This is a genomic window from Arthrobacter sp. LAR12-1-1.1 (genome assembly GCF_040676555.1).
GTDB lineage: Bacteria > Actinomycetota > Actinomycetes > Actinomycetales > Micrococcaceae > Arthrobacter.
The window spans coordinates 56180-113850 of record NZ_JBEGIG010000001.1 but is presented as its reverse complement, the minus strand read 5'-3'; the positions used below and the strand labels follow the sequence as shown (position 1 = coordinate 113850).

Annotated in this window: 46 protein-coding genes and 9 pseudogenes (1 of these 55 cut by a window edge); 26 read left to right on the top strand and 29 right to left on the bottom strand. The window is 63.7% G+C overall.

The genetic code is table 11. The annotated features are described in order from the left end of the window. Positions 1–35: 35 nt before the first annotated feature. From MRBLAR12_RS00550 to MRBLAR12_RS00520, 6 genes and pseudogenes are all read left to right on the top strand, one after another. Positions 36–256, top strand: a pseudogene (locus MRBLAR12_RS00550) (integrase core domain-containing protein); the annotation flags it as partial. Positions 257–677: 421 nt separating this feature from the next. Then, complete coding sequence (locus MRBLAR12_RS00545) at positions 678–2264, top strand: hypothetical protein (RefSeq protein WP_364742583.1); 1587 nt, start codon at positions 678–680, stop codon at positions 2262–2264. Positions 2265–2267: 3 nt separating this feature from the next. Further along, positions 2268–3521: a hypothetical protein gene (locus tag MRBLAR12_RS00540; protein WP_364742580.1), complete on the top strand. Its 1254-nt coding sequence runs from the start codon at positions 2268–2270 to the stop codon at positions 3519–3521. Positions 3522–4100: 579 nt separating this feature from the next. Beyond that, positions 4101–5200 (top strand): annotated as a pseudogene (locus MRBLAR12_RS00530) (transposase); the annotation flags it as partial. Between the two features lie 473 nt (positions 5201–5673). After that, positions 5674–6362: pseudogene (locus MRBLAR12_RS00525) on the top strand (SDR family NAD(P)-dependent oxidoreductase). Positions 6363–6845: 483 nt separating this feature from the next. Beyond that, positions 6846–7286 carry a CBS domain-containing protein gene (locus MRBLAR12_RS00520; RefSeq protein ID WP_229992321.1) on the top strand — a complete coding sequence of 147 codons (441 nt, stop codon included), beginning with the start codon at positions 6846–6848 and terminating at the stop codon, positions 7284–7286. Positions 7287–7592: 306 nt separating this feature from the next. Here the strand turns inward: MRBLAR12_RS00520 and MRBLAR12_RS00515 are convergent, their stop codons facing one another. Both MRBLAR12_RS00515 and MRBLAR12_RS00510 read right to left on the bottom strand, forming a co-directional pair. Continuing rightward, positions 7593–8156, bottom strand: coding sequence for a YceI family protein (locus MRBLAR12_RS00515; protein WP_229992320.1), 564 nt, complete (start codon positions 8154–8156; stop codon positions 7593–7595). A 155-nt stretch (positions 8157–8311) separates the two neighbouring features. Then, positions 8312–8569, bottom strand: coding sequence for a hypothetical protein (locus MRBLAR12_RS00510; protein WP_364742576.1), 258 nt, complete (start codon positions 8567–8569; stop codon positions 8312–8314). A 378-nt stretch (positions 8570–8947) separates the two neighbouring features. Between MRBLAR12_RS00510 and MRBLAR12_RS00505 the strand changes: the two are divergent. Further along, positions 8948–9340 (top strand): annotated as a pseudogene (locus MRBLAR12_RS00505) (aminocyclopropane-1-carboxylate deaminase/D-cysteine desulfhydrase family protein); the annotation flags it as partial. Between the two features lie 87 nt (positions 9341–9427). Here the strand turns inward: MRBLAR12_RS00505 and MRBLAR12_RS00500 are convergent. From MRBLAR12_RS00500 to MRBLAR12_RS00490, 3 genes and pseudogenes are all read right to left on the bottom strand, one after another. Continuing rightward, positions 9428–11917 carry an ATP-dependent Clp protease ATP-binding subunit gene (locus MRBLAR12_RS00500; protein WP_364742573.1) on the bottom strand — a complete coding sequence of 830 codons (2490 nt, stop codon included), beginning with the start codon at positions 11915–11917 and terminating at the stop codon, positions 9428–9430. 734 nt (positions 11918–12651) lie between these two features. Then, positions 12652–13395, bottom strand: a complete 744-nt coding sequence (locus tag MRBLAR12_RS00495; RefSeq protein ID WP_364743708.1) for an SDR family oxidoreductase — start codon at positions 13393–13395, stop codon at positions 12652–12654. A gap of 143 nt (positions 13396–13538) precedes the next feature. Continuing rightward, positions 13539–13760 (bottom strand): annotated as a pseudogene (locus MRBLAR12_RS00490) (amidohydrolase family protein); the annotation flags it as partial. A 181-nt stretch (positions 13761–13941) separates the two neighbouring features. On the opposite strand from MRBLAR12_RS00490, the pseudogene MRBLAR12_RS00485 reads away from it, so the two are divergent. The 3 genes and pseudogenes from MRBLAR12_RS00485 to MRBLAR12_RS00475 all read left to right on the top strand — a co-directional run. Then, a pseudogene (locus MRBLAR12_RS00485) lies at positions 13942–14232 on the top strand (hypothetical protein); the annotation flags it as partial. Between the two features lie 202 nt (positions 14233–14434). Beyond that, the gene (locus tag MRBLAR12_RS00480; protein ID WP_229992316.1) at positions 14435–15085 is read left to right on the top strand and encodes an AbgT family transporter; all 651 of its coding nucleotides are present in this window, start codon (positions 14435–14437) and stop codon (positions 15083–15085) included. 574 nt (positions 15086–15659) lie between these two features. After that, positions 15660–16046 (top strand): VOC family protein, encoded by a 387-nt coding sequence (locus MRBLAR12_RS00475; protein ID WP_229992315.1) that lies wholly within the window; start codon positions 15660–15662, stop codon positions 16044–16046. Positions 16047–16925: 879 nt separating this feature from the next. Here MRBLAR12_RS00475 and MRBLAR12_RS00470 read toward each other — a convergent pair. The 8 genes from MRBLAR12_RS00470 to MRBLAR12_RS00435 form a co-directional block, all read right to left on the bottom strand. After that, complete coding sequence (locus MRBLAR12_RS00470; protein WP_364742568.1) at positions 16926–18284, bottom strand: MFS transporter; 1359 nt, start codon at positions 18282–18284, stop codon at positions 16926–16928. Positions 18285–18300: 16 nt separating this feature from the next. Further along, complete coding sequence (locus tag MRBLAR12_RS00465; RefSeq protein WP_414645453.1) at positions 18301–19338, bottom strand: zinc-binding dehydrogenase; 1038 nt, start codon at positions 19336–19338, stop codon at positions 18301–18303. A gap of 168 nt (positions 19339–19506) precedes the next feature. Next, positions 19507–20886 (bottom strand): MFS transporter, encoded by a 1380-nt coding sequence (locus tag MRBLAR12_RS00460; RefSeq protein WP_364742565.1) that lies wholly within the window; start codon positions 20884–20886, stop codon positions 19507–19509. A 173-nt stretch (positions 20887–21059) separates the two neighbouring features. After that, positions 21060–21938, bottom strand: a complete 879-nt coding sequence (locus MRBLAR12_RS00455) for an alpha/beta fold hydrolase (protein WP_364742562.1) — start codon at positions 21936–21938, stop codon at positions 21060–21062. Between the two features lie 3 nt (positions 21939–21941). Then, complete coding sequence (locus MRBLAR12_RS00450; protein WP_229992310.1) at positions 21942–22316, bottom strand: hypothetical protein; 375 nt, start codon at positions 22314–22316, stop codon at positions 21942–21944. After that, positions 22309–23214 carry an NAD(P)-dependent oxidoreductase gene (locus MRBLAR12_RS00445; protein WP_364742559.1) on the bottom strand — a complete coding sequence of 302 codons (906 nt, stop codon included), beginning with the start codon at positions 23212–23214 and terminating at the stop codon, positions 22309–22311. Before MRBLAR12_RS00445 ends, MRBLAR12_RS00450 begins: the two co-directional genes overlap by 8 nt. Continuing rightward, the gene (pcaC, locus tag MRBLAR12_RS00440; protein WP_229992308.1) at positions 23211–23609 is read right to left on the bottom strand and encodes a 4-carboxymuconolactone decarboxylase; all 399 of its coding nucleotides are present in this window, start codon (positions 23607–23609) and stop codon (positions 23211–23213) included. Before pcaC ends, MRBLAR12_RS00445 begins: the two co-directional genes overlap by 4 nt. Next, positions 23606–25030 (bottom strand): NAD-dependent succinate-semialdehyde dehydrogenase, encoded by a 1425-nt coding sequence (locus MRBLAR12_RS00435; protein WP_364742555.1) that lies wholly within the window; start codon positions 25028–25030, stop codon positions 23606–23608. Before MRBLAR12_RS00435 ends, pcaC begins: the two co-directional genes overlap by 4 nt. A 236-nt stretch (positions 25031–25266) precedes the next feature. Here MRBLAR12_RS00435 and MRBLAR12_RS00430 point away from each other — a divergent pair, with 236 nt between their 5' ends. Then, the gene (locus tag MRBLAR12_RS00430; RefSeq protein ID WP_364742553.1) at positions 25267–26160 is read left to right on the top strand and encodes a LysR family transcriptional regulator; all 894 of its coding nucleotides are present in this window, start codon (positions 25267–25269) and stop codon (positions 26158–26160) included. Positions 26161–26265: 105 nt separating this feature from the next. Here the strand turns inward: MRBLAR12_RS00430 and MRBLAR12_RS00425 are convergent. Beyond that, a pseudogene (locus tag MRBLAR12_RS00425) lies at positions 26266–26355 on the bottom strand (PDDEXK nuclease domain-containing protein); the annotation flags it as partial. A gap of 596 nt (positions 26356–26951) precedes the next feature. Between MRBLAR12_RS00425 and MRBLAR12_RS00420 the strand changes: the two are divergent. The 6 genes from MRBLAR12_RS00420 to MRBLAR12_RS00395 all read left to right on the top strand — a co-directional run bounded on the left by MRBLAR12_RS00420 (position 26952) and on the right by MRBLAR12_RS00395 (position 35138). Continuing rightward, positions 26952–27689 (top strand): DUF5058 family protein, encoded by a 738-nt coding sequence (locus MRBLAR12_RS00420; RefSeq protein ID WP_364742550.1) that lies wholly within the window; start codon positions 26952–26954, stop codon positions 27687–27689. A 23-nt stretch (positions 27690–27712) separates the two neighbouring features. Continuing rightward, positions 27713–28474 (top strand): hypothetical protein, encoded by a 762-nt coding sequence (locus tag MRBLAR12_RS00415; protein ID WP_364742547.1) that lies wholly within the window; start codon positions 27713–27715, stop codon positions 28472–28474. Between the two features lie 14 nt (positions 28475–28488). Next, entirely contained in the window at positions 28489–29736 is a 1248-nt protein-coding gene (locus MRBLAR12_RS00410) for an amidohydrolase (protein ID WP_364742544.1), read from the top strand. A 100-nt stretch (positions 29737–29836) separates the two neighbouring features. Then, positions 29837–30823, top strand: coding sequence for an Lrp/AsnC family transcriptional regulator (locus MRBLAR12_RS00405; protein WP_229992302.1), 987 nt, complete (start codon positions 29837–29839; stop codon positions 30821–30823). Between the two features lie 929 nt (positions 30824–31752). Next, a complete protein-coding gene (locus tag MRBLAR12_RS00400) occupies positions 31753–33084 on the top strand; it encodes a wax ester/triacylglycerol synthase domain-containing protein (protein ID WP_364742541.1) in 1332 nt (443 codons plus the stop codon). Between the two features lie 878 nt (positions 33085–33962). Beyond that, positions 33963–35138 carry a glutamate--cysteine ligase gene (locus MRBLAR12_RS00395; RefSeq protein WP_364742538.1) on the top strand — a complete coding sequence of 392 codons (1176 nt, stop codon included), beginning with the start codon at positions 33963–33965 and terminating at the stop codon, positions 35136–35138. A gap of 151 nt (positions 35139–35289) precedes the next feature. On the opposite strand, the gene MRBLAR12_RS00390 is transcribed toward MRBLAR12_RS00395, so the two are convergent. The 8 genes and pseudogenes from MRBLAR12_RS00390 to MRBLAR12_RS00355 form a co-directional block, all read right to left on the bottom strand. Next, the gene (locus MRBLAR12_RS00390; protein WP_364742535.1) at positions 35290–36171 is read right to left on the bottom strand and encodes a response regulator transcription factor; all 882 of its coding nucleotides are present in this window, start codon (positions 36169–36171) and stop codon (positions 35290–35292) included. Between the two features lie 286 nt (positions 36172–36457). Beyond that, positions 36458–36721, bottom strand: coding sequence for a hypothetical protein (locus tag MRBLAR12_RS00385; protein WP_364742533.1), 264 nt, complete (start codon positions 36719–36721; stop codon positions 36458–36460). 375 nt (positions 36722–37096) lie between these two features. Continuing rightward, a complete protein-coding gene (locus MRBLAR12_RS00380; protein WP_364742530.1) occupies positions 37097–37483 on the bottom strand; it encodes an SHOCT domain-containing protein in 387 nt (128 codons plus the stop codon). A gap of 96 nt (positions 37484–37579) precedes the next feature. Next, a complete protein-coding gene (locus MRBLAR12_RS00375) occupies positions 37580–38026 on the bottom strand; it encodes a hypothetical protein (protein ID WP_229992295.1) in 447 nt (148 codons plus the stop codon). Between the two features lie 360 nt (positions 38027–38386). Further along, positions 38387–38557: a hypothetical protein gene (locus MRBLAR12_RS00370; RefSeq protein ID WP_364742527.1), complete on the bottom strand. Its 171-nt coding sequence runs from the start codon at positions 38555–38557 to the stop codon at positions 38387–38389. After that, entirely contained in the window at positions 38547–38822 is a 276-nt protein-coding gene (locus MRBLAR12_RS00365; RefSeq protein ID WP_229992293.1) for a hypothetical protein, read from the bottom strand. The genes MRBLAR12_RS00370 and MRBLAR12_RS00365 overlap by 11 nt, the downstream gene beginning before the upstream one ends. Before the next feature lie 167 nt (positions 38823–38989). Then, positions 38990–39151 (bottom strand): annotated as a pseudogene (locus MRBLAR12_RS00360) (IS110 family transposase); the annotation flags it as partial. Between the two features lie 660 nt (positions 39152–39811). Continuing rightward, a complete protein-coding gene (locus MRBLAR12_RS00355) occupies positions 39812–40510 on the bottom strand; it encodes a maleylpyruvate isomerase family mycothiol-dependent enzyme (RefSeq protein WP_229992292.1) in 699 nt (232 codons plus the stop codon). Between the two features lie 309 nt (positions 40511–40819). Between MRBLAR12_RS00355 and MRBLAR12_RS00350 the strand changes: the two genes are divergently transcribed. From MRBLAR12_RS00350 to catC, 4 genes are all read left to right on the top strand, one after another. Continuing rightward, complete coding sequence (locus tag MRBLAR12_RS00350) at positions 40820–42205, top strand: MFS transporter (RefSeq protein WP_364742524.1); 1386 nt, start codon at positions 40820–40822, stop codon at positions 42203–42205. Positions 42206–42335: 130 nt separating this feature from the next. Then, the gene (locus tag MRBLAR12_RS00345; RefSeq protein WP_229992290.1) at positions 42336–43238 is read left to right on the top strand and encodes a LysR substrate-binding domain-containing protein; all 903 of its coding nucleotides are present in this window, start codon (positions 42336–42338) and stop codon (positions 43236–43238) included. A gap of 33 nt (positions 43239–43271) precedes the next feature. After that, positions 43272–44375 (top strand): mandelate racemase/muconate lactonizing enzyme family protein, encoded by a 1104-nt coding sequence (locus MRBLAR12_RS00340; protein WP_364742521.1) that lies wholly within the window; start codon positions 43272–43274, stop codon positions 44373–44375. A gap of 25 nt (positions 44376–44400) precedes the next feature. After that, positions 44401–44679, top strand: coding sequence for a muconolactone Delta-isomerase (gene catC, locus MRBLAR12_RS00335; RefSeq protein WP_229992288.1), 279 nt, complete (start codon positions 44401–44403; stop codon positions 44677–44679). Positions 44680–44718: 39 nt separating this feature from the next. Here catC and MRBLAR12_RS00330 read toward each other — a convergent pair whose 3' ends face one another. The 5 genes from MRBLAR12_RS00330 to benA are packed head-to-tail and all read right to left on the bottom strand — an operon-like array spanning position 44719 to position 52053. Then, positions 44719–47550, bottom strand: a complete 2832-nt coding sequence (locus MRBLAR12_RS00330; RefSeq protein ID WP_364742518.1) for an AAA family ATPase — start codon at positions 47548–47550, stop codon at positions 44719–44721. A gap of 59 nt (positions 47551–47609) precedes the next feature. Further along, positions 47610–48437, bottom strand: a complete 828-nt coding sequence (locus MRBLAR12_RS00325) for a 1,6-dihydroxycyclohexa-2,4-diene-1-carboxylate dehydrogenase (protein WP_364742515.1) — start codon at positions 48435–48437, stop codon at positions 47610–47612. After that, on the bottom strand, positions 48437–50074 hold the full coding sequence (gene benC / locus MRBLAR12_RS00320; protein ID WP_364742513.1) for a benzoate 1,2-dioxygenase electron transfer component BenC: 1638 nt from the start codon (positions 50072–50074) through the stop codon (positions 48437–48439). The genes MRBLAR12_RS00325 and benC overlap by 1 nt, the downstream gene beginning before the upstream one ends. A 23-nt stretch (positions 50075–50097) precedes the next feature. Continuing rightward, the gene (benB, locus tag MRBLAR12_RS00315) at positions 50098–50634 is read right to left on the bottom strand and encodes a benzoate 1,2-dioxygenase small subunit (protein WP_364742510.1); all 537 of its coding nucleotides are present in this window, start codon (positions 50632–50634) and stop codon (positions 50098–50100) included. A gap of 36 nt (positions 50635–50670) precedes the next feature. After that, on the bottom strand, positions 50671–52053 hold the full coding sequence (gene benA / locus MRBLAR12_RS00310) for a benzoate 1,2-dioxygenase large subunit (protein ID WP_364742508.1): 1383 nt from the start codon (positions 52051–52053) through the stop codon (positions 50671–50673). A gap of 326 nt (positions 52054–52379) precedes the next feature. Between benA and catA the strand changes: the two genes are divergently transcribed. Both catA and MRBLAR12_RS00300 read left to right on the top strand, forming a co-directional pair. After that, positions 52380–53264 (top strand): catechol 1,2-dioxygenase, encoded by an 885-nt coding sequence (gene catA / locus MRBLAR12_RS00305; protein ID WP_364742505.1) that lies wholly within the window; start codon positions 52380–52382, stop codon positions 53262–53264. 108 nt (positions 53265–53372) lie between these two features. Then, a complete protein-coding gene (locus tag MRBLAR12_RS00300; protein ID WP_364742502.1) occupies positions 53373–54659 on the top strand; it encodes a benzoate/H(+) symporter BenE family transporter in 1287 nt (428 codons plus the stop codon). A gap of 165 nt (positions 54660–54824) precedes the next feature. Here the strand turns inward: MRBLAR12_RS00300 and MRBLAR12_RS00295 are convergent, their stop codons facing one another. Continuing rightward, on the bottom strand, positions 54825–54974 hold the full coding sequence (locus MRBLAR12_RS00295; protein WP_229992281.1) for a hypothetical protein: 150 nt from the start codon (positions 54972–54974) through the stop codon (positions 54825–54827). A gap of 23 nt (positions 54975–54997) precedes the next feature. Between MRBLAR12_RS00295 and MRBLAR12_RS00290 the strand changes: the two genes are divergently transcribed. The 3 genes and pseudogenes from MRBLAR12_RS00290 to MRBLAR12_RS00275 all read left to right on the top strand — a co-directional run. After that, positions 54998–55138 carry a hypothetical protein gene (locus MRBLAR12_RS00290; protein ID WP_364743777.1) on the top strand — a complete coding sequence of 47 codons (141 nt, stop codon included), beginning with the start codon at positions 54998–55000 and terminating at the stop codon, positions 55136–55138. A gap of 403 nt (positions 55139–55541) precedes the next feature. After that, positions 55542–56912, top strand: a complete 1371-nt coding sequence (locus MRBLAR12_RS00280; protein ID WP_364742499.1) for a glycoside hydrolase family 32 protein — start codon at positions 55542–55544, stop codon at positions 56910–56912. Positions 56913–57141: 229 nt separating this feature from the next. Next, positions 57142–57207: pseudogene (locus tag MRBLAR12_RS00275) on the top strand (DUF1097 domain-containing protein); the annotation flags it as partial. A 16-nt stretch (positions 57208–57223) separates the two neighbouring features. Here the strand turns inward: MRBLAR12_RS00275 and mmuM are convergent. Beyond that, a protein-coding gene (gene mmuM / locus MRBLAR12_RS00270; RefSeq protein ID WP_229992279.1) for a homocysteine S-methyltransferase crosses the window boundary here: on the bottom strand, positions 57224–57671 show its end. It continues 530 nt past the right edge of the window; the window shows 448 of its 978 coding nt (coding positions 531–978); its start codon lies beyond the right edge, outside the window; it ends in the stop codon at positions 57224–57226.

The window sequence follows — 57671 nt, the reverse complement described above, 5'->3', positions numbered from 1 at the left end:
TCGGGGCCCAGCTCACCCCGTTGTGGGCCTTCTAGCCGAAATTCACCGCCGCCGCGCTGATCGACTGGTGCGACACCGCTGGAGTCGACACCGCCTTCATCGACCCGAGATCACCCGACAGAACGCCTTCATCGAATCCTTCAACGCCCAGTCCAGAAGGGAACAACTTTCTGGTGAAATCATCCACACCATGGCCGGAGCCAACTATTTGGCCGAGGAATGGAAATCTATCTACAGTCATGAATGGCCCCACGAGTAGCTGGACGGCATGAGGCCGAAACGCTTCTAGGAAACATGGACCGAAACAGGCCAAATTAGCTATCGCGTAGACGCTGGACTGCTAATTGGGGTCCGACCAATCACGCTGACCGGGCTGAGAACGAAACAATGAGACCTAGACGTGTGTTCGGCTCAATGTCACACTGCCTCAATGGCACTACTGAAGTTTAGCCTTGCGCAAGTCTGGCTTGTTGGGATCATGCGTCCAACGGGTCGCGGCGAGGGTGTGGAGTGTGCAGCGCTCCGACATCTCGCATCTCATCGAGGGTCACAGGTAGGAGACCAACACGCAGCGGTTCGCTTCGCTCGGACTACCCAAGTTGCTTCCGCTGCCGCAACGACAGGTCGCACTTTTTAGAATCACGCCCGGTAGGCCGGATGGGGAGGAAGCGAAGTAAATGAGCGCTGATCGGGCATTTTGGCTCCGGATCGCCCGAGTGATTGGCATCAGCGCCCTCGCTGCGTCCATTCTCCTCTCCGGCTTCGGGCCCGTGGCCACATCGGCGGCAGCGGAGTCGATGGCCGTTGCGGCGGCGTACACGCCTGACGAACTTGCGATGCTTCCTGGCGAGACGCGTGCGACAGGGCTCCGCATCCAGAACCCCACGAGCGCCCCTGTGGTGGTCAACCCGAAGATCAGGCAGGAAAGCGGCGCAGTTAGTCCACTCGTCATAACCCTTGACGAGACACCCGTGTCGATTCCGGCGGGCGGCTCGCTGACTGTGCCAGCAATCGTCACTCTCCCCGCCCGGCTGTTGTCGTCCGTCACAGTGGTCACGACGATCGGTTACACCGGAGTGGACTCGGCGGGGTCAATCCTGGCTACGCTGAAGGTCTTGCCCGGGACGATTCCGGCGCTGGCGTCGAATGCGCTCACGATCTCCCAATCTGGCGACACGGCGATGGTCGATACCCAAGCCGCAGACCTCTATTTCGGCGTCCAGAACACTAGCGCTCTGACGCAGCGCATCACAGGGGCAACGCTCACTTTCCCGACCTTTCTCAAAGTCGAATTGACTAAGGCCTCGCGCCCTGCTGACGCCCCCACAGGTTCCCTTACGCTGGATCTGCCGGACACCCTCGCCCCCGGAGACGGCGCCACCGTGCACCTACACGTAAGCGCGCCGAACGGCGTTCAGCCTGGAAGTGCCCTAGTCGTTCTATCAATAAACTACGAGGACTCGGTCGGCCAGAACGCCGGATTCGCCACGGACAGTCACAAGATTTCCCTGAGCGTGTTTGGGGAGGACGCGTTGACCGGCGCCTTCGGCGCGGCGATCGCGCCCGCGCTCTTCGTCGTTCCTGGTCTGCTGTTCGTGCTCGTCGTCTGGTTCCTGTGGTGGCGTGTGTATCCCCGCGAGTTGCCTATCGAGATCACGCCGCCGCAGACGATAACCGGCACGGTGGCCTTGGCGATCCTCGGTGTTCTTTTCGCGATGCCGTTTCCTTTTCTTTATACGGAGATTTTCGGCCGGAACTACAGCGCTGTCTACGGATTCGTCGATATCGTCCGGATCTGTGTACTAGGCATCGCAACCGGGGCAGCAGTCTGGGCGGTCGCGATAGCAGTCCGATGGGTAATCCGCCGAAATCGTTTTCAGCCGAATGACAGTGCCCGAACAGTCCTCCGCAAAATCACGCGCTTCAAGGGCAAGGCTAAGACCAAGGACAAGCTGGATCAGGTAGCTAACGCGAACTACACGAACCAGAACACAGGCAGGGTGTTTGTGCTCCGCTTCGGCCCGACTACAGCCTTAGTATGCCCCCGGATCGTGTCAAAGCCTTCAAAAGAAGGCGAGAATGCAGCAAGGTTCGATGCTCTCCTCACGGAAGGAAAGAATCGAGAGCTCTACGAACTCGTGACGGGCCCGGACTTCAGCTCCCCCGAATACCAGCCAACCAAGGATGTCGCGACTGTTACTAAGGTCAAACTGACTGACCTGACGGACTTCGGTCACGGCAGGATTGTCAGCACGGAGTCGTAATGGGTGATCGAGTCGAAGGTAAAAATGAAGGGCCGGGTGCGAGCACCCGGCCACGGCCCGCCATCGGGCGGCCCAATTTACTTAAAAGTAAATTCTATCTACTCAAAGATAGTTATTCAGTCAATTCGTTTATATCAAGTGGCCGCAAGGATAGCAATAGGGGCAGATGTCATGGCTAGTATCACTCGTTTTCATATCAGCTGGCTGCTGACATCTGCGCTTCGGGAGGTTGTCATTGATGGACTCGGTAAGCCGTCACTTAGCAGTCTGACCTCCTACACGACCGCCTTCATGGCGGCACCCACGACGGGAGCAGAATGGCTGAAGCCGTGGGGCTCCTACGAGACGGGGCACAAGTACTGGGCGGCTCTGCTCGGCTCTGGGTATTCGACGGCCCAGGCGTACTCGGGGTGGATCAAGCAGGTACCACTGTTGCGGTCTAGGGGGTTCGTGCCGACAACAAATCGCCTGAATGTCATCGTGACCTGTGAGCGCTACCTCTACCCATCCGGAGTCGGCATCGCGGTCACCGCGACGTTTGAAGGGGATTTGACGCTCGAAGCCGCGGCATCCCTCCAACAGCAATTAACTCAACTCGCGGTGTTCAAAGCATCCGACGACAAAATCCGAACGATCGATATGATTCTCCTTCACGAGGTGCAGCAACTAGAGAAAGACGTTCTCGGCAGTCCGAGTAGTAGCCCTGTGCGCGGCCTCGAGCTGACTACAGTGACAACCATTTCAGGAGCCACGGGAACAACTTCAACTGAGGAAGCGACGGCTCTGTTGAGGCAGATGTGCTATCCGGGGCAGCCTCCTGGAAATACTCTCATCATCGCTAATAAGCACGGCAAGTTTGCCGAGACGATCCGCCTTGCAGGACAGAACACGCAGGCGTCATGGTCGCCGAAACGCAGCACTACGCCCAAAGAAAGTGATGGACTAACCTGCTATCACCACAACACAGTGTTGTCCGCGCTCCACATCGCACAGTTGCTCAACCTGGCCGAACTAGCCGGCCCACAACCTGCTAAAGAGCCTGCCCACGCACAGCAGCTGTATACGCGGGCAGGCGCTGTCCTCGGCTGGGCGTACGGTGGAGAGTCTGTTTACTCGACGTATTTCGCACCGGCAGCCATCGATGATTCGCACCTCGTCGACGGCATCAACTTGATACGCAAAGACCTAGCCGGTCACGGGCCGATCCATCTCCGGAACGCCCCGACCGGACCTCAACCCACCGGTGAGCCTAGCTAGGCCTCGATCCATCGGTCAACTTGGTCGATTAGGGTAGCCAGTGCGTGATCACCTTCTACCGACGTTCGCGCCCAAGTAGCCGGGCAGCGTCAGCCACCGGTTGGCCAACTCCCGCAGTTTGAGAGCCGATCGGCATGTGGGGACGAGTAGGAGCGGACAGACCGCCACCGAATCCCGCGCGGGCAGCTCCCGAGGGCTTCGGCTCGACGCCCAGATCTGACGATCATGCCATTTGAAGCCACCGCCCGGAGGCCCTGAATGTCTCGTCGGATGCTGCTCTTCCCGGGCACGACCTGCACAGTGGGCGTCTACGCCTCGGCGAGCGGTGGAACCTTTCGCACATCCTCGTGTCATGGCCGGACGACGAGCACCTCGCGCACTGGACATGGATTCCCGCCGGGAACGTCCGCCGCTTCAGCGACTCCGAATGGGACATCGAGGAGGACCGGCGGTGCCCGGTGAAGCTGCGAGGGATGCGGTGGGTAAGCCGTCTGCCGGGGTTCCTGCCGGCATGAGGGGATCATGTGAATGGCAAGAGTTTCTTCACCACCGAGTTCTTGACGTTGCGAGGCCCGCAGCAACTCCCGCAACGGGTACCGGCACCGGGGCTTCGACACCCGCACCGGCACCCTGGACGTCGCCATCCCCTAGCTCCGGCAGGGATAGTGCTTCCCGGACTGGCTGCTGGAACGCCGCCGCCGGGCCGAGGTCGCCCTGACCACCGTGGTCGCGACCAGCTACCTGCTCGGGGTCTCCACCCGGCGGATGGAAAAGCTCCGCGCTGCTGCGTATCTGGCACGGGACGTCAACCCAAAATGATCTAGCCGCTGGTCACGGATCTTGCCGCCGACGGTGTTCCCGTGGCGGTGGACTGCAGGGTGTCGGGATTCAGCCAGCAAGGCTATTACCGGTGGAGAGCCAGCCCGGTCACGGAACGCGACTGGGTCGACGCACACCTGGTGAACGCCGCCCTGGACATCCATGCCGACGATTCTGCGTTCGGGTACCGGTTCATCGCCGACGAACTCCCCGAGAAGGGCATCATGGCCGGTGAGAACAGGGTTCAGCGCTTGTGCAGGGACCACGGCATTTGGTCTGTATTTTCCAAGAAGCGCGGACTGAACCGGAAACCGGGCCCACCGGTCCACGACGACCTGGTGGAGCGGGACTTCACCGCCGCTGCGCCGAACGAGCTGTGGCTGACCGACATCACCGAACACTCCACCGCCGAGGGCAAGCTCTACCTCTGCGCGGTGAAGGACGTCTATTCCGGAAGGATCGTTGGCTACTCGATGGACTCGCGGATGAAGTCTTCGCTGGCCGTCGCCGCGCTGGAGAACGCGGTGCGGACACGCCGCCCGGCGGGGACCGTGGTGCACTCGGACCGCGGCTCCCAGTTCAGGTCTCGCCGCTTCGTTGAATCGCTCCGACACCACGGGCTCACAGGCTCGATGGGCAGGGTCGGCGCGTGCGCGGACAACGCCGCGATGGAATCGTTCTTCTCCCTGCTGCAGAAGAACGTCCTGGATAGGCAGCGGTGGACCACCAGGCAGGAACTCCTTTTAGCCATCACGACCTGGATCGAACGGACCTACCACCGCCGGCGACGGCAAAGACGGCTGGGAAAACTCACACCAATCGAATATGAAACAATCAACCGGACCGCGCTCAGAGCGGCCTAAGACCCCGAGCCAACAAAAGCCGGGGCAGTCCCGAGCAGCTTTTCGTGGTCCTGGATAAGCGGCCCGTATGCTGCAGTTAGCACTATTTGGTGATCCTCTTGTACGAGAGCTGGATGGCTTGTGGAGTCCTGGCTTGCATCCGAGCACGGACCATTAGTCCGCCAACGACTAAGCGTTTTACGTTCCTCCCGTCAGTCGTCTGCTGCTGCCGGTCGTATCCTAGCGGCCCCGCCCCATACCGGAGCTTGATCTGAACGCCGGCCGGAACCTCAAATTCCGCAACCGTGTTTGGAGCCTTGATCGTAAATACCTCCAGATCGTGCCAACGCCCGGCGGATAGATGCGTGTGTACGCGGACTTCAGCCATGATTTCTCCAGCCCTCAATTAAAGTCGCCATGAATTCCAATTCCGTTGCTGGCGCTAACATGATTGTTTTGCCTCATCCCGGTGCCAAGGGTGGGACGTTGCCATTTGTGGCCGTCGACTCGAAACCCTTGAGAGGGTCGCCCGATCCGCCGGCGCCGTCCCATTCGTTGCCGACGCTGCATCGGAGAACGGTGTACGCGAACTTGTTGCAACTACCGTTGAGCGATTCGGATCGATCAACGGTCTCGTGCTGAATGCGGGCATTGTCAGCCCCGGGGCAGTCGGTGAGTCGGCGAACGAAGACTCGGACGCAACGATCCGTACCAACTGACGGGTCCCTTCCTTCTGGCCAAGGCAATCGTGCCGCACCTCATAGCGGCTGGCGGCGCCATTGTGGGAGTCGCCTCAGCCGCGGCGCTCAGGGCAACCGCAGGTATCCCCGGGTATAACGCCTCAAAGGCGGCGCTAACAATGCCGATGCAGTCGATTGCCGTGGACTACGGCCCACTTGGGGTCCGAGCGAACGCCGTCTGCCCGGGGTGGACCCGCACCGAAATGGCAGACCAGGAAATGGATGAATTCGGCGCAGAACTCGAGCTGAAACGTCAACACGCTTACTCCGTGGCCACATCATTCGTGCCTACCCGACGGCCAGCAGAGGCGCTCGAAACCGGAAACGTGGTGGCGTGGCTGCTCTCTGACCAAGCCTCGTATGCCAACGCAGCCGTGATACCGGTGGACGGCGGAATGATTGCCATCGATCCAGGTTCGCTGGCCGTGATCCGCGTGTAAGGATTTCAGGCGCCCAGTCGGCTGTGATGCAAGAACGAAGGTGAGCCTCTCCGCAGACAGCCATGTCACGAGCCTCGGGCACCCGGCCAGACAACGGTCTGTTCATCCAGCAGACCACGCAGACACAGCCGTCACGCCTTCTGTTCCGGCCGATCATTCGAAACATGCAGCCGGGGTATCCAGCCCCGTCACGACCGCACTATCCTGGAAACACGGACCTGAGCTATCGCTTTCGCTCCTGTATTGCACCCGCCGCTGACCCGAACGGTTCAATGCGGCAATGGCCCGCCGCGCAGCCCATCTGACCCTGCCCCGGCGCCCGAAAAAACCGAAGAACTGCCCGACTCCCTGATGGTTAACGGAAGCTCCCAAATAGGGGAGGAACCGCCGTCGACATCGGCGCTGGCCCGGGCGTAGGCTAGCAGCATCGGCGCATGTGCCCGGTGACTCTGCGTCGATACCTCAATCGATGAAGGAGGACCAATGAGTGCCGTACGTGAATTCATGAGTACGGATGCACAGTGTATTAAGGAGAACCAGTCCCTCGTAGATGCCGCACGGATGATGCTGGATCTGGACTGCGGATCGTTGCCGATCTGCGGTGATGACGGCAAGTTGAAGGGCATGATCACTGACCGGGACATCGTGCTCAAGTGCGTTGCCGTGGGCCGTGATCCACGCGAGATGATGGCCCGCGACCTCGCCACCGGTGCGCCCCACTGGATTGACGCCGATGCGAACGTTGACGCCGCCATCGAAATGATGGAGAAGTACCAGGTCCGGCGGCTCCCGGTCATTGCTGACCACAAGTTGGTCGGCATCATCAGCCAGGGTGACATCGCGCGCAACTACTCGGAGGAGCGTGTGGGCGAACTGGTGGAGCACATTTCGGAACGCAAACATATGCAGTCGAGCAGTTCATAAAGTCAAGCAATTCATGAGCAAACAAGCGCCACGGAGTACACTCCGTGGCGCGATTTTGTGCCCGCATGGCCTTGTCCGAGGCAGCCTCACCATCGCTCCCCGCCGCGCCCAGCCCCGCGGAGGCCTTCACCGACGGCGCCCGGCGCTTCGCTTCCGGCGACTCACGCCCGGCCGCTCATCGCCCTCGATGCCGCTGCCTGATGACACACCAGAGAAATAGAGACCATCCGCGCATCGGGCCGGACACCGAGCACGGTGCAGCCGGCTGCTTGGAACTGGCGTCCGGCGATACCGGCGCGGTGGGTGTCAGGCCGCCGGGTCTTCGACTTTCACGGCGGAGATTTCGAATTCAAGGGTGATCTTGTCCGAGATAAGGACCCCGCCGGAGTCAAGAGCCGCATTCCATGTGAGACCGAAGTCCTGCCGGTCAATCCGGCGTGAGCCTTCAAAGCCCGCCCGGAGATTACCCATGGGGTCACGTTCGACGCCGATGAAGTCCAGCGGGATGGCGATGTCCTTGGTGACCCCGCGGATGGTGACGTCACCGCCAACGATGAAGTGGCCGTCGTCGACCTGGTCCACCCGGTTGCTGGAGAACGTGATCTCCGGAAACTGCGGTGCGTCAAAGAATTCGTTAGTACGCAGGTGCTGGTCGCGGTCCGCATTCCGAGTGTCGATGCTGGCCACCTTGATGGTCATCCGTGCCGACGACTGCTCAGGGTTTTCGGCATTGACGTGGATGGCGCCCTCAACGTCGTTGAACGCCCCGCGCACTTTGGTCACCATTGCGTGGCGCGTAGAGAAACCGATGCGGGTGTGGGTGGGGTCAAAGCGCCACTCACCCGAAAAGTCCGTCAAGATTTCAGCCATGGAATGCCTCCTGTGCAGGCGTGCCGGCACAGGGACTGTGCTACGGAAAGGTGTAGCAACAGTATCAGACCGGCACCCTGGGACATTAACTTCCGCGACGCGAGGTCTCCGGAAACTCATCAGGCTGAGCTCCGGGTCGGGCGAATCCTCGCCGTTCAGGAATCGTCGTCCTTTTCCGCACCGGCGTCCCTCCGGTTCCATGCGCCGAAAGGTGCCGGGCGGGAGGGCCCTCCAGGTGACCGCACCCTACGGACGGCAACCATGGCCCACGCCCCGATCAGCACGCCGATAACCACGACGAAAACACCGACGGTGAACCAGCCCTCCCGACCGAAGATCATCAGCGCAACACCCGCCAGAGACAGGCCCTTCGCCGCGATGTCCAGATATAAAGGACCTCTCAGGTGCCCCATGGATCTAAGGTAACCCTGGAGACAGTCCGCTGGTGCCCTGACTGATTCCGGTCGTGGTGGTTGCGCCAAGTAATTCCGGCCCGGAAGAACAGTTGAAACTGGCCCCACCCTGTGACGATGGTGAACGTCGAAAGCCGAGCCAAAGTGACCCTGAGCGCCTTCTCTTATTAGAGCTGGGGCAAAACTGCACCGGTATCTATTCCGCACGATTCCTGTGGGACGTCGCAGGGAGGATAGTTGTGGAACGAAAATCACGGCGTGAGTCGCCACATTTCGAGGGACTATCATGGGTTCCGCTTCCTAGGAACTGGGACGGCCACGCCTGGAATGATTCGGCGGCTCTTCCGATCTCGCTGAGGCGGCGCGATTGCCGCTCACGTCGGCGCCGCCACGACTCTTTTCTATACAGGCCCAGACCAGGTTGACCGCATTGCCCGGAACACCGCCGAGCTGATCGGCCTGGGCCGGGAGCTCCGTGATGACGAAATCAACGTCATGGAGGGTTGGGCCGGAGACCTGTACGGAGTCGATTCCACTCTGGAAGTCATCCGCCTTGGCGCCTCGCTCGAGGCCATGATCACCGACCCGGTCTACGACGGAAAGTCCCTCGCCGGGCTGATCGACCTCGTGACAAGCCTGGAGATTCCGGCCGGTCGCAATGTCCTCTATGCCCATCTGTCCGGCCAGATCGCCCCCAACGCCTACAGCGGGCTCTTCCGGTCCGGACCAGGGCAATGGCCTCCCTGCGCCGGTGCCCCGGCCGGCAGCTGACGGCAGTCCGACGGCGGCGGGTCCCCGGCGACGGGTCCCGCCGCCCGTTGAGCCACCGGATATCGGCCCACCCCGGCGGTATTCCGATCAGCCTGCGGCGGGCAGTGCGTCCGGGATGCGCGGCTTGGCGTTGCCGGCGAAAGTGAACTTCGCGTCGTCGCCTTCGCCTTCGACATCCACCACCACCATGTCGCCGGAGTGCAGCTCGCCGAAGAGGATCTTCTCGGAGAGCTGGTCCTCGATCTCGCGCTGGATGGTGCGGCGCAGCGGCCGGGCACCCATGGCGGGGTCGTAGCCGCGGGCCGCGAGGAGCACCTTGGCCGCGGACGTGAGCTCGATGCCCATGTCCTTGTCCTTCAGGCGCTTCTTGAGCCGGCTGACGAACATGTCCACGATCTCGATGATCTCGTCCTGGGTCAGCTGCGGGAAGACCACAACATCGTCAACACGGTTCAGGAACTCGGGGCGGAAGTGCTGCTTGAGCTCCTCGGTGACCCGGGCGCGCATCCGGGTGTAGCCGGTCTGGGTGTCCGTGCCGGACTGGAAGCCGGTGGCAACACTCTTGGAGATGTCCCTGGTGCCGAGGTTGGTGGTCATGATGATCACGGTGTTCTTGAAGTCGACCACGCGGCCATGGGAGTCGGTCAGGCGGCCGTCTTCCATGATCTGCAGCAGCGAGTTGAAGAGATCGGCGTGCGCCTTCTCCACTTCATCGAACAGCACCACGGAGAACGGACGACGGCGGACCTTCTCGGTCAGCTGGCCGCCTTCGTCGTAGCCCACGTAGCCCGGAGGGGCACCGAAGAGCCGCGAGACCGTGTGCTTCTCCGAGTACTCGGACATGTCCAGCGTGATCAGCGCGTCTTCCTCGCCGAACAGGAACTCCGCGAGGGCCTTGGCGAGCTCGGTCTTGCCCACGCCGGTGGGGCCAGCGAAGATGAACGAACCGCCCGGACGCTTCGGGTCCTTCAGTCCTGCACGGGTGCGCCGGATCGCCCGCGAAACCGACTTAATCGCTTCCTCCTGGCCGACCACACGCTGGTGCAGCTCATCTTCCATCTTCAGCAGCCGCGAGGACTCTTCTTCGGTCAGCTTGAAGACCGGGATGCCGGTGGAGTTCGCCAGCACCTCGGCGATCAGGTCCTCATCAACCTCGGAAATGTCGTCCAGCCCGCCGGTCTTCCACTGGCGCTCCTTCTCTTTACGCTCGGCAATCAGTTTCTGCTCCTCATCGCGCAGTGACGCGGCACCCTCGTAGTCGGAGGCGTCGATCGCGACGTCTTTGGCCTTCCTGACGGCAATGATCCTTTCGGCAATAGCCTTAAGCTCCGGCGGGGCGGTCATGCGGCGGATGCGCAGCCGTGCCCCGGCCTCGTCGATCAGGTCGATCGCCTTGTCCGGCAGGAACCGGTCCGAGATGTAGCGCTCGGAGAGGTTCGCGGCGGCGACCAGGGCGCCGTCGGTGATGGTGACCCGGTGGTGTGCCTCGTACCGGTCGCGGAGGCCCTTGAGGATCTCGATCGCGTCGGCCACGGAGGGTTCCTTGACCTGGATCGGCTGGAAACGGCGCTCCAGCGCGGCATCCTTCTCGATGTGCTTGCGGTACTCGTCCAGCGTGGTCGCACCGATGGTCTGCAGCTCGCCGCGGGCCAGCAACGGCTTCAGGATCGAGGCCGCATCGATGGCACCCTCGGCGGCACCGGCACCCACCAGTGTCTGGATCTCGTCGATGAACAAAAGAATGTCCCCGCGGGTGCGGATCTCCTTGAGGACCTTCTTCAGCCGCTCCTCAAAGTCACCACGGTACCGCGAGCCGGCCACCACGGAGCCCAGGTCCAGAGTGTACAGCTGCTTGTCCTTGAGGGTCTCCGGGACATCCCCACGGACAATAGCCTGGGCCAGGCCCTCAACGACGGCGGTCTTGCCGACGCCCGGCTCGCCGATCAGCACGGGGTTGTTCTTGGTGCGGCGGGACAGGACCTGCATGACGCGTTCCATTTCCTGCTCGCGGCCGATCACGGGGTCCAGTTTGTTCTCGCGCGCCGCCTGGGTCAGGTTGCGGCCGAACTGGTCCAAAACCACGGAACCGGAGGGAACCGCTTCAACGTGATCCTGACCGGGGCCTGTGGCCTCCTTGCCCTGGTAACCCGAGAGCAGCTGGATGACCTGCTGGCGGACCCGGCTCGAGTCGGCGCCGAGCTTGACGAGCACCTGGGCGGCAACGCCCTCGCCCTCCCGGATGAGGCCGAGGAGGATGTGCTCGGTCCCGATGTAGTTGTGGCCCAGCTGCAGGGCCTCACGCAGCGAGAGCTCCAGGACCTTCTTGGCACGAGGGGTAAAGGGGATGTGTCCGGACGGGGACTGCTGGCCCGGGCCGATGATCTCCTGGACCTGCTCGCGGACACCGTCGAGGGAAATGCCCAAGGATTCAAGGGCTTTGGCGGCAACACCCTCACCCTCATGGATCAGACCCAAGAGGATGTGTTCGGTACCAATATAACCGTGGTTCAGCATGCGTGCCTCTTCTTGGGCAAGCACAACTACGCGACGGGCACGGTCCGTAAATCGCTCAAACATTTCGCCACACTCCTGGCTGCCCCCATACCTTGATGCTACGTCGCCTCAGGCACGCTTGGGGCGTTCGCCGGAGGCAGATATTAGAGAGCCGGATTCAGCTGACGTCCCCCGGGTGAGTGGTGATGATCAAGGACTTGTCCGTTGTGCCCATGGCGTTGCCTGTCGGCTGGGCGCGCAAATGTGAGTCGCCGCGTATCCACTGAAACCGACCGTTGGGTGGAACCCAGGATCTGGATCCGGTGCCGACACACCGGGAAAGCCTCCGCCGTGCAGGACCGCTGCACCTCAGGGACGTCGTGGCGGTCCGCAATTGTGCAGCTTGGAGCCACTGCCGCGTCCGCCGGTGTCTTCGCCGGACATCCTCCACCTGGAGACGGCTGAACTCGCCCCTGGACCTCGACCTGGACTTCGACCTCATGGACTGAGACCCGAAACGATGCCCCGGCGGAACTATCAAAGAAATGGGCAACCGGGCACAAGGTCCTGTCTGACCTGCGGGATGGACCGGACAGGAGCGTCGGCGCTTTCTAATTTCAGCGCCCAGTAGCACCTTCCCGCATGGTCCGGGCCCATCAGCACGTGCCCGAACCGGACCGCAAGAACAATATGAGCGATGCCCACGACGCGGCCGCGCCAGAGGCTGCCCGCCGGCGGAGCGACGCTACCGGCCGGTGCGTTTGTCCCGGCGGGGCTGCCGGTGGCTGGCGCCTGTGCGGCAATATAGTTCGTGCTCATTAGACTGCGGCTTTGGAGTCGGCGTCGATGGGGAACATCTGGCCGGAGATGGTGCGGGCGTGCGGGCCGGCGAGGAACAGGATCAGGGCGGCGATGTCGTCCGGGTTGATGAATTTCTTCACGGACTGGTTGGCCATCGCGGAGTCGATTTCCTCCTGAACGGTGCGGCCGGACACGGACGCACGGCCCTCGAAGACGCTCATGATGCGCGGGCCGTCCACGGCGCCCGGGTGGATGGTGTTCGAGGTAATGCCAAACGGGCCCAGTTCCATGGCGAGCGTCTTGGCGAAGCCGACCAGGCCCCACTTGGTGGTGGAGTAAGCAACACGGTTCGGGTAGCCGAACCGGCCGGCCAGGGAAGACATGGTCACGATGGACGCGGCGTCGGATTCCTTAAGCAGCGGGATAGCCCGCTGCGTGACGTTGAAGGTCCCCTGCAGGTTCACGCCGACGACGGCGGCGAAAGCGCCGGCGTCGTATTCTTCCACCGGGGCGGTGGGGCCGGCGATGCCGGCGTTGTTGACCAGCACATCCAGACCGCCAAGCTCCTTCTTGACGTCCTCGAACAGGGCGGCGACGGCGTCGGGGTTGCTGACGTCCGTCACGGATCCGGTGATGTCCGGGTTACCGGCGCTGGCTGCGGCCACGGCGTCGGCATTGATGTCGGCGATGTGAACCCGGGCGCCGGCCGCTGCGAAGGCCTTGGCGGTGGCCAGGCCGATCCCGCTGGCTCCGGCGGTGATGAGTACGCGTTGTCACATTGTCTTCTCCATGTGTTCAGGCGGAGGGACAGAGGCGGGTGGGCTGTTGCCCGCTCGTCGGTGTTCCCAAATTTACGCATTTTTCTCTCGAGCCATGAGCATGTGCTGTGCGCTCAGGCCCGTCATCATTCCGCGGCGGTCGCTGTGGCGTTCTGCAGCCCGAGCAGCCGGATCGCATTCTCGCGCATGATCAGCGGGCGCACCTCCGGTTTGATGGCCAGTTTCTCAAAGTCGGCGATCCAGCGGTCCGGCGGGATCATCGGGTAGTCGGAGCCGAACAGGACCTTGGTCCGCAGGAGTGAGTTCGCGTACTGCACCAGCTGCGGCGGGAAGTACTTCGGGGACCAGCATGTACGCCGCGAAGAAGAATTCGGCCACCTCAACGCTGCAGAGGTTGCTCGCTGCAGTGAATGACCGGCCCTCCACCTCGGTGTCCATCAGCGACGGCACCACAAAATTTTCCATTCAACGCGGGACGTCCAACGAAGTTGGTCCAACAGTCGGCAGCGCCGCACAGGAGGTCACGGCATGAGCGACGCCATTGAAAATTCCCACGGCTGGGTACTGGATGTCGACGGTTGCCTGATGCGGACAAAGCGCGCCGGCGGTGCCGGCGGGGAAGCCATGCCGGGCGCCGCGGAGCTGGTGGCAGCGCTCTACGCTGCCGGACACGCCGTCGTAGTCTGCACCAACGCCTCGGAGAAGACCCCGGCCGAGTACGCGGCGCACCTCCGCTCCCAGGGAATCGGAATCCGCGACGAGGATTTTGTTACCGCCGGCAGCGCAGCCGCCGAGTACATTGCCCACCGCCACCCCGGGGCCCGGGTGCTGGCGCTCGGAGCGGAGGGTCTGGCCGCCCCATTGCGCAGTCTGGGCGTCAACCTGGCCGATCCCGCACAACCGGAACTGGCCGACGTCGTGGTTGTCGGGGCTGCAAACGGGTACAGCACTGAACAGATCAACGCGGCCAGTTTGGCCGTCGACGCCGGCGCCCAGCTCTACACCACCCAAGACCATCGTCATGACAGGCCGGCACAAGGCCGCACTCATCATCTTCGGGCTCGGCATTGCGTTCATGATCTTCGCGATGCTCATGTGGAAGTGGGGCATCCCCCAGCTCACCGGATACTTCGTGTTGATCGCCATCCTGATCGGCATCGCCAGCCGGCTGAGGCCAGGGCAGATCGCTGACGGCTTCGTGGACGGTGCACGCCAACTGCTGTTCGCCGCACTTCTGGTCGGGTTCGCCCGGACTGCCCAGATCGTGCTTGAGCAGGGGCAGGTCATCGATTCCGTGATCAACGGCCTCGTCCAGCCACTTGCCGCACTGCCGGCAGTGCTGGTTCCGGGCCTGATGGTGGTGGTCCAGAGCCTGATCAACCTGGTCATCCCCAGCTCGTCGGCAATGGCCGTTGTCACCATGCCCATCATGACCCCGCTGGCGGATCTGCTCGAGATGCAGCGGCAGACCGCCGTGCTGGCCTACCAGTACGGTGACGGCATTACGAACCTTATCCTGCCCAGCTACGCAGTACTTATCGGTGCCCTGGGCCTGGCCCGGGTTCCGTTCAACAAGTGGTTCCGGTTCATTTGGCCGCTGACCCTGATCCTGCTCGCCACCGTATTCGCCTTGGCCATAGTCGCTCAGCTCATCGGTGTTGGTCCGTTCTAACCCGTTGAAAAGCACGTAACCCCTGAAAAGGACTACGCGGCGCCCCTGAAAAGAGGCGCCGCGCAGAGCTGCTTTGGTCGCCGATACTTGCGCCCCATTGGATCGACAATTCGATAGAACTGCGCCGGTGACAACAACTGTCCCGGTGAAGCTGGCCCACAACGCACCAACCACTGCCGGTCCGGGGAAAACCATGACACTGAACCCAGCGACCGCCCGCAGGCATGATGATTGGCACCTGCTGATCAACGCCCGGCCGACCCGAGGAACTCGACGTTCACCCAAGAACCCGGAAGCGGTAGAGCCAATTGCGGCGCCGTTGTCCCACACCCCCCGCTCAAGCACCGAAGGGCGCACACGGTCACCGCGGCCCAGTTTTCGACGGTCCCCATCATCGCAGGGTGGGGCCAGTTTTAACCGCCCCTTCCGTGGCCAGAAATACTTGACACAGTCATTGTGTCCTGATCGCTGTTGCTGGCCCAATGAAGGTTCCCAGGACGTAGCGCGCGCTCTTGAAATCTGAAGGGGGCTGGACGTCAGATGGTGTCAGACAACCACACCCAAGGAGGCCACCATGACGGTCACTTTCAACCACACCATCGTCTACGCAACGGACAAGCGCCGTTCGGCGAAGTTCCTGGCCAACGTGCTCGGGCTGCCGGAACCCCAACCTATGTGGTCTTTCATGACCGTGCCCCTTGACCATGGAGTGGCCCTCGATTTCGCCACGGCGAACCGGCCCATCTCCCCGCAGCACTACGCCTTCCTGGTCAGCGAGGAAGACTTCGACGGAATCTTCGCAAGGATCCAGGCCGAGGGCATCCCCTACTGGGCAGACCCGGGACGGTCCCGCCCACAGCAGATCAACCACAACGACGGCGGACGCGGCGTCTACTTCGCGGATCCTGACGGACATTTCCTCGAGGCGATCACGCGCCCGTATGGATCGGGTGCTGCATGATTCCCAGTTGCCGGGTTTGATGTAGTTGGCGCGAGGCCAGGGTCCTGGATGAGCGGGACAAAGGCCGGGGAAATTTTCGACGTCGGATAAGTCGGCTACTTCTTAGCCTGCTTCGTACGCCGCGGTTTACCCTCTTCGTTGGCAATGGGGTTCACCGTGGGAACGGGTTTTTTCGCGAAGACCTTCGCGCACTTGGCCTCAGTCTCCTTGTCCCCCACCAAGGCGTCGCCCTGGAGCACTAGACCTTGCGGACCTTTTCCGTTGTGAACAACACCTGAGTCCCCGGGGGGGCACTCCCTCACCGGGCGAGCCCCGGCCCGGCCATGACGCGCTAGAAAAGGGACGTAGAAACCCGCCGGAAAGTCATGTCACACAGACTTCCAGGGTGCATGAACTCGTGTCAGCAGAATAGGCAACGAGAGCATCACCGATGAGCAACGGCATCACGTGGACACGGGTGTGGACGGTAATGATGGACCCCACATCCGCGGCAAACGTCTCGGACGGAGTGGGCGCGACCTTGCCCCTCACAAGGCTCATCCCACATGGCGCCATCATGAACCCAGCGTTCGCGTGCAAATGACAGCTACGCGTCGGCCCGCGACAAGGTTCAGACCTGCATACGCCGGTCCCTCAGGGCAGAAAGCCGGGACCCCTGTTGAGTAAGGAGTCCCGGCTTCCTCAAGCGTGGCCATCTGACCAGACTGCGTCAGCGCAATCTAGGATTGCCGGACAATCGGACCTTCTGATGGTCGGAATGACTGTCCCGCGGTGAGCAGATCCACGTACTCCCGTGCGAACTCCGAGTATGCTTCGCGTGCCTTCCTGACGATGGTTGCGGCGCCGGTTGCAAGTGTGGTCAGTATGCTCAATGGCTTCTCATTTCACTCCGCTGTGCGCCGCGGTGCGCCGCGGAGTTGGTTTGCCGATGGTATCGAGGTCAAGGTCCTTGGATTCCTTGGCTGCAGCGACTGCCGTCACGGCGATGAGGGTGGTCACGACGATGATCACGACCAGCGGCCAGGTGCCGCCGGACCAGAGGACAAGGGCGCTGGCGATCACCGGAGTGAACCCGGCCAGAAGGATGGCTGCGGTCTGGTAGCCGACCGAGATACCGGTGTACCGGACTTCCGTGGGGAACAGTTCGCAGTAGAAGGCCGGCAGCACGGAGTAGACCGCTGCGTGGCCCAGGGTGAGGAAGATCGCGACGCCGCCGATGATCGTGAACGGGTTTCCGGTCTGGATCATGGCGAAGATCGGCCAGGCGCTGACGATGATGACGGCTGCGCCGAAGAAGAAGGTGTTCTTGCGGCCGATGCGGTCAGAGATGGCGCCGAAGACCGGAATCATGGCGATGTTCAGTGCCGATCCGATCATGACGGCCACCAGGCCGTAGGATGCCGGGAGCTTCAACGTTGTGGCCACATAGGAGAGCAGGAAGACGGTGAAGAGGTAGTAGTTCCCGGCTTCCGCGAAGCGCGAGAACAGGGCAATGACCAGAGCCCTGCGGTGCTCCTTGAAAACCACGGGAATCGGAGCCTTTTGCTTTTCCTGTTTCCGCTCGGCCTCGGCTTTGGCGGCGAGAAAGGCAGGGCTTTCACTGGCGTTTAGCCTGATGTAAAGCCCGACGGCGGCGAGCAGCACGCTGAGGAGGAAGGGCAGACGCCAGCCCCAGACGATGAACTGGTCCCCCGAGATGGCTTGGGCAATGGCGACAGCCCCGGTGCCAAGGAGCAAGCCGCAGGAGACACCGATTTGCGGCCAGGATCCGAAGAATCCGCGTCGTCCCTTCGGCGCGTTCTCGACGGCGATGATCGCCGCTCCTCCCCATTCGCCGCCGACGGCGAACCCCTGGGAGAGGCGGAGGATGCACAACAGGACCGGAGCCCAGAACCCGACGCTCTGGTATGTGGGCAGCAGGCCGATGGCGGCCGTGGAGATGCTCATGATGAGGAAGGTCAGGATCAGGGTGGATTTGCGGCCGATCCGGTCACCGAGGTGGCCGGAGACGAAGGCGCCGACGGGGCGGGCGAGGAAGCCGACGCCGAAGCTGGCAAGGGCGGCGATTTGGGATACGCCGGGTTCGCTCGAGGGGAAGAACAGGGTGCCGAAGACGAGGGCTGCGGCGGTTCCGTAGACAGTGTATTCGTACCATTCGATGATCGCTCCGACGGTGCCGGAGATCAGGCTCTTGCGGCGGACCTGGTTAGGGGTCAAGGCGCGGTGTGTTGTTGTCATGGTGATATTCCATTCACTATGGCGTGGAGAGCTCGGGGCGGGGCTCAGCTGTGTCGTCCATAAGGATCGCGGCTCGGGTGACTTCGCGGGCCAGGGACTTTTCCAGGGCCTCTTCAACGTCGTCCAGAGTGAACGTCGCGTCGATCATGGCATCGAAGGGGTACTTGTCCCGGTGCTCCGCGAGGAAGGCCAGGGACTTGTAGAGGTAGCGGCCTTCGTAGCGGTCCACGTGCTTGATGGTGAGCGCTTTGCGAGTGACATAGCCGGGGTCGAACGGCACGGTCCGGCCAGGAGAAAGGTTGCCCATGACCAGGTAGCGTCCTCCTCGGCGGATCTGCCGCAGTCCTTCGGCAAAGGCGTCGGGGACGCCCGTCAGTTCAATTGCGACGTCGGGGCCCTGGCCTCCGGTGAGCCGCTGGATGGCGGTGATCCTTTCCTCAAGGTCCGGGATTTCGGCCATGTTGATCGTGTGGTCCGCTCCGAAGCGCTGCGCCTGGGCCAGGCGCGGCTCGGAAGGGTCGATGACGATGACGGTTGCGCCGCGTTCCTTGGCGACCGCGGCCGCGTTCAGCCCCAACCCTCCGGCGCCTTGGATGAGCAGGGTTTCCCCGTACTGCAGGCCGATCTGGTCAATGCCGAAGGTGACCTGGGAGAGGGCACAGTTGGCGCTGGCGGCCACGGAGTCGGGGATTTCGTCCGGGACTTTGTAGACGTGCTGGCGTGGGTGGATGTAGTAGTGGGTGCCGAAGGCGGCGTGGAAGTGGGGGGCTTCCTCCGGCTGCTTGCCGAAGAACTCGTAGGCGTTGTCGCAGAGGTTCGGCTGCCCGCCCAGGCACCGGGCGCAGCGATCGCAGGTCTGGAAGTAGGTGGCGACGATGCGGTCTCCCGGGTTGAGCGGCTGGCCGGCGTTGTCGGTGGGGCGGCCGTCCCCGATGGCGGCGACGGTTCCGACCATTTCGTGGCCGAGGCCTCCGCTCTTCTTCACGGGGTGCTTGCCGTTCCAGATGTGCAGCTCGGAGCCGCAGACGTTGGCCCGGGTCACTTTCATCAGGATCGCCCCGGGTCCCGGGGCAGGCAGGGGATACTCGGCGTAGTCGAGTTCCCCGGGGGCTGGTCATGACGGCCACGCGGCCGTAGGCGGGTTCAGACATCTAGGGTCTCTTTCGTCGAAGGCAGTTGCCAGCGGCTCGTCGGCGCCCCGCAACTGCCTGGTCGAGGGTTGTTAGTGGGCTGACTCGTCGGCCGGGGCTCCCCCGGCGACGGCCGGGATGTGCACGGGGTCGGCGACGTGCTGGTGCTTGCGGGAGAAGAGGACCGCGACGCCGGAGAGGACGCACGGGATCGCTCCGAAGAGGAATGCGGCGGTCGCCCAGTTGCCGCCGCCGGAGAGCAGGGTGGCCGCCAGTGCACTGGAGAGGATCGCGCCGATGGGGCCGACTGCTGCAACAAAGGTTGCGCCGCGGCCGCGGATGCGGGTGTCGTAGCTTTCCCCGACGAAGAAGAGCACGCAGGAGTACGGTCCGATGAGGAAGAACGTTCCGAGGCTGTAAAGCGCGACGACGGTCCAGAAGTCGCTGGGACCGAAGATCATGGCGGTGAAGACGATGCCGCCGGTGATCCAGCCGAAGGCGATGACGTTGCGGCGCCCGAACTTGTCGCCGAAGAACCCGTGCGTGAGGTAGCCGAGGTAGGCGATCACGTTGGACATCAGGAGAATGGCGAGGGAGTTGGTGAAGGACACGTTGTGGACGCTGACCAGGACGGTTGTGCCGAGCACGCTGAAGACCTGGACGGGAAAGTAGTTCAGGATGTGGCCCAGCCCCAGGGCCAGGGTGGTGCGCAGGCTCCGGCCGCGGAAGACGTCCGCGAGGGTGCTGCGGGTTTCGTGCTCTTCGATTCCGAGGGCGGCGGAGAGGTCTTCCGCGTCGGCATGGCGGCCTGTCTTTTGGAGTTTCCGGATTTTCTGGATGGATTCGAACTGCGGTGATTCTCGCAGTTTGCGGGCCAGTGCCGCGACAATCAGGGACGGGATGGCTGCGAAGACGAAGCATCCGGCCCATCCGATCACGGGAAGCAGGACAGCGGTCAGCGCGGCGGCGAGGATGGCGCCGATCGGCCAGCCGCCCTGGACGAGGGAGTAGATGAAGCCTTGGCGCTTCTTGATCCGGGGGTCATCGGACGCGCCGTAGAGCTCGCTGAGGTAGGCGCCGTTCACGCCTTGTTCGGACAAGCCCAGGCCGCTGAGGGACCGGATGGCCACGAGGACGGCGACCGGGACGATTCCGCCGAGTGCGGTCAACGCCGAGGCGATGCCTGCTCCAGCGGTGGTGAAGGCGAGTCCGGCCTTGCGGCCGAATTTGTCGACGACGGGCCCTGCGATGAGGCCCATGCCGACGGCGCCGACGGACATCCAGGTGACCATGGTGGCCTGTTCGGCTTCGTTCAGGCCGAGTTCTCTCCCGAGTTCGGGCAGCAGCGTGCCGAAGAGGATGAAGTCGTAGACCGCGAACGCCCAGGCCAGGAAGCAAAGGATGGTCGCGAATTTGATCTGCCGGTTGGTGACGTGCGCCGGCCGCCAGGCCGTGTTGCTGTTTGTGGACATGATCCACCTCCATTGGTGGGTTCAGGGGGCTGAGGTTGGGGTGTGCAAGCGGTTTTTGGGCGTGACTGCCTGGGGACGTGGCGGCAGCGGTGCCTGTCAGGATGTGATGCGCGCCGGTGATGCGGGCGCCGGGTGCGGCGGGCCGGGGTGTCCGGCCCGCCGGCGGTAGGTCCTTAGCGGGACTTGGCTTCGATCTCGGCGAGGATCGGCAGGAGGAACTTGCGGAATTCGGGGTAGTTCTCGGTGACCGGGAAGTGGCCGAGTTTGGGCATTTCCCAGAACTTGGAGCCCTTGACCAGGTTCGCGACTTCCTTGGTTTCGGCCGGGGAGGTGTTGGGGTCGTATTCGCCCGTGAGCAGGTACAGCATGCACTTGCTCGTGTCGATGGCGGCTGCCTCTTCCGGGGAGACGTTGTGGTCGTAGTAGTAGTAATACAGGTCGCCGGCGAAGACGCCGGGGCCGCCGGACTGGTACTCCCACTGGATCTCGCGGACGTTCTCCTCCGGGGAGTACGGCGAGATGTTCAGGAGCATGGCCGCCCCGATGGAGTTGCGTGAGACGTTGGGGTTGTCGAACTCGCGGCGGATGCCGTCCATGCCGACTTCCACGTACTCGGCCGCGGAGCGCAGGGCCCCTTCCACGGAGATCGTGGAACGGTAGCGGTCGTTGAAGTTGGAGGCCAAATCGATGGCGAGGTGCCCGCCCATGGAGCTGCCCAAATAGACGGGACGGTCCAGCTCGAGGGCTTCGGAGAGGGCGTTGGGGAAGGCCATCATCCGGGATTTGGTCATGTTGTATTCCTGGGTCCACCACTTCTCCCCGTGCGGGGGAAGGGACTTGCCGTGGAAGGGCAGGTCGAAGGCGATGACCCGGTAGCGGGACGTGACCTCGGCGTCGTTGAGCAGGTGCCGGTACTGGCGCCCGTCGGAGCCGGCGGTGTGCCCGACGAGGAGCGGGATGCCTTGCCCGGCCTCTTCGTAGTAGACCCGGTATTCGACGTCCTCGACGGTGAGGTAGACGTAACCGCCCTTGATAGGTTCAAACTTTGCCATGACTTACGCTCCTTCGACGTTGAGCTGGCGGAAGATTTGCATGAGCCGGTTCAGGGCCGGCAGGTAGGCATAGAGCTGGTGGGTGTTGCTGAGCAGGACTCCGTGCTTGGCGGAGGAGCTCTGCAGGGACTGGAAGAACGGGCGCGGGTATTCGGCGGTCATGTCCTTCCACTGCTCATCAGTGCCTTTGATCCAGATCGCGGCGTCCTTGGGGTCGGTGCCGGATGGCTCGACCGTGACAAGCTTGCCGTCGTCGTAGGAGGCCAGCCAGGCCTTGTCGCCGATGGCGACATGGAGTTTGCCGGTGTAGTAGCGCATTTCGCGGTTGAACTCGAAGTCCTTGGTGGCGCTCTGCAGCACCTGTGCGAAGTCATGCATGGATTTGCCTTTCATCGTTGAAAGCCGGAGTGGTGGTGGCGAGGTATTCGTACATCCTCGTGTGGTCCTCGGCGCCGTGGCCGGCATCGAGGGCGGACTGCCAGATGTTTTCGCAGTCGTGGCTGAACGGGGCATCGACGCCCAGGGAATCTGCCAGGGCCGTGGCGATCTTGATGTCTTTGGTCATCAGTCCGATCGGGAAACCGGATCCGAACGTTCCGCTGAGCATGAACTGCCGGACCTTGTTTTCGGAGGTGTTGCTCCGTCCGGAGGACGCGTTCAGGACCTCGGTCATCGTCGCCGGATCGATGCCGAAGCGCTCACCCACGCGGATCGCCTCGACGGTCGCGGCGACCGACGCGGCCGAGACGAGGTTGTTCAGTGCCTTGGCCGCGTGCCCGGTGCCGGCCTTGCCGACGTGTATGACGGATTTGCCCAGGACGTCGAAGATGTCCTTGGCCTGGTCCAGGTCGTGCCAGTTGCCGCCGACCATAATGGCGAGCTGCCCGTTCTGGGCACCGCGGACTCCGCCGGAGACAGGGGCGTCCAGATACCGCATCCCTTGCCGTTCCAGCCGCTGGCCCAGGTTCCGGGAGCGGATAGGTTCGGAGGATGACATGTCGATGAACAGGGTGTTCAGGGACGCGGCCGTGGCGACTCCGCCGTCGGTCAGCACCCCTTCGACGATGTCGGAGTTGGGAAGCATCGTGATGATGACATCGGCTTCCTGCCAGGCGCCCTCGTCGGCGGCGGTCCTGGCGTCCGGGTGTTCGTCCTGAAAGCGCTGGACGGCGCCCTCATCACGGTCGTTGACGATCAGCCGGTGGCCGGCGTCGGCAAGACGTGAGGCCATGGGGAAGCCCATGTTCCCGAGTCCGATGAAGCCGATGGCGCTCATGCCTCGGCCTCCATTTCCTTGAAGACCTCGCGGGCCAGGCGGAAGCTTTCCAGTGCGGCGGGGGCGCCGCAGTAAATGGCGACCTGGAGGAAGACCTCTTTGATTTGTTCCTTGGTCACGCCGTTGCGGATGGCGCCGCGGACGTGGACCTTCAGCTCGTGGGGCCGGTTCAGGGCGCTGATCATGGCCAGGTTGATCAGGCTGCGCTGGGCGCGTTCCAGGCCGGGCCGGTTCCAGACATCGCCCCAGCAGTATTGGGTGACGAGTTCCTGCATGGGCATGGAGAACTCGTCGGCGCTGTCCAGGCTGCGCTGGACGTACGCGTCGCCGAGGACTTCCCGGCGGGTGGCGAGGCCTTTGTCGAACAGTTCCTGGTTGATGGTGGTGGTGCTCATTGGGTTACTCCTTTTGCTGCCTCTTCGGCGGCGTTGAGTGGTGTCTGGTCCCAGACCGCCTGGATGTTGGTGAATTCGTGGACGCCGAGGTAGGACAGCTCCCGTCCAAAGCCGCTCTTCTTCACACCGCCGATGGGGATCCGGGGGTCCGAGACGGAGAGGCCGTTGATGAAGACGCCGCCGGCGTCGATCCTGCGGGCCATGGCCCGGGCTTTGGCGTTGTCGCCGGTCCAGATGGCGGCGCTGAGGCCGAATTCGGAGTTGTTGGCCTTGGCCAGGGCATCCTCGGCGTTCTCGGCGGCGATGACCGTCGCGACCGGGCCGAAGATCTCTTCCTTGAAGGCGGTCATGGACTCGGTAACACCGGCAAGGACGGTGGGGGCGTAGAACGAACCGGGACCGGGCAGCCGATGGCCGCCGGTAAGGAGCTCGGCCCCCTCCGCGACGGAGCGTTTGACCTGGTCATCGACATCACGCAGGGCATCCTCCTTGGCCATCGGGCCAACGAAGGTTTCCGGATCTGCGGGGTCCCCGACCTTGAAGCTTGCAACGCGGCGGGCCAGTTTCGCGGTGAACTCGGCGTAGACGGCGCGTTCGACAATGATCCGCTTCGCCGAGATGCACACCTGTCCGGCATTCACCATGCGCCCGGTCGCCGCAGCGTCCACCGCCTTGTCCAGGTCGGCGTCGGCAAGGACGATGAACGGGTCCGATCCCCCGAGTTCCAGGATGACCTTCTTCAGGGCCCGCCCGGCCTCCGCGGCCACGCTCTGCCCGGCCGCGGTGCCGCCGGTTACGGCCACGCCAGTGATTGCCGGGGTATGGATGATGGCCGGCACCTGATGGCGGTCGCAGTTCACGACGGCAAAGGTGCCTTTCGGAAGACCCGCTTCCTCCCACAGTGCCTCCAGGGCCAGTCCGCAGCCCACAACGTTCGAGGCGGGCTTGAGGAGGTAGCCGTTGCCGCCCAGAATGATCGGCGCGGCGCCCCGGAAGACCTGCCAGACAGGGAAGTTCCACGGCATGATCGCCAACACTGTGCCGGTGGGCAGGTAGGAGACGTAGGCTTCCGGACCGATCGTCGTCGCGGTGTCCTCGAGCATGGCCGGGCCGTTCTCGGCGTACCAGTCGAGCATGTTCGCGCACTTGATGACTTCGGCCTGGGCCTGGGTGACCGGCTTGCCCATCTCGGCGGTAATCACGCCGGCAAGCTTCGCGGTGTCGCGGCGCAGCAGTTCCGCCAGCCGGCGGAAGACCTCCGCGCGCCGTGCCGGAGACGTGTCCCGCCAGCTGGCGAAACCCTCCGCGGCGGACCGGACGACGTCCGAGACGGCCTGCTCATCCAGATACGGGTAGATCGCGACGTCTTCGCCGGTGGCCGGGTTCGTCGACTTCGCGACGGCAACTTCGATAGTGCCCATGATGTGTTCCTTCAAGTTCGTGTGATGGGGCTAACAACGACTCTAGAAGCACGGGACACTTTGATAAATATGAAGTTTCCGAAGTTTCACTTCTCGGAAAGAGAACGATTAGCCGGTATTTAGCTTGCCCACTCCCCTGTCGCCCTGCATCGGTTGAAAAGGAACCGGAGGGCTGTCATTCTTCTGTAAGCGTGATGTTTTGGTTACATCACTTCGCTTTTGGAGAACAGAGGACCATGGAGATCTCGCAGCTGGAAATCTTTATCGCCGTCGCGGAGACGGGCAGCATCACCAAGGCGGCCACCAAGTTGCTTCGTGCTCCCTCGAACGTGTCGACCCGTATTCAGCAGCTGGAGCGGGAATTGGGCGTTAAGCTCCTCGTGCGCGACAAGCGGCAAAGCTCCCTCTCGGCCGATGGCGAGCTCTTCCTGGACCATGCGCAAAGGATCATTGACCTGGTCAATGATGCCAAGGCGTTCTCCACCCAGGGCACACCGCGCGGCCGCTTCCGGCTGGGAGCCCTGGAGAGCACCGCAGCGGTGCGCATCCCGCCCATCCTCGCCGCCTTCCACCTCCACTACCCTGCCGTGGAACTGGAACTGGACGCCAATTCCTCCGGCCACCTCTTTGACCGGCTGCTCAACGGCCAACTCACGGCGGCCTTTTCCGACGGCAAGCCGGCTGTACCTGCCCTGACGGGAATCAAGGCCTTCAGCGAGAACCTGCGCATCATTACACCCCAGTCCGTGACCGAGATCAACGATGATTTCAGGGCTTCCCATCCGACAGCCTTTGTTTTTGGCCGTGTCTGTTCCTACCGGCAGCGGTTCGAGGACTGGCTCGAATCAGAAGGTATCGTGCCCGGGCGGATCGTTGAAATCTCGTCTTACTACAGCATGCTCGCCTGCGTCGCGGCGGGCGCCGGCATCAGCATGATCCCCGAATCCCTCCTCGAAACGCTGCCGGGCGCAACCAGGGTCCAGGCGCACGAAATGCCCGGCCGGCTCGGCAGCGCTGAGACGTGGCTCATGTGGCGCCGGGACTGCCGCTCGGCCAATCTCAAGGCCTTCATCGCCGAACTTAAGGATCACCTTAGCCCTGCCGACACGGACATCACCGTGGCCGCGTAGAGGACCGGCACACGTGGTTTGCGCCACGGCAGAAGGCCCCCGCTGTGTTGCGAGCAACAGCGGGGGCCGGCTTGTGCTCAGGCAAACGTCCCCGGCCCGGGCAAGGAGCACGTCATCGACAAGGGCGACGTAGAAGTTGAGCTTGCCGGCGTACTCGGGCTGAAACTTGCCCGTCTTGAGCTCGATAACCACATAGCCCGTTGACCGCACTAACGACCCATCCGGCGGTTGATGCCCGGCACGACTCCCCCGCCAGAACCGGGCCAGTTTGTGCAGACACTGTCTGCACAAACGCCCCGCTCAAGTGTTATCCCTGGATTTGCCGCTGCTGGGCATCCAAGTCTTGACGAGGTAAACGAGACATGTCCTGGGGAAAGACGCTGTTCCATGCGGATTCAAGTCATTTCTGAAGTGCCTGCTGGAGCGCAGGAGAACTGGGAGCGGACCGCCAAGGATTTCCCCTGACTTCGTGGTGCCCTCCCAGCCCGCGGCGGCGATCGGCTGCCTGACTTTCGTTCGTCGCGGTATTCGCCGTGGCCTCGTTCCGGTTCTTCGGCATTTCCCGCGGGGCTGAGCCTAGCTCGCATGAGGCGCCGTCCTGGGCTCTGCCCCGCTACCGCCGAATTTACGTCGCTGCTTCACTCTGGTGATCTGCCTGAAACATAGAAACTGTGTACTTATGGACGTTCGGTGCTGTAAAAATGAAATAAAGCGGCACCAGCAGTTCATGTAGCTCAATTTATAGACACTCGCACAAAGGAGTGTTCCCTTAGTTTCCAGAGGAGAAAAACGTGGTTGTCGCCGCTGTCGATCCCGGTTCCACAGATATCACCGCTTTGATCCACCACCCCGTCCTGTGGGCCTCCGCGGTGGGCGTTTTCGCCGTCGTCATCCTCCAGTCGGCCATATACTTCAAGGCCATCAGGAAGGCGGCTCCCGCAGCGGAGCTGACGCCGGCACAGGTCACCAGTTCGGTCCGCTCCGGCGCGGCCGCCGCCGTCGGTCCATCCCTTGCCGTGGCGCTCATCGCCATCTCGCTGCTCCCGCTGTTCGGAACGCCCGCAGTGCTCACGCGGATCGGCCTGGTTGGATCGGCGGCCTTCGACGTCGCGGCAGCCGGCATTTCAGCGGGCACGCAGGGCGCACAACTGGGAGGCCCCACGTACACGCAGAAGATCTTTGCGATCGCCTTCGCTGCCATGACCATCGGCGGCCTCGCCTGGATGCTGACCGCGCTGATCCTGACCCCCATTCTGAGCAAAGGCGACGCCAAGCTCCGCAGGGTGAACCCTGCAGTGATGGCCATCGTGCCGACGGCGGCGCTGCTGGGCGCCTTCTTCACCCTTGCTTTCCAGGAGGTGCTCAAGTCGCCCGTCCACCTTGTCACGATGCTCGCCTCCGCGGCGGCGATGGGCGCCTGCCTGCTGCTGGCGCACAAGCTCCGGCTTCCGTGGCTGCGCGAATGGGGGCTGGGAGTGTCCATCATCGTGGCCCTCACCGGCGCGTTTCTCATGACCGCAGCAGCCTGAAACAACCGACAGGAGCCCTTCTGATGTCCACCTCGACTTCCACAGACACAACTGCACAGTTTTCGGCGTTCGACCGCACCACAAACATCTGGGGCCCCATCACGCTGGGGCTCGGACTGCTGTTTTCCCTCGCTGCCGCGCTGTATGCCGCCTTCGGCACCGGGATGGGAGTGACGCCGCTGGAACTGGTCACCGCCGTCGGTGCCGTCTTGGCCACCTTCGGCATCATCGCCGTGATCGAGCCGGTGTCCTACTTCCCCATTCTGGGGCGTTCGGCCATGTACCAGGCGTTCCTGATCGGCAACATCGCCAATAAACTGCTGCCGGCGGCCATCGTGGCCCAAGCCAACCTCGGGGAAAAACCGGGCACCCGCCGCGCCGAACTCATCGCCGGCAGCGCCATTATCGGGGCGGTGCTGGTCCATATCACCACCCTCATCCTCTTCGTCGGCGTATTGGGCACCTGGCTCGTGGGAATGCTCCCCGCGCCGCTGATCGCCACTGCCCGCAGCTACATCCTGCCCGCGATTTTCGGGGCCGTGGTGCTGCAGAGCGTCATGGCCATGAAAAGCCGCCGGACCACCATCGCGGCGGTCATCGTTGCCGCCGTCATCGTTTTCGCTGTTGTGCCACTGGCACCGGGACTGACGTACTTTGCCACGGCGCTTGCCGTCATCATCACCATCGCTGCCTCCTGGTTTGCGCGGTCCAAGGATCCGCAGGTCCCGGCGGCTGAGTCGACCGAAACCAGCCAGGCCACCCGCATTTCCGAACCCACCCACTGATAGGGAAGCCAGCAATGACCATCATCACAGGCGTACGCCTGACCCCTGCCGTCGAAGTTCCTGAGTCGTTCATAGAGGACTATGTCGGCGTCTACAAGCACCTGCATGCTCACCCTGAGCTCTCCGCCCAGGAATTCCAGACCGCCGAATACATCGAGCGCCACCTCGCCGGGCTAGGCATTGAATCCTTCCGCTGCGGCGTGACCGGGGTTGTGGGCATCCTGCGGAACGGTGACGGCCCGGTCATCGGCTTCCGCGCCGACACCGATGGCCTGCCCATCGCAGAACAAACCGGCCTGGACTACTCCAGCCACGCCAACGGCCAGTTGCCTGACGGAAGCATTGCTCCCGTGATGCACGGCTGCGGCCATGACACCCACATCGCGTCCGCCCTGGCCTTGGCTGCGCTGCTCAAAGAACGCAGCCGCCTCTGGGGCGGAACGCTGGTACTCATCTTCCAGCCCGGCGAAGAGACCGCCTACGGCGCCAAGGCCATGATCGACGACAGCCTGTGGGACCGCGCTCCCAAACCGGAAGTGGTGCTTGCCCAGCACGTCATGCCCATCAGCGAGGGAAAGCTGCTTATCCGGGGCGGCCACATGGCGAGCCTCGCCGATTCGTGGAAGATCACCGTGCACGGCCAGCAGGCCCACGGCTCCCAACCGGAAAGGTCCATCGACCCGATCGTCGCCGCCTCCGCAATGGTGCTGCGCCTGCAGACCATCGTCTCCCGCGAACTGGCGCCCTCGACACCCGCCGTTGTCACCGTGGGGACATTCCACGCCGGCCTGAAGGAAAACATCATCCCGGAATCCGCCGAGTTCTCCCTCAACGTCCGGACACCGGATGAGGACACCCGGGCAACGGTCCTCGCTGCGATCCGGCGGATCATTTCGGCCGAAGCGGCTGCCTCGGCAGCGGCGGAGCCCACCATCACCGAACTCAACAGCTTTCCGCGCTGCTACAACGATCCTGCGTCGGCGGACCGGGTGATCGAGGCGTTCACGGCGGACTTCGGAGCCGACGCGCTGATCGATGCGCCGCTGGGCATGGGGTCGGAGGATGCAGGGTGGCTCAGCGACGCCATCGGTGTTCCGGGCGTTTTCTGGGCCTTTGGCGCTTTCGACCCGGAGCTTTTCGACGACGGCGACGCACCGGCCGGCAACCACTCACCGTTCTTCGCACCGGACGCCCGCGCCGCCGTCGTTGGCGGAACAAGTGCCGCGCTCTCCGGGGTGCTAGCCTATCTGGGCCGGAACTGAAATGCGCGGGGGCGGCGGCGAGCCCGCCGCCCCGTTCCCCTTCCGTGGGCGCCGCCTTTCGGTGTCGTAGCCTTCGCAGTAACAGGACAGGAGCCGGGACGTGGAGGAGCTTGATGGGCTCGACCGGCAGATCGTGGCTGCGCTGGTGCGCAACGGCCGCGCCTCTTGGCGCCTGATCGCTGACGTTTTGGGACAGCAGGAACGCACTGTGGCGCGTCGCGGCAACAAGCTGCTGGAATCCGGTGTGGTGCGCACCAATTCCTTCATTAACCCGGCATCGGTCAGCTCGCGCTCCGCTTTCCTGCTGCGCGTGACGGCCGCCCCCCGGGAGCTTCGCCAGGTCTGCTCGTGGCTGGCTGCGCAGGACGAGTCGTCGTGGGTCAGTGCGCTGTCCGGCGCGAACGAGGCTGTGGCTGAGATGTTCATTTCCGCCGATGAACTTGGCGGGCTGCTCTACCGCCGCCTTGCGGAAGTGGCGGGTGTGGAATCCTTCACCATGACGCCGTTGCTGGAGTATTTCCGGACCCCCAGCGGCTGGACTCCGGCGATTCTGGACAATGAGCAGTATGCGGCGCTGCATCGCGACGAGGACGGCCAGCTGGCGGGGATCCGCAGCGGGCACCCGGTGGCGTCACTCGATGAAACGGGTCGGTCGCTCGCTGAACTGCTCCACCGCAACGGACGCGCCACCGCGGAAGAACTGGCATCCGAATTGTCGGTGTCCAAGGCAACAGTCAGCCGCAGGCTGGAAGCAATGACCAGTTCCGGTGCGCTGTTCATCAGGGCGGTGGTGGACCCGGCGGCGCTGGGGTTCCCCGTGGAAGCGCTGGTCACCATGACCCGTTCCGGCGCGGCGTCGGGCGGGCCGGGAAAGCATCTGGCCGGCCTGCCGGTGACCCGGTGGGCCGCGGCATCCGGCGAGGATGTGCTGGCGCAGGTGGCTGTGGCCACCCTGGATGACCTGCGCGTGCTGCTCGACGATCTCCGCGGGATGGAAGAAGTGACCGCTGTCCGGTCCTCCATTTACGCGGAGATCTTCAAACGCAGCACCGTGATGTACCGGGACGGGGTACCGGAGAAGCCGTAGGCATTCCCGTGACGAACTCGATGCTCGCGGCTTGCACATTTCACCGGCAGCCGCCCAAAAATTCGACCCCACCGGGCCGGTGACCTTAACCTTCCACGGAGCTTGGTCGGTGGAATCGGATCACTTCATAAGATCCGTTATCGGCGTTCCAAAATCCCCGGAAACGCATGGGGTAAGAGACTATCTGGGGCCGTTTTTGGGGGGCTCGACGGCGCGTACTATCCGGAGCTGGTCACGGCTGAAGTTAAAGCACAGGGAAAACTTTGAGGTCATCTGCGGTGGTTCATCGGACCGATCACCCCGCCCTGGGAGGTAGTGGCCGGCCTTGTCCTGAACGGGCAAATGCGGATCGTCGGCCGGTCCACACCTCTGAAAACAGGGGGCCGCCCGCGAGCTGGCACGGTGGCTGCAATCTCCCAAGCCGTAAGCCCCAGGAGAACGTTCACCACGCGCCAAGCTCATGGTTGTCTGCAACCGAGGTGGACGGAGATCCGGAGCGCGCGCGAGCCAAAACTTGGAGAAGCCGGCTGCGCGGAACCTGCATCCGTCAGCAACGCTGGTGGCTGCAGACTGCTAGCAAGTGGGGACGTTCTGCCCTAGCGCCTAAGCCCCATAGACCCAACAGTGAGGTCATGACGACCAGGTGGGGTTGCAGGCTATGCCTGCTCCGCAAATTGTAGGTTGCAAGGGCAGGTGCCCCGCCTGCCAGCCTGTCTTGGCCTTGCCTCTGATGATGAGCGCCGCCTCCACCCTGCTCAGACCCGGCCGGCGCCTTGGTCGGGCAGGCTCCTGACGGGCATGCACACGTCCTTCACAGCGGCAAGGAATATGGGTCGTCGTTGCGGTATGTCAGGTGTCGGCGCGCCCCTCTGTTTTCTGCGCTCCAAGGAGTACAGGGAACCCCGAGACCCGTGTCCAGGAGACCGAAAATGACACCAAGACCACATGTCGACCGGGTGAGCGCCGAGGACATGATGTCTCTGGACGCGGACATCGGCTCAGCACCAATGCAAGTGGGGGCCATTCTCATGCTCAGCACGGAAGCCGGCGAAGACCCGGTTTCCCTTCTGGATACACTGGCGCTTCGGATCGGCGCTGTTCCCCGGCTGCGTCAACGACTGGTCACTGTCCCCTTCGGTTGCGGGCGTCCCATTTGGACAGATGATTCCGGCTTTGATCCGGCACATCATCTCGTCGTGATCGCCTGTCCGGCGCCCGGCGGCGAGGAAGCCGTGCTCAACATTGCAGCCGAAATGCTCGTCACCCCGTTGTCCCAAGACCGTCCGCTCTGGTCAGCCAAGCTCATTACCGGCGTAAGCCAGGACCGCACAGCGCTTGTTTTCATTTTTCATCATGTCCTCACCGATGGAATTGGAGGCCTCGCCGTCCTGGAGGCCCTGGCAGCCACGGAAGAAGACGGGTGGGGTGGCCGCCGGGAGCCAGAGATCCCAGGCTCGGCGCTGCACCTGGCCATTGACGCTGCAAGGAGCCGATTCAACGCACTGGCCCGACTGCCGGCCGCACTGCGGACCGCAGCCGCCGGAGCCTCCGAGCTGCGGCCGATGGGCAAGACCAGGGCTGCCCGCACTTCACTCAACCGCCCGACGGGTCCGCAACGGACGCTTGCCGTCCTCCACTGCGAGGTGGAAGAAGTCAAAACCGCCGCACACCTGCAGGGAGCGACAGTCAACAATCTCATCCTCGCCGCCGTCTCGACCGCCCTGCACCGCCTGATGCTGGGACGGGGCGAATATGTCGAAGAGTTCGTGATCTCCGTATTATTCTCGGCACGCCGCCACACATCAGTCACCTACCTGGGCAACCGTAGCGGAATAATCCCTGTACGCGTTCCCGCGGTCGGTCCGGCCAAGACACAGCTGGCGGCACTTGCCGCAACAATGAGGATTGCCAAGCAGCAGCCTCCCGGAGCCTCCGCTGCACTCATCGGCCCCATATCTCGGACCCTCGCCCGCCTTGGCGCCTACCGATTCTTCATAGACCACCAACACCTTGTCCATACCTTCGTCACGAATCTGCGGGGGCCCGAACATGCCTTGGTGATCGCGGGCAGGCCGGTAACCGGGATCATTCCGGTCGGAGCGATCAGCGGTAACGTAACGGTTGCGTTTGCAGTCCTCTCCTACGCCGGCGTGCTGACCATCACCACAATCGCCGACCCCGAGACATGCCCGGACCTGACAAGACTGCATGAGGAACTTGCCAGGGCCCTCCACGCTCTGACGGTGACTGGACCTCCATGAACTTCGACCCGAGAATTCCGCCCTCAATCAATTCGATTCAGGTCGATCCATTCTGCGAGAGCAGACGGTTTCCGTCGGCGTCGATCACGACGCAGTGGTGGTGGGCTTTGCCGGCGTCGATACCGGCCCACAATTTCGCCAAAACAGCCTCCAGTCTGTCGGATGGGTTAGGGCCCAGCAGATAACCGCGCCGTCGTGTCCTTATCCGGCGATCATGTCGCGTCTCTCAATCAGCGGTCGGGTCATCGCGGGGCGGCGGGCGGCCAATCCTACGGAGCCCTCACGACACGAGTCTTCCGGCCACAGCAACAAATTCATACCCGCCCCTCCCCCGGGCAGCACGACCCTACAACGGCCACGGAACCACCCGTCAACACCATAAGGACAGCAACCAAAAAACGTCGTAGACATAAAGGGCCAGGGATGGCCGGAGCCCTGCGACGGACAGCACTGGACCCAACAGCCGGCCGCGCCAGCGGACGCCCGAACGGGTGCGAGCCCTGTAAGCAGGCTCTGCCCAGCTCTTCCCAAGATCCACGCATACGACCCGGGGTGGCGGTTTTCAGTCTGTTCGTGTCCTCTGTCAGGACCCGCGGCCGGTGCGGAGGGACGCCCCTCCGGCAATCCCGCATCACTGCCCCGCCCGCGCTACGCGTCCCGTTCCCCGGAAGGTGTGGGCGATGGGGCACGTGTGTCTGGATGACCGTCTTATAGGCTTTTCCTTCCGGCAGGCTGTTGTCGGGGATATTCTGGGGGAATCAGCAGCGCGAGCGGGCCGGTGATCATGGCTCGTTGGGGGGTTGTATAGCTTCATTGGCAGCCGCCCTGCAGTGGCAGGGCTGGAGGCCTTCCGGTTAGGAGCTGCCTTGAATTCTTCAATGACGAGATCACCCAACCGTTCTGGCGGCGGGGTTCAAAGGACGTTCGGCGTCGAGGAGGAATTCCTGCTCGTCGATGCCACGACGGGCCAGCCCGTACCCGCCGCGGAAGCGTGCTTGGCCAAGGCCCCGCAGCGCCCTGAAACCAGTGGCGGCCCATTCTTGGCTTTGGAAGTCCAGCAAGAGCAGCTTGAGGCCGTTGGCCCTGTCTGTTCCACGCTGCAGGAAGTGATTGCGGGCGTCCGAGAGGGCCGGCGGCTTGCCGATGAGGCGGCCCGTTCGGTGGGCGCACGAGCGGTCGCCGTGGCCACCAGTCCCGTCCCGGCCACTCCTACCCTCGTACCGCAGCCCCGTTTCCTGAGCATGGCAACACGGTTCGGTTTGACGCTCCGGGAGCAACTCACCTGCGGCTTCCATATTCATGTCCGTATCACCGACGGTGAGGAAGGGGTGGCAGTCCTGGACCGAATCCGCGTCTGGTTGCCCGTGCTGCTGGCGCTCAGCGCGAACTCCCCTTTCTGGCAGGGTGCCGACACCGGATACGCAAGCTTCCGCTACCAGGCTTGGACCCGCTGGCCGACCGCCGGGCCCTGCGAAAGGTTCGGATCAGAACGGGAATACCTCCGGTACGTGCAATCCCTGCTGACAACGGGCGTACTCCTCGACGAAGGCATGGTGTACTTCGACGCGCGCCTCTCCCGGAACCATCCGACGGTGGAGGTGCGCATTGCCGACGTGTGCATGGAGGCCTCACATGCGGCCGCGATTGCCGCGATGGTGCGGGGACTCGTTGAACGGGCCGCCCAGGAATGGCGCGCCGGGATTTCTGCGCCCCGCCTGTCCGCCGGTCAACTGCGCCTGGCGGCGTGGAAGGCAAGCCAATCAGGAGTCGACGACACCCTCCTGCACCCCCTGTTGAACATTCCGTGCCCGGCCGGAGAAGCGGTCCAGGTCCTCCTCTCCCATATCCGGCCAGCCCTGGCCGACAGCGGGGACGAGGAGCAAGTGACCGCGGAAGTGGCCCGGATCCTGTCCTCCGGCACAGGTGCGCGCCGACAGCGCGAGATCATGATGAGCACCCAGAGCCTGCCCGCCGTGGTGCTCGAGGCCGTCGGACACACCCACGGGACCGCCCCGGCCCCGCATCGCCGGTCCCGGCGCCTGCAAACTAGCTGACTGACCCGACAGTACAGCCACGACAGCGTTCGGTGGACGCCCTATTGGGTGCGGGCCCTGCGAGCATGCACCACCCTGGGCTCTCCCCGGGGAGATGGCGGGCTCACCAGCTTTACTGAGCCGGGAACGCCGTTCCCGGGATCCGGGGTTCTTAAGTCCGGCCCGGCAGCAGGTGGGGTCCCATCCGGTCGGTCCGGGTCGCGGTGAGTGCGTCGGTAAGCCGCCGGACGTCCCTTGCCCGCACTTCGTCTGTGGGTGGCACAGTGTAGGACTCGCTTGTGCAGGTCAGCAGCGCTGCCGTGACCTCCGCGATCAGAGCCGGGGAGGGGCTAAACCGGTATCCGCCGTCGGCAGGGTCTTCAGAAGAATTCAGCGCCCTGGTGATGAACACGGCGGCCTGAGTCCTGCTCGCCATGCCGAGTTTCCTCAGAACGGTTGAGGTCAGATTCTTCACGGTCTTTTCCGCCAGCGACATCTCCTGGCTGATCTGGCGGTTGGTCAGCCCTCTCCCCAGTCGGATGGCGGTATTCATTTCCTGTCTCGTGAGGGTCAGGAGTCTCCTATCCAGGGACTGGGTTGCGGGCCCGACGAGCGGGGTCTGGAACCGGCCGCTGTATGCGGTGTGCCCGGCCAGGGCGCGGCGGATGAGCCTGAGCTGTTCGCTGCTGCCATCCTGTTTGGACAGGCACCCCCACGCGCCGGCCAGAATGGAGTTGATCAGCAAGGCTTCGTCGGCATCTCCGGTCATCAGCAGGCACCGGATGGTCGGGTCCGCCGCGGCGATGGCCCTGCACACGTCGGCACCGGAACCGTCGGGGAGGTCATCGTCAAGGATGACCAACTCCGGGCGGAGGGCAGGGATTCGCCGGAATGCTCGGTGCGCGGACCCTGATTCTCCGGCGATGCTGAGACCATCGGACTCCAGCAGATGGCGCAGGCCCCGTCTCACGACCTCGTGGTCGTCCAGCAGATATACGCCCCGGCCGGCCAAAGAGTGCTGCGGGTGGATTTTCGGTTCAGCCATCATCGCCATGAAGTTCCTTCGCATTTAAGGCACCGAAGGCGTGCTGGATGATGCCATCCGGTCCCCATCCAGCGCGCATTCATGCGCACGCTGCCCGACAGACCCCAGAGTAAACCGATAGTGTCCACCCAACAAGAGCCCGCGGGGATGCATCCGTGGCATCTCTGAAGGTGTCCCGCAGACAACCGGTGTCGCAACCTCAGGCCGCCGCTAAAGGCCCGTCGCGAAGCATGGCCCAGAACACGCTCAGGCGGCGTCGGGCGCTCTTGGACGCTGCGCGCTGCTCCGATGGCGCTCATGACCCCGTGGTTCGAAGGTGTCGGCCGAGGATTTCAGCGCGTTTCCTGACAGCGCTAACGTAATCGATGAAAGCCTGCTGCGTGTCGGACACGAACTCCCACAGCAGCAGCCCGCAAAGCGGGCCAGTGAACTCATCTTTTACGAGCAGGTGCGTCATGCCGCCCAGCGGTTCAAGCCTGAAGGTGCGCACCCCGGTGAGCAGGCCCAGAGGCAGGCCCTGGGTCCAGGTGCAGCGGGACCGGCCCGCCGCTGCGACCATTCAGGCTGCGGCCGGCCCTCATGACCGATGGCGCCGGCCAGGCGCAGCGCCGGGTTCTGGACGCCCCTGACGCTGCAGCCCTCCGCCGCCGACAGGTCGTGCATCACCGGCACGACGTTCCTTGCTGATTCTTCGGACAACAGGTTCTCCCTTTCAAAACGGAAGTACGAGCCGGACACCAGCCCGGCTCCCAGCACGCAGCCAGAGACCATTTGACGGTTCACGCCCCTCAGCCTCCGACCGCCGAATGGGACATCCAGCGACAGCCCGGGAGGTGTTGCGCTGAATGACACCGAACTCCAAGCGAGGACTAAAACAACGCTGCGTCCAGCGTCATTGCGTCTGCTGCCTCGCGGAACCGGGTCCCTGGCGCTCTCAGACCAGTGCTTTGCTCTTGATCCTTTCAAATTCGTCAGCGCTGATGGTTCCAGAGTCCCGAAGGGCCGTGGCTTTGGTGATCTCCTCACTTGGACTGGTTGTCGCGACGCTGCGGATATACGCATCCGAGGCCTCGCGGTGCGCCCGCGCCCGATCCATGGACCGCTCAGCCATGCCCTTACCCCGGGCAATGAGGTACACCAGCAGACCCAAGAAGGGCACGAAGGCCAGGAAGAGGATCCAGAGGGCTTTCCACCAGCCACTCAGCTTGTCATCGCGGAACAGGTCGCCGATGACGGCGAACAACACCCAGAGGAAGGCGACGAATGCATACACGAAGAAGAACCACCAAAAAATATCCCAAAAGTTTTCCCAGAAACTCATGTCAACTTCCCTGCTTTCGATAGGAGCGGTGTTGTAGGGGACTGCAGCCTGGGCAGACCGAGGCTGGCTGCAGGCCTGCCCGGAGGGGCCTTGAGGTCAGCATTTGGTCGCCGTCTGGAGGTCACTGACCGCGGCCTGGACGTTGGCGGCGTCGTCCCGCAGGGAGGCGGCCGCCTGGGTCAGGGTGGCGTCATTCGGGACGGCTCTGACGGCTGCGTCGAACTTATTTTCGGCCGTTTTTACGGCGTCCATCTCGTCTTTGGCTACGTCCTGGCTGGCCTTGACCAGGTCGTCGTAGGTCTTCGCGACCTGTTCCCGTGCCGATTTGATCTGTTCTATCGTGGCACCAGGTTTAAGTGTCTGTTTGAAATTTGTCAGGGCTCCGGCGAAGGCGCTGGCAGCAGCGCATGCTTGTGAAACGTTCTTCTCGGCTCTGGCGCTGCTGACGCTGGTGCCGGGGGTGGAGGGGCTGCAGCCCGTGAGCAGTGCGATGGCTGCCCCGGCTGCGATCGATCCTGCAAGGATCGGGTGTGGTCTGGACACTGGAGGCCCCTTTCCGAAATGGATTGCGGCAGGGAACCCTGCCACACGCAAGTCCGACCATTGTCTGCCCGTACCGCGGGTGTGGGCCTCATCCGGGGAAGGTGATGCGTAGTGCCAGCACCCGGAATCCCACGGCGCCCCGCCACGAAATGGCCGCCAACCGCGGGACCTCGTACCGACAGTTGGCTGCAGCAGCAGATCCCGGCCATTCTGGGCTGACCGTCCTTCAAACAGAACGGGGTGCTGGTCAGCCGGCCCGGCGCTACCCGGGGATCCGGCACTCCTCGGCCATGAGGTGCCAGGCCTTGCCGGTAGTGCTGACCGTGAGCGCGTACGTACCCGGATTCAGCGTGACGCCGGTCATCCCGGCACGCGCCTTGTCAGGGAAAGAACTGTAGGGCCGGGCCCCTTCGCCGGTTGAAGGTAGACGCCGGTAGGCCCGGTATCGGCGTACTCGATGTGGAGCTTGCCGGTGACGGTCACGACGGGGCCCGCGGGTTTGGTGCCGGCGGCGCCGGGTTCAGCAGTCATTCATGGCAGTGACGGTGGCGGTGAGGGTCCCGGTGACAGGAGCCGCGATGGCGCAGAACACCGCACCCCCGAGGGCGGAGGCCAAGACGGTCGAAGCCATACGCAGGCCGCGGCGCAGGGAGTCGGTGCCGGCGGCCAACGGCATGGAAGCACCGTCAGCGGCGTATTCCTTGGTGATCCGGAACAGGTCAGAGAGCCACCAGATCCCAAACCCGCCGGGCGTCAGCAGGCCGGCGGAGGAAGGACCGGTCCGCGCCGGTGACACCCAGGAGCAATGCCAGCAGCCAGGCGGTGCGCATGGAGCGCATCAGCAGCAGCCCACCTTCGAAGAATGCCTATACTGCCCGTCCGGGGGCACATTCCGATTCTCGAACAGCCACGCGGGGATGCCCACGGTCTTTCGGCGCAAGTGGAACGCCGCAAGCGCCCTGATTAGGCGGCCATGGATGGCGCCCCGGCGGACACGCGGATGAAGGTGTTGCCGTCACGGAGCACGGCCCAAAGGACGTTCAGGCGGCGCCGGGCCACGGCAAGCATCGCCTGGATGTGAGATTTGCCCTCGGTGCGTTTGCGATCGTAATGGGTCCGTGAGGCGGCGAGGACATGACGAGAGTTTCCCAGGAGTTCCGGCCGCCGACCGGGATGAACATGAGGATTTGATCCCCAAGTCGCAGCAAGTCATGCAGTTCCAAACGCTCCCAGCCATGAAGGTGTACCCAGCAACACCGCTGTCCACGTCAAAAGAAGGAGCCGCCAGACCGCAACGGCCACCAACAAAAATGGGCCCGCAGGGGCCCCTAAGAGGAGATTTGTACACATTCAGAGGCTCACAAGCCCCTGAACAGGGAAAACACGTGCCCGAGGTGGGACTCGAACTGCATTCCCTCCCCCGCAAACACTGGACTCCCGCGGAAGCATGCGGAATCCGGCCCGATCCGACCGACATACGACCCGATCCGAGGCCCAAAGTGCGCACAATGTACACACGCCAAATTGCCCAGTTCAAGGGATTGCGGCCCCGCTCCCCAATCCGGGGTGCAGCTGTTCTGTATTCTGCGCCAGGAGCCGTCCGGAACGGAATTACGGTCAGCCGCAGCATCAGGCGCCTCTGCCGCGGCGGACAGAAGATCCGTCATCGGCGTTCAGGAACGACGTATGGCGCGGGTCACCGTCACGGGCTGCCTGCCTTCTATTTGCAGCACCGTGACATGAAGGCGCCGCAGTCGCTGGGATGAATATGCCCAACTTCGCCGTTCACCAGGACGGCAGTGCCGGCACCGGGCCGTCCATTTCAACATGCTCGGCGTCCCCGCGCGCCAACCACTGGAGCAAGCCCTCACGATCAGACACAACCCGCAGGGCGCCGTTGCCAATGACCCACTCGTCACGCTCTTCGGTCACCAGCGTCATTCCCGGGGCGCCCTTAGCCCGCAAGGACCGCACCACAGCTTCGAGGGCATTCAAGAGCGAATCCGGGTCCGCTTCCTCGATGGTCCAAGCGGTGCCGAGGTCCTGGTGATGCACCACCACCTCGGCAATTCGAAGCGCCACGATGGATGTGGCGGGGAGGCCCTTGCCGTTCACCTGGACTTCCGGGGCCGCGAGGTCCCCGCCCAGCCGCTGGGCCTGTTCGGCAAAGTTTCGGGCAGACTCCCGGAGTTCCCCAATGAGCTCCTGACGGGGAAGGGCGGCGACGGCCGAGATCGCTTGCGAGCGGGCTTCGCGTGATGCATATAGGGGCCGCTCCTCGCCGGAGGCAGCCCATTCGATGAGGTTTACCAGTGCCCGGCCGCTCGAAGCAACGTGGGCGATGACATCGGCCCGTGTCCACCCCTCGCACAGTGAGGCGACGGTCATCTCATCGTCGGACAGGGAATCGACGGTGGCCAGGAACATCTCGGTTTCCCTGCCCAGGCGGGACAGGTCCGAGTGCAGGCGTGCGGCGTTGATCATCCTGCCAGCCTATCCGCGGGCCCGGGGCCGAACCACTCTTAGGTGCCTGCTGGTCGATATCCAGATCATATGGATTGAGACGGCACCTTCGCTGCCCGATGCTCCCCTGACGCCTTGCACCGCGGGGAACCACATAATGTGGCGCTTTGATACTTCAGGAATATGAATCCCACCCGGGCAGGAACCCGGGTATTTGCCGTATATGGCTCACGTCACACCTCTGTAAGGCTGGGAAGCAACTGGAGGACGGCCGCCTCGTCCTCCCGAGGCACAGCCCCTCCACATACTGTCCAGAGAGGACTTGGGACCATGACACAACCACAAACCGTTATCGCCGAAAATCCGCGAAAGGAGGCCCGCACGGCCAACTGGGTGGCATTGATCATCTGCACCGCCCTCGTGTTCGACGGTTACGATCTCGTCGTTTACGGCACAGTGCTACCCGGGTTGCTCGCGGACCCCAGCCAAATCGGGTCGTTTGATGCAGCCGCAGCCGGCCTTCTCGGTTCATGGGCCCTCATCGGAGTACTCGTGGGCTCGCTGACCTGCGGCGCCGTGGGCGACTTTTTCGGCCGGCGCCGGCTGATGCTCCTGGGCATCGCCTGGTTCTCCCTCGGAATGTTCGTTACGGCGCTGGCCACCACCGTCCCTGCCTTCGGTGCCATGCGCTTCGTCACCGGACTTGGCCTGGGAGTGGTCATTGCCACTGCCGGCGCCACCATGGCGGAGTTCGCACCCGCGGGACGGCGGCAGTTCTACAACGCAGTTGTGTACTCAGGCGTCCCAGCCGGCGGTGTGCTGGCTTCCGTCCTGGGCATCCTGTTCCTTGACAGCATCGGCTGGCGTGGACTCTTCATCATCGGCTCCCTGCCGCTCGTCATTCTCCTGCCTCTTGCCTGGCGCAAGCTGCCGGAATCACCGCGGTGGTTGCTCGCCCGGGGCCGTGAACAGGAAGCCGTGGCCGCTGCAAAGCGCACCGGCGTTCCGCTCATCGAAGAGCGGGAAATCCTGCAGGCCGGAGCGGCGCCGCAGAAGTCAGGCTTTGCAGCCGTCTTCTCCCGTCAGTTCGCGGTGGCATCCATTCTGCTGGGCCTGATGTCCTTCTCAGGCCTCCTGCTGACGTATGGACTCAACACGTGGCTGCCGAAAATCATGGAGGGATACGGCTACGGACGGACGTACGCCCTGTTTTTCCCGCTGGCACTGAATCTCGGAGCCGTGGCGGGCGGATTGCTCGCCTCCCGCCTGGCGGACAGGAGCGGTCCCCAGCGCATCATCGCCGCCACATTCGGGCTAGCCACCATCTCCCTGGCGCTCATGACCTTCAGCTTTCCGCTGCCGCTGCTTTTTGCCTTCATCGCTTTGGCAGGCGTAGGCACCCTGGGCACCCAGGTACTGGTGTACGGGTTCCAGTCCAACTATTTCACCACCAATGCCCGGGCAGCCGGTGTCGCGTGGTGTGCCAGCGTGGGGCGGTTGGGCGGGGTGCTCGGGCCGATCATCGGCGGCTGGCTGGCTGCTGCCGGAATCGGCGGATCCACTGCTTTTTACATCTACGGGGCTGTTGCACTGGTCGGCGCCGTAGTCACTGTCCTGGTCCCCCGTCAGCGCAAGCTGGAGGAGGCGGAGCACAAAGTCGAGCAGATCGCGGAAGGCCTTACCGAGAAAGCCCTTTCCGCTGCCCGGCTTGAGTAGCCGGCGCGGATTTGCCCGGCCCAATTCTGTCAGCAAAATGTACTAGTGGAGCCATTTGTGGTTATTCTATGAATAAATCATTGGCTCTGGGCAGCACGCACGGACCTGACCGGGCGAAGGGCGGCACCGTATGGAAATCCGGCAGTTGAACTACTTCATTGCGGTCGCGGAGGAGCGTCACTTCGGCCGGGCGGCAAAGCGGTTGCACATGGCCCAGCCGCCTCTGTCCCAGCAGATCCGCCAGTTGGAAGAGCAGTTGGGAGCACGATTGCTTAACCGCACCACCCGCCGGGTTGACCTCACAGCGGCGGGCCAACTCCTGCTGGACCGCGGACGGCAGATCGTCAACGACGTCGAAACGCTCCGGGCCGACGTCTACCAGGTGGGCAAAGGCGCAACCGGAGTGCTTCGCGTGGGTTTCTCGGGCTCAGCCACGTACGGCCTCATGCCCCAGATCGCCCGCCTTGCCAAACAAGTCATGCCGGGCCTGTCCCTTGCCCTGAACGGCGAAATGCTCACGCCCTCCATGGAGGCGGGGCTGCGGGACGGAACCCTGGACGCCGCGTTGCTGCGCCCGCCCGTGGCATCACAGGAGATCGACTACCGCGTCGTGACCCAGGAACCGCTCGTCGTCGCGATCCCGTCGTTCAGCGCCCTTGCCGTGGATCGGACCGTGGCAATGCACGAACTACAGGACCAGGACTTTATCGCCTACGCGCCCGAATCCGTGCTCTACCGCACCACCTCAGACCTCTGCCGTCAGGCGGGCTTCCAACCCCGCATCACCCAAGTGGTCGGCGAGACGTCCACCATGCTCGCGTTCGTGGCCGCCGGGGGCGGTGTGGCAGTCATGCCGGCCAGCGTGCGGGCCTTCCAGCTCGAAGGCGTCGCTTACCGCGAGATCGAAAACGTCCCACCGGTGGAACTCGCTGTGGCCTGGATGCGCGGACACCCCTCGGCCCTCTTACAGAACTTCCTGGACGTTGTAGATACGGCAACTGCCGTACCCCCGGCGCCTGCCCCCGGCCGCTAGCCCGTTTCCCCTTGATGAAAGGCTTCCCCAGTCATGAAGATCGCAGCCATTGAGGCCATTCCCTATTCGATCCCGTATCTCCATCCACTGCACTTCGCCTCCGGTTCCGTGCATGAGGCGGACCATGTACTCATCAGGCTTCGCACGGACGATGGCGTGGTGGGCACCGCCGACACCCCGCCGCGTCCCTACACCTACGGTGAAACGCAGAAGTCCATCGTTGCGGTTGTGGAGGATATTTTTACTCCCCAGCTGATCGGCGTGGACATTTTTGATCGCGAGAAGATCCAGATGATCCTGCACCGGACCGTCCACAACCAGACAGCCAAGGGTGCTGTGGACATAGCGGTGTGGGACGTGATCGGCAAGACGCTCGGACAGCCTGTGACTAAGCTGCTGGGCGGGTATTCCGACTCGCTGCGGGTCTCCCACATGCTCGGCTTCAAGCCCGCACAGGAGTTGCTGGCCTTGGCCCTGGAATTCCGTGAGACCCATGGCATCAACACGTTTAAGCTCAAGACCGGCCGCCGTCCGCTTCACCTCGACATCGAAGCCGCCCGGGTCCTGCGGGAGGGCCTTGGCGACGACGCCGAACTCTACATGGACGCAAACCGCGGCTGGTCCGCCAACGAGGCCGCCGAGGTACTGCGGCGGACCGCGGATCTGGGCCTGCAGTTCCTTGAGGAACCCGACGATGCCCGCGAAGTCCTGGGCAGGCGCCGCCTGGTGGAAAACTCCCCCATCCCCATCGCCGCGGACGAATCCGCCGCCAACCTTGGTGAGGCCGCACGGGAAATCCTGACCGGCGGCGCGAACCTCCTGGCGGTGAAAACGGCCCGATCCGGTTTTACGGAGGCCGCCAAGATCGTCGGGATGGCGGAGGGTATGGGCATCGACGTCTACATTGGCAACCAGATCGACACCCAGGTCGGCACGGTCGCCTCAGTGGTCTTCGGTGCCGCATTTGCCCACACAGCCAAGCGCGCAGCGGAACTATCCAACTACCTGGACATGACCGACGACCTGTTGGCCGAACCGCTGGAGATCACCGGCGGGCGCATCCATGTGCCTGAAGGCCCGGGCGTGGGGACCGCCGTTGACGAGGACAAGCTCGCGCACTACCGCACTGACCGCTAGCCATACCTTCCACCGAGAGGACACCATGAAGTACCTGGTCCACATGGACGTCAAACTTCCCGCCGATCTGCCCGCCGCTGAGGCCGCCGAGGTCAAGTCCAAGGAGAAGGCCTACTCGCAGCAGCTGCAGCGCTCCGGCAAGTGGCCGGAAATCTGGCGCGTCGTGGGGGAATATGCCAACTACTCGATTTTCGACGTTGATTCGAACGACGAGCTCCATGAGATCCTGCAGAACCTGCCGCTGTTCTCCTACATGGACATCTCGGTAGTTCCCCTCGCCAAGCATCCTTCCGACGTCAAGTAGCACCGGCGGCAGCGGCCTAAGCGCCGGCCGTGTTCCGGGTCAGTCCTTGGCCCGGAACACGGCCGCGAGTTCGCTGCGGGAGCGGATCCCCATTTTCCGGTAAAGCCGAGTCAGGTGGTACTGCACCGTCTTCTCCGCAAGGAACAGGGCCCGGGCCGCCTCCTTGTTGGTGGCCCCACCCGCCACCAGCTCGGCTACTGCCCGCTCTTGGGCGGTGAGCTGGGCGTGGTGGTCGCTGACGGCAGTCAGCACGGGGTCGGCCGGGTCGGGCAGGTTGCCGACGTCGAGGCCCGTCGCCTTGAGCTCCCGGTCGCACCGCTCCACATAGGTGGCTGCCCCCAGGGAGTCGTACAGGTCACGGGCCACACGCAGCACCGAAGATGCGAGGCGCCGTTTGCCGGCCCGGCGCATGCTTTGCCCGAATGCAAAACTGATCCGCGCGCGCAGATACGGCCGGTTGAGCCCCCGGAGGTGTCCCAGGGCCGCCTCGAAGTGTTCCCTGGCCGTCTCAGGATCCCCCTGTGCAGCCAGGAGCCGGCCCCTCGCCCACGCCATCCGCGCCGAGTCGGAGGGAACGTCCCGCTGGCGCGGCACGCGCTCGAAAGCCGTGAGGAACGACTCGGCGGCGTCGAGCTGGTCGGTCATGACCAAGGCGTTGACGTACGAATCCTGCCACGGCCAGAAAGACACGCGGTCCTCGGTCCACGGGTCCAGCTCCGTCAGTGGCTGCAGCACAGCCAGGGCGCTTTCGTAGTCCGCCCTCGCCTCATGGAACCGGGCCCGGGCGAGGCTCGCCGGAACCTGCATGGCACGGTAAGTGCCCGGTTGCACCGCGGCCTGGGAGACGTAGTAGCGGGCACGGTCCCAGTCGCCCCGCATGGACCAGAGCTCGGCCGCGGTCCAGTACAGCAGCGGGCGTATCAGTGGCATCCGAGATGTCTCGAGGCGCACGGAAGCACGCGTGATGGTGGCTGCGGCCGCATCCCAGTTGCCGAGGACGAGGTGGGTACGGGCTAGCCAGGCCTCCGCCCACAGGGAAATCCGCAGCGATCCGCCGCGATACTCGGTGGGAGCGGCGGACTCGAAATTCACTAGTGCCGATTCAGCGTTGTCGAGCCGCAGCGCCAGCCAGCCAGCACCCATCTGGACTCGCTGCTTCTGGGCGTTCTCGGCAGCATGGGCAAACGCCCGCTGGTAGGAGGCCTCCGCTTCTGCCGGCCTTCCCTGGGCATACAGGCCCAGGCCGTAGATCGCTTCTGATTCAACATGGGCGGGGGTTCCCGGCGCCGTGAGGGCCATGGCGCGCTCCGCCCACCCGGTAATCAGCGGACCGTCCCAGGAAGCCACCCCGTGCAGGACGAAACGCTGCGCCACCTGCGCTGCGGCGGTAGGTTCGCGCTCCGGGTTGCTGGTACGCCATGCCATCTCCAGCTGGGTTTGCGCGCTGTCGTTCTGGCCGGACACCGTAGACAGGTAGCCCAGCACCGAGGAGCGCAGCGGCGAGGAGGGCAGGGCGTCCACCGCACCGGCCCACATCTGCGCCCGTGCGATGTCGCCCGACCCTACGAGGGCATCGACGGCCCTCAGGAGCCTGTCGTTGCGGGAGCGGATGTCCAAGGAGAGCCGGGACGCGGAGAACAGCGCCGTTGAGGCGTCCTGCCATGCGCCCACCGTGGCCTGGCGGCGCGCAAACTCCTCCAGCTCTTCGGCCAGGGCCTCGTCTGGACCGGGTGTGGCCGAGACGCGGTGGCCCAACTGTTCACCCTCAGGCTGAACAGCCTCGGCGGCCAGCCGGTGAAGCGCGATGCGCCGGCTGGGAAGGATCTGTTCGTAGATGGCCTCAGCCGTGCCGGGGTCATGGAATACGACGGCGGAACTCGCCTGGTCAACGGACAGCCGCAGCAGCCCGGCGCGGTGTCCTTCGTCGAGGACCTCCATGAGGGAATCCACCCCGCTGACCCGGGAGAGCTCGGCCAGGCCGGCGCTGCGCCCAAGCACGGACGCAGCCTCCGCAATGGAGATCAGCCCGGGGGACGCGGCGTCCAGGATACTGCGCACCCTGGCCCTGATGCGGGAGGTCGGAGGCAGGGTCGGAAACCACGCCTGCCAGGTCTCCGCCGGCAGTTCCTGCAGCAGCTCCACGATCAGTTGCGGAAGCCCTTCCGTGTGCCGGACCAGCCCATGGGCCGCAGTCGCGCTGAGGTCTATACCGAACAGGCGCCGGGCGAGGTCCTGGACCTGCTGCGGGGAAAGCGGCTCCAGCGGAATCCGCACCACTTGGTGGCCGGTGAGGAAGTCGAGCACGCCTGCGGGGACACGCGCAGCGTCAACCAGGTTGAGTGTCAGCAGGAACAGGACCCTTTTTCCGTGCAGCCGGCGCATGACGAACGTGAGGATGCGCAAGCTCTCCACGTCAAGTTTATTGACGTCGTCGACGGCGACAACCACACTGCCGTGGGACTGCAGTCCTTCAAGGTGGGTGCTGAGGGTCGCGGCATAGTTGACCACTTGGGCCGCCGTGAGCGCTGCGACAGGGGCAGCGGCCAGGGCCGGGTGGCCGTCGTAATCCTTTGCCGAGCGCAGCGGCAAGGTGAGCATGAGCTGGGAGTAACCGGCGAGGGCAAACTGCGCCTCCCATTCATCCCCCATGGCGGACAGCACCCGGACTCCACGGGCCACAGTGCGGCAGTGCTCCAGGAAGTACTCCAGCACGGCAGTTTTCCCGGACCCGGAAGGGCCGGTAAGAACAACGGTGCCCACTTTGCCCTTGCGGACCGTGCGGAGGATTTCCAACAGCTCCGCGACGACCTCGGCGCGCCCCACCAGCGGCAGGTCCTCTGCCATATTCCCCTGGCTGGAGCCTGCCGTCATAGCCGCAAGTCTACCGCGGCGGGCGGCGTGGCTTTGGCGGCGGGCATCCAGCCAGACACTTAGCCCAGGTCCCCGCCGGCGACTGGAAGGATGCTCCCGGTCAAGTAGGACGCTTCATCCGATCCAAGGAACACAATGGGCGCGGCCTGTTCATCCAGGGTGCCGTAGCGCTTCATGAAGGAGGACTCCATGGTTTGGTCGACGATCACCTGGTACCAGGCCTTCTCCGTAGCGGATTCGGCCTGCGGCCCCCGCATGACCTTGCGGGGCGGAGCCTCGGTGCCGCCTGGAGCGGTGGCGACTACGCGGATGCCGCGCCCGGCGACTTCCATCGCCAATGACTGGGTCAGGGCATTGACCCCGCCCTTCGCCGCCGCATACGGGACGCGGTGCAGCCCGCGGGTGGCCACGGAGGAAACGTTGACAATGGTACCCGAGCCCTGTTGCAGCATGGACGGAAGCACGGCCCGGCAGGTCCAAAGGGTAGGGAACAGCGAACGCCGGACCTCCTTCTCGATCTTGTCCTCGTCGTACTCTTCGTAGGGGCGGGCCCAGATGGTGCCGCCGACGTTGTTCACTAGCACGTCAACCCGGCCGTGGGCGGCAAGCGCCGCCTCGACGGCCTGCTGCGCTCCAGAGAAGGTCTCGAGATCAACGGTCACCGAGGTGGCCGAGCCTCCGGAACCGGAATCTTGGGCCGCTGCCACGATCCCCCGCGCCACGTCGTGGACCACGTCGGCCCGATCTACCAGGACGACGTTGCCGCCCTCGGCAGCAATGCGATGGGCGACCTTCTGGCCGATGCCCTGGCCGGCTCCTGTCACCATGGCCACCTTGCCAGCGTACCGGCCCGGGGTAAGGAACTGTCCCGCGTACGGTGCTGCCATTAGTGGGCCACTTTGGCGTCGATGGCCCCGGCCATGGTTTCCTTGGCGTCACGCGCATGGGCCGTGATGACTTCCCGCACCCGCTCCCTGTCCTGGCGCTCGAAGGCCTCGACAATCTCGAGGTGATCCTGCGTAACCCGCTCGAAGATCGGGGTTCCCGCCTCGAACGCAGCCGCCATCTGCGCGTGGACGTCAAGCCGGCGGTAGGACTCCAGCAGCATCGGGTTGTCGCAGATCATAAAGAGGTATTCGTGGAACTCCTCATTGGTCCGCGCGAACTCCTCCGGCTCCTGGATGGTGCCCCCGGCGACGGAGCGTTTGGTGGCCTCGGCGAGGCGCCGGAACTGTCGCAGCTGCTCTTCGCTGAGGCGGCCCAGCAGCAGCTCGCTCACGGCCAGCTCCAGGCCCATGCGGGCGTCCAGCTGTGCGAAGCTGTCCTCCTTGCGGAAATCCAGCCGGCCCGTCTCAAGCGACGAGACTGCCTCGCCACGGCTCATCCTGTCGCCTTCTGCCGCGATCTTTGCGGCGTCCGCAGGCGCCCCTGTCTCAGCGTCGCCGCCGGTGGTTTCCTTCGGGGCGAACCGCTCGAAGTAGAAGTTGGCGGGCTTGATGCCCTCGGCGTCCAGCCACTTCGAAACAGCATTGACCATCGGAGGCGGACCGCATAGGTAGATGTCAACATCACCGTCGTTGAGGTGGGCGGGCGCGATGATCTGTGTGACGTATCCCGTGTGCGGTGCAGACGTCCCCGGCTCGGAGGCAATGTAGTCCCAAGTAAAGCCGGGGAGCTTCGCCTCGTATTCCCGCAGCCAATCCAGGCCCACAATGTCTGCCTCGCGGGTCAGGCCGTAAATCAGATGGACAGGGGTGGACGGTGGGTTCTCGGAGAGTTTCTCAAGGATTGACAGCAACGGGGCCAGGCCGGTGCCGCCTGCCAGGAGCAGCAAGGGCCGTTTGGGCTCGCGCAGGAAGAACGAGCCGTAGGGACCCGAAAATTCGATGGTGTCACCCACGGCTGCCCTGTCCCGCAGGTATTCCGACATGGCACCTTGCGGCGTCACCCGCACCATGAACGCAGCGTCCTGCACCTCTGGGCCGCTACTGAAGGAATAGGAGCGCTCCGCATCGGTTCCGGGGACCTTGAGGTTGACGTACTGGCCCGGGAGGAAGGCCAGGGCGTCCCGGTTTTCGACCTCCAGGGTGAAGGAAACAGTGGTTTCCGAGTGCCTGTTCAGTTCCTTCACGGTGGAAGTGAAGGTGCTGGCGGCCGTTTTGGCGGATTCCGAGGTGGCGGGGATCTGGATGGCCAGGTCGGATTCCGGCACCGCCTGGCATGTGAGCATGTACCCCTTGTCGAGCTCTTCCTCCGTCATGGCGTCGTCAATGTAGTCTCCCGGATCAAAGGAGCCGGAATCGCAAAAGGCCTTGCAGGTGCCGCAGGCACCGTCCCGACAGTCTGATGGAATGTTGATGCGTGCCTTGTATGCTGCATCCATCACCGTCTCGTAGTCGCCGACCTTGATGACTTTGGTGACGCCGTCCTCGAAGCTGAGGGCTACCTTGTGGCCCATGATTTCCTCCTGGCTGTGGGTCGCGTCGTCGCGGCCCGGGAATGTGCGGATCTGCCCGGTGGGCACGGATTTCTCAACGGCCGGGGCCGTCAGATCATGTAAACGTCCACCACGTGGTGGATGTAGTCGTTCTTCAGGACGACCTTCTTTTTGAGGATCACCGGCTCCCCGCCGGCCAGATCGATGGTGTAGAAGCTGGTCCCGAAGTATGTGTCCGTGGTGTTGTAGCGGAAGTACAGGGTGAACCAGTTGAAACGGACCTTCACCTGATCGCCGTCGTGCTCCTCGATCTCGATGTCGGTGATGTTGTGCCCGGTACGGGGCTCCGGGAGGGATGTGGCTGAGGACCGGTCCGTCTTGATTCGGAACACGCGGTCCTCGATGCCACCGCGGTTGTCGTAGTAGATGAGTGATATCTCGTTCTGCGGGTCCTCGGTGAGCCGGTCATCCACGTCCCACGCAGGCATCCAGAATTCGGAGTCCGGGTGGTAGCACTGGAGCCACTCGTCGAACTGGCGGTCATCCAGCAGGCGGGCCTCCTTGTATAGGAAGGCACGGACAGTTTCGAGGGTGGCGATCTCCTCGGAGGTCTTGAGTGACGGGGCCGGTTTGGTCAGGTTGGTCATGGCGTTTTGCACTCTCTTTGTTCCAGGTGGTTTCGGTCAGGCAGTGACGGGAACGGCATCCAGTGCGGAGCGTTCCTCCACCACCAGGGCCCGGTCCATGACTTCCTTCCAGTACCCGTGCTGGATCGGGTAAAGCCCCTCGTCTTCCGTGCGCACGCCGGAAGCGATCACCCTGGACATGCCCAGCGCCTTGGCCTGTTCGTCCGGGCCGGCTATCTCATGGGTGGATCCGCGGGTCATGTCGTTCCAGGGCGCCGCTGTGGCCCAGTAGGTCTTGTTGCAGGACCGGAACTCCTCGAGGTCGTCAGGAGTTGCCATACCGGTGGCGTTGAAGAAGTCTTCGTACTGGCGAATGCGCTTGGAACGGTTCTCCGGCGACTCGCCCTTGGGAGCGATGCAGTAGATGGTGACCTCCGTCTGGTCCGCCGAGATGGGGCGGAAGTGGCGGATCTGCGAAGAGAACTGGTCCATGATGTACACATTCGGGTACAGGCAAAGGTTCCGCGAGATGTTGATCATGAAGTTGGCCTGCTCCTCGCCATACTTGGCCACAAGCTCATCGCGGCGGTCCCACAGAGGGCGATCCTCCGGGTTGGTCCATTCCTGCCACAGGAGCAGGTGTCCGTGGTCGTAGGAATAGAATCCGCCCTTGACCTTGCCCCACTTACCGGCATCCATGGCTTTCGTCGTGTTTGCGGAGTCGCCGGCGCTGCGGCGGGCTGTGGTGGCAGCATAGTTCCAGTGCACGGCCGTGACGTGGTAGCCATCGGCGCCGTTCTCGGCCTGCACCTTCCAGTTGCCGTCATAGGTGTAGGTGGACGAACCCCGCAGCACTTCGAGTCCCTCCGAGGACTGGTCCACGATGGAGTCGATCACCTTGGTGGCGTCACCCAGATGCTCTTCGAGCGGGAGCACATCGGCCTTGAGGGAACCGAAGAGGAAGCCGCGGTAGGAGTCGAAGCGGGCAACCTTGGTGAGGTCGTGGGAGCCTTCTTTGTTGAACGACTCCGGATAGCCGGCGTTACGGGAGTCTTTAACCTTCAGTAGTTCACCGGAGTTCTTGAAGGTCCAGCCGTGGAACGGGCAGGTGAAAGTGGTGCGGTTGTCCGTCTTGCGGCGGCACAGCATTGCGCCGCGGTGGGAGCAGGCGTTGACGATGCAGTTAAGGTTTTCGTCCTTGTCCCGGGTGATCACCACGGGTGTGCGGCCGATGTTGGTGGTGAAGTAGTCCCCCACGTTGGGGATCTGGGACTCGTGGGCCAGGTATACCCAGTTGCCCTCGAAGATGTGCTTCATCTCCAGTTCGAAGATTTCCTCGTCGGTGAAAATTTCGCGTTTGGCCCGGATCACGCCGTTCTCACGGTCGTCGATCACGGCGTCGGCAAGGACCTCGCGGACATGGGTCAGGTTCTCGGTCATGCGTGCTCCTTCATTGGAGAGTGCTAGACGAATGGGCGGCGGGTCCGGCTGGCGGGGTGCCCGTAGCGGACGTTAGGAGACCAGTCTTGCCGCTCGTGACCCCTCTCACATCAGGTAAATGCCTAGGTTCAACCAAGGGTGGTTTTATGTACGCATCATGACTAAAAAGCGGCCAAATCGATATTTGTAGCGTCCTTATTCGGGACCTACGATGAGACAGACATCACGCGATTACTGCGCCGCAGACGAGAAATACTGCCCCAGTGCTTCGCAGCGGGCGCGGGAGAACTTCCTGGCCCTATTCAATGAGGAATGTGGAGATCACCATGACTGAGACCCAAACGGACGCCCGCAAAGAGAATGAGGGCACTGCCATCGAGGCCGGCTCGAAGGCCACGGAGCGCTTCACCGCCTCGGGAAAGCTCTCGCGGCTGGATGTGCCGAAGGAAAGGGTGAGCCTGCTGGCGGGGGCACTCATTAAGGCCGCTAATGACATCGTCGTCGAACACCAGGTCACTTACGAGGAATACAACGCACTCAAAGCCTGGCTCATCAAGGTGGGAACTGACGGGGAGTGGCCGCTGTTCCTCGACGTGTGGCTGGAGCACACCGTGGAGGACGTCAACTCCCAGGATCGTCCCGGCACCGTGGGTACCATCGAGGGGCCTTACTACGTGCCCGGGTCCCCCGTACTCCCGACCCCGGCCACCGTAGAGATGCGTGAGGACGAGGAGGGAACGCCGCTGAACTTCAGTGGCCACTTCACCGATACGGAAGGTAACCCGATCCACGACGCCCAGGTGGAGATCTGGCATGCGGACAGCGCCGGGTTCTACTCCCAGTACGCCCCGGGCCTCCCCGAGTGGCTCTTCCGTGCCACGGTCAAGGCAGACGACGACGGCCGCTTCGAAATCAACACGATGCGCCCGGCTCCCTACCAGATTCCCACGGACGGGGCCTGCGGGCAGCTGATCAGCGCGGCAGGCTGGCACGCCTGGCGCCCGGCGCACATCCACATCAAGGTTTCCGCGCCTGGCTTCCAGCCTGTAACTCAGCAGCTGTACTTCCCCGGTGACCCGCACAACGCGGACGACATCGCCTCGGCAGTCAAGCCTGAACTGATGCTGGACCCCAAGACGCGCATGGATGGCGGGGCTGGCGAAGAAGTGGTCTATGACTACGTGCTCGCCAAGGAAGGCCAGCACAAGTAAGAAGCGACCGCTGACCGATCGGTGCCGGCGCCTCGGCCCGGTACCGGAGGCGCTCTGGAGTGCAAGCTCCAGGGCGCCTGCCTTTTGCCGCCGTTGTCAGGAGCCCGAATGCCGTCATCCCGTCAGGACCTACCCGCCGCCGCCCATGTGGAGGCCGTTGAGGCTCCGATGCCTCAACCGCTGCTGGAACGTCCGGGCGTTCGCCCCGCCGGCGTACGCCGGGTTCTCCGTGACCTCGGCCTGCCCTATGTTTCCAACGGGGTGATCGGCCTCATCTTCTCCGCATCCGGCCCGATGGCCGTTACCTTGGCCGTCGGAACGGCGGGAGGACTTACCGAAGGTCAACTCGCTTCTTGGGTGTTTGGCATCCTTTTTTCGGGTGGGGCGGCGACTCTGGTCATGTCTCTCCTCTATCGGCAACCCTTGGGCTTTGCCTGGTCCATTCCCGGGACGGTGCTGCTGGGTCCGTCCCTGCAGCACTTGTCCTTTCCGGAGGTGGTGGGGGCCTTCTTCACGTCCGGATTGCTCATCCTCGCGCTGGGTGCCACCGGCTTGGTCCGCAGGATCATGGCAATGGTTCCCATGCCGATCGTCATGGCCATGGTGGCCGCGGTGTTCCTGAAATTCGGCACAGACATTGTTGGTTCAACCCAGGCTAACCCTGTGGTGGCTGCCCCGATGGTGGTCGCATTCCTGGTCCTCACGGCCGTGCCCGCCCTGGGCAGGTTTCTTCCGCCGGTGCTCGGTACTCTTGTGGTTGGTTGTGTCGCTGTGGCGGCAAGTGGCCAATTTTCCATCCAAAAAGGCGGACCGGTTCTGGCCACCCCGGTCTTCACCCTTCCTGAGTTCACCTGGGCCGCCCAGCTCGAGCTGGTTGTTCCCCTGGCACTGACTGTGTTGTTCGTTCAGAATGGCCAGGGCATCGCGGTTCTCCGTGCTGCAGGCCACAATCCGCCGGTCAACGTCTTCGCCATCGTTTCGGGCGCGTTTTCGTTGATCAATGCCGGCTGCGGTGCTGTCTCAGCCTGCGTGACCGGTCCGACGAACGCCCTCATGACGTCCTCAGGAAGCAGGCAGCGTCAGTACACAGCGGCCGTGGTGTTCGGCGTCCTGGCCATGGCCTGCGCCGTCTTGGCTCCCACCGTCACCCGGCTTATGCTCGCCACGCCCAGAGAGTTCATCCTTGCCCTCGGCGGCATTGCCATGCTGCGCGCTCTCCAGCAAGCGTTTGTGAGCGCCTTCGCCACGACGTTCACACTGGGGTCCTTGGTGACATTCGTGGTGACCATGTCCGGGACGAACCTCGCCAACATTCACTCGGCGTTCTGGGGCCTGGTCATCGGCTACACGGTGTCCCGGGTGCTGGAGCGCCCGGACCATCAGGCAAGATCCTAGCCCGGCGTTTTCATGACCCTTCCGCCCCGGAATTCTTCAAGTTGAACGGTCCCAACGGGCGTTAGGCGCCTGACTGGTCGGTGGTTTACTTGGGTGGACGCCGATTCCTGAGTGTTGGTGGTGAGGGTGAGTTGCCGAAGCGTTGCGTTCGACCGGCGATTTGCGTCAGGCCACGGGGTCTTCTTCGTACCAGCCCACCCAGGCCGATGACGTCAGCTTGATAGCGGGCGTCGCCAGGTCCTCCTCCCAGAGGACCAGATCCTGTTTGCGGTTGAGATGGAACAGCAGTGCCAGGTGGTGTACCAGTGAAATCATGGGGTGTTTTCCTTCCAAGCAGCGTGCAGCAGCCGCTCCAGATCCGCAGCGTCGATGCTGCGGGGATTCGACGGCGGCACATGGGGCAGTATGAGGTCCACAGCTTCGGTGATGTGGTTTTCGCGAAGTCCGAGTTCCCGCAGGGTGCGCGGGGCGTCGAGTGATTTGTAAAGGCGTTGCAGCCCGTGACGGCGTCCGCGCTCTCCAGCGCGGCGGCGATGCGTGCTGCCGCTTCCGGCGCTGCGGCCACGTTGAGAGCAGTAACGTGCGGGAGTATCACGGCGTGCGTCTGGGCGTGCGGAAGATCGAAGGTTCCGCCCAGGACGTGGCAGATCTTGTGGTGCAGCCCCGATCCGGCCGAGGCGAATGCCGTCGCGGCCAGGAACGCTCCGCTCAGGGTCTGTTCCCTGCCAGCCGCGCCGAAGGGGTCTGCCTTGATAGCCGGCAGTCCGCGGGCGAGCAGGCGCATGGCCTCACCGGCGAGCGCCGCGTTCACGGGATCGGCGCGGGGTGCCCAGAGCGCATCGATGCAGTGCGCCAGGGCGTTCAAACCGGAGTCCACTGACAGTGCCACTGGCAGCGAAAGCGTCAGCCCGACGTCGTAAATCACCGACGCCGGCAGGACGCGGTCGTCGACGCCGGTGGTCTGGCGACGAGGAAGAAGACGTCTTTTCCGGCAGCATCGTGGTGGACCACGGCAATACCTCGGGATTCGGCACAGTGGAAGATCCGGCCTTGGTGGCCATCTACACGAGCGCCTTCAAGGAAGGCTCGGTGCACCAAGGGACACAAGCCCAGTCTCTCGCGTTCTCCACGGACGCCGGCATGACGTGGAGCAAATACGCAGGCAACCCGGTGCTTGGCCGCGGCTCGGCCCATTTCCGGGACCCCAAGGTGTTCCGCTACGAGGGACCAGCCGGTTCCTGCTGGGTCATGGTGGCGGTGGAGGCCCAGCACCAGCAGGTTGTGCTGTACCGCTCGGCCAACCTCAAGGACTGGGAATACCTGAGCACCTTCGGCCCTGCAAACGCCACAGGAGGCGAATGGGAATGCCCCGACCTGTTCCCGCTCCCCGTCGACGGCGACCCGGACAACGTCAAGTGGGTCCTGGTGGTCAACATCAACCCGGGTGCCGTGGCCGGCGGCTCCGGAGGGCAGTACTTCGTCGGCGACTTCGATGGGGTGCAGTTCACCGCCGACTCTGATTCACTCGTTCCAGCGGATGCCGACGGGACCACGGATCTCAGACACTGCCTGTGGCTCGACTGGGGACGTGACTACTACGCCGCCGTCTCCTTCAGCAACGCCCCGGAGAACCGCCGCATCATGATCGGCTGGATGAACAACTGGGACTATGCCAACACCTTGCCCACGTCTCCGTGGCGCTCCGGGATGTCGCTTGCCCGCGAGGTCGAGCTCGCGACGGTGGACGGTTCGCCGCGCCTGGTGCAGCGCCCGGTGCTGCCGTTGGACTGTGGGGAGCCGACCCGCACCATCCAGGACGTGGAACTTCACCACTCCCTGTTGCAACTGCCCGACGCGGCGCCCGGATCAGCCCAGCTGATCGAGGCCGAAATCCTGCCCGGCACGGCCCGGACCGTTGCTTTCAGGCTTCTCGGCGCATCGGGCGGGAGCGCCGCAACGGTTCTCAGCTTCGATGCCGTTACGAGCCGGATCACCCTGGATCGCCGCAACTCCGGAAACACCGCCTTCCACGATAAGTTCGCGTCGGCTGAGTCGGCGCCAGTAAAGCTCGACGACGGCGTGCTAAGGCTCCGTGTAATCGTCGACCAGTGCTCCGTGGAGGTCTTCGCCCAAGACGGCAGGGTGGTCCTGAGCGATCTGGTGTTCCCCCTGTCCGCGCACCTGGGCACCGAAGTCCATGTGGAGGGCGGCACGGCCACTGTGCGGAAACTGGCCGTCACGGCCTTGTCCTAAACACAGCACCGCAGTGCCCACCTAAGGCCTGCCTGAACCAGGGCCAGCCACCGGCAGGGCCAAGACCGCGCAGCACGCGACGCTGTTTAGCCCGGCGGCTTTGTGCCGTATTTCCCTTACAGCTGATCGTCTTTTTTCATGCGCGTGCTGATACTGGCCACAGCAAAATGCTACGCCGTAGTTTTGTACACGGTCAGCGGCCCATAGGTTGCTGACCTGCGCAAACAATGTGCCCTTCGGCCTCATCACCTGGTTCGGGTTCCTCTCCTGGGCATGCTTCTTCGCCGCCGGCGGCCAACGCGCCGGGCTGCTCAAGACCGTCCCCGCCAACCTCTCCGGCGTGCTGTGGGGCGCGCCGTCACGGCGGCAATATCCTGTGGGGTCGTTCGACAGCACCCGCCAACGAGCCGGGCACCAAGTTCACGCCAGATTGGCGTTCCCTCCGCAAGGCTTGCGGGTTGTTTGCTATCGGGGCTCGCCGCGGCCGGCCCCCACGTTTTGGTGACTGCGTCATAGCTTTCGCCCGAATTCGGATATGCGATCAGGGGCGTATCAGTGGCTCTGCCCAGGGCCTCCAGCGATGGGGAGACCAGCTCCAGCGGCACGCAGTTCACGCCGATAGCCGCCACGAGCGGCTCCGCCGTAAAGAGCTTTGCCGCCTGAGCCAGCGGCGTACCGTCGCTGATGTGGCCGCCATCCCGTAGCGTGAAGGAGAGCCAGGCTTCGACGTCGAACTCTTTCATGAGTGCCAACAGGGCC

Bases quoted from the DNA above. Each gene is read 5' to 3' on its own strand.
- MRBLAR12_RS00355 (WP_229992292.1), bottom strand. From the start codon at position 40,510: ATGATCAACGCCGCACGCCTGCACTCGGACCTGTCCCGCCTGGGCAGG.
- MRBLAR12_RS00400 (WP_364742541.1), top strand. From the start codon at position 31,753: ATGACACCAAGACCACATGTCGACCGGGTGAGCGCCGAGGACATGATG.
- MRBLAR12_RS00445 (WP_364742559.1), bottom strand. From the start codon at position 23,214: ATGAGCGCCATCGGCTTCATCGGACTCGGGAACATGGGCTTCCCCATG.
- MRBLAR12_RS00470 (WP_364742568.1), bottom strand. From the start codon at position 18,284: ATGACAACAACACACCGCGCCTTGACCCCTAACCAGGTCCGCCGCAAG.
- MRBLAR12_RS00435 (WP_364742555.1), bottom strand. From the start codon at position 25,030: ATGGGCACTATCGAAGTTGCCGTCGCGAAGTCGACGAACCCGGCCACC.
- pcaC (WP_229992308.1), bottom strand. From the start codon at position 23,609: ATGAGCACCACCACCATCAACCAGGAACTGTTCGACAAAGGCCTCGCC.
- MRBLAR12_RS00380 (WP_364742530.1), bottom strand. From the start codon at position 37,483: ATGAGTTTCTGGGAAAACTTTTGGGATATTTTTTGGTGGTTCTTCTTC.
- MRBLAR12_RS00515 (WP_229992320.1), bottom strand. From the start codon at position 8,156: ATGGCTGAAATCTTGACGGACTTTTCGGGTGAGTGGCGCTTTGACCCC.
- MRBLAR12_RS00475 (WP_229992315.1), top strand. From the start codon at position 15,660: ATGACGGTCACTTTCAACCACACCATCGTCTACGCAACGGACAAGCGC.
- MRBLAR12_RS00295 (WP_229992281.1), bottom strand. From the start codon at position 54,974: ATGATTTCACTGGTACACCACCTGGCACTGCTGTTCCATCTCAACCGC.
- MRBLAR12_RS00520 (WP_229992321.1), top strand. From the start codon at position 6,846: ATGAGTGCCGTACGTGAATTCATGAGTACGGATGCACAGTGTATTAAG.
- MRBLAR12_RS00415 (WP_364742547.1), top strand. From the start codon at position 27,713: ATGTCCACCTCGACTTCCACAGACACAACTGCACAGTTTTCGGCGTTC.
- MRBLAR12_RS00325 (WP_364742515.1), bottom strand. From the start codon at position 48,437: ATGGCAGCACCGTACGCGGGACAGTTCCTTACCCCGGGCCGGTACGCT.
- MRBLAR12_RS00370 (WP_364742527.1), bottom strand. From the start codon at position 38,557: ATGACTGCTGAACCCGGCGCCGCCGGCACCAAACCCGCGGGCCCCGTC.
- MRBLAR12_RS00345 (WP_229992290.1), top strand. From the start codon at position 42,336: ATGGAAATCCGGCAGTTGAACTACTTCATTGCGGTCGCGGAGGAGCGT.
- MRBLAR12_RS00340 (WP_364742521.1), top strand. From the start codon at position 43,272: ATGAAGATCGCAGCCATTGAGGCCATTCCCTATTCGATCCCGTATCTC.
- MRBLAR12_RS00350 (WP_364742524.1), top strand. From the start codon at position 40,820: ATGACACAACCACAAACCGTTATCGCCGAAAATCCGCGAAAGGAGGCC.
- MRBLAR12_RS00545 (WP_364742583.1), top strand. From the start codon at position 678: ATGAGCGCTGATCGGGCATTTTGGCTCCGGATCGCCCGAGTGATTGGC.
- MRBLAR12_RS00390 (WP_364742535.1), bottom strand. From the start codon at position 36,171: ATGGCGATGATGGCTGAACCGAAAATCCACCCGCAGCACTCTTTGGCC.
- MRBLAR12_RS00450 (WP_229992310.1), bottom strand. From the start codon at position 22,316: ATGCATGACTTCGCACAGGTGCTGCAGAGCGCCACCAAGGACTTCGAG.
- MRBLAR12_RS00385 (WP_364742533.1), bottom strand. From the start codon at position 36,721: ATGGTCGCAGCGGCGGGCCGGTCCCGCTGCACCTGGACCCAGGGCCTG.
- MRBLAR12_RS00500 (WP_364742573.1), bottom strand. From the start codon at position 11,917: ATGTTTGAGCGATTTACGGACCGTGCCCGTCGCGTAGTTGTGCTTGCC.
- MRBLAR12_RS00480 (WP_229992316.1), top strand. From the start codon at position 14,435: ATGACAGGCCGGCACAAGGCCGCACTCATCATCTTCGGGCTCGGCATT.
- benA (WP_364742508.1), bottom strand. From the start codon at position 52,053: ATGACCGAGAACCTGACCCATGTCCGCGAGGTCCTTGCCGACGCCGTG.
- MRBLAR12_RS00455 (WP_364742562.1), bottom strand. From the start codon at position 21,938: ATGGCAAAGTTTGAACCTATCAAGGGCGGTTACGTCTACCTCACCGTC.
- MRBLAR12_RS00460 (WP_364742565.1), bottom strand. From the start codon at position 20,886: ATGTCCACAAACAGCAACACGGCCTGGCGGCCGGCGCACGTCACCAAC.
- MRBLAR12_RS00510 (WP_364742576.1), bottom strand. From the start codon at position 8,569: ATGGGGCACCTGAGAGGTCCTTTATATCTGGACATCGCGGCGAAGGGC.
- MRBLAR12_RS00430 (WP_364742553.1), top strand. From the start codon at position 25,267: ATGGAGATCTCGCAGCTGGAAATCTTTATCGCCGTCGCGGAGACGGGC.
- catC (WP_229992288.1), top strand. From the start codon at position 44,401: ATGAAGTACCTGGTCCACATGGACGTCAAACTTCCCGCCGATCTGCCC.
- benB (WP_364742510.1), bottom strand. From the start codon at position 50,634: ATGACCAACCTGACCAAACCGGCCCCGTCACTCAAGACCTCCGAGGAG.
- MRBLAR12_RS00300 (WP_364742502.1), top strand. From the start codon at position 53,373: ATGCCGTCATCCCGTCAGGACCTACCCGCCGCCGCCCATGTGGAGGCC.
- catA (WP_364742505.1), top strand. From the start codon at position 52,380: ATGACTGAGACCCAAACGGACGCCCGCAAAGAGAATGAGGGCACTGCC.
- MRBLAR12_RS00395 (WP_364742538.1), top strand. From the start codon at position 33,963: ATGACGAGATCACCCAACCGTTCTGGCGGCGGGGTTCAAAGGACGTTC.
- MRBLAR12_RS00410 (WP_364742544.1), top strand. From the start codon at position 28,489: ATGACCATCATCACAGGCGTACGCCTGACCCCTGCCGTCGAAGTTCCT.
- MRBLAR12_RS00330 (WP_364742518.1), bottom strand. From the start codon at position 47,550: ATGACGGCAGGCTCCAGCCAGGGGAATATGGCAGAGGACCTGCCGCTG.